Origin of the sequence: Streptomyces sp. NPDC048514 (assembly GCF_043199955.1) — a bacterium.
In the GTDB taxonomy this organism is placed as follows: Bacteria; Actinomycetota; Actinomycetes; order Streptomycetales; family Streptomycetaceae; genus Streptomyces.
On the sequence record NZ_JBICWT010000018.1, the window covers coordinates 1 to 54679 of the forward strand.

52 protein-coding genes, 2 tRNA genes and 2 pseudogenes are annotated in these 54679 nt (G+C 72.8%); 32 read left to right on the forward strand and 24 right to left on the reverse strand.

Annotated features, from left to right (window positions below):
• On the reverse strand, window positions 1-94 hold a 94-nt coding region (locus ACGFT2_RS32865; RefSeq protein ID WP_280842533.1), incomplete at its 3' end, for a biotin carboxylase N-terminal domain-containing protein.
• Between the two features lie 364 nt (window positions 95-458).
• Here ACGFT2_RS32865 and ACGFT2_RS32870 point away from each other — a divergent pair.
• Window positions 459-1037, forward strand: coding sequence for a hypothetical protein (locus ACGFT2_RS32870; RefSeq protein WP_393285635.1), 579 nt, complete (start codon window positions 459-461; stop codon window positions 1035-1037).
• Here the strand turns inward: ACGFT2_RS32870 and ACGFT2_RS32875 are convergent.
• The 4 genes from ACGFT2_RS32875 to ACGFT2_RS32890 all read right to left on the reverse strand — a co-directional run bounded on the left by ACGFT2_RS32875 (window position 1009) and on the right by ACGFT2_RS32890 (window position 3780).
• Window positions 1009-1626: a Maf family protein gene (locus ACGFT2_RS32875; RefSeq protein ID WP_393285638.1), complete on the reverse strand. Its 618-nt coding sequence runs from the start codon at window positions 1624-1626 to the stop codon at window positions 1009-1011. The genes ACGFT2_RS32870 and ACGFT2_RS32875 overlap by 29 nt on opposite strands.
• Before the next feature lie 32 nt (window positions 1627-1658).
• Complete coding sequence (gene mmpB, locus ACGFT2_RS32880; RefSeq protein ID WP_393285640.1) at window positions 1659-1787, reverse strand: morphogenic membrane protein MmpB; 129 nt, start codon at window positions 1785-1787, stop codon at window positions 1659-1661.
• A gap of 134 nt (window positions 1788-1921) precedes the next feature.
• Window positions 1922-2131 (reverse strand): acyl-CoA carboxylase epsilon subunit, encoded by a 210-nt coding sequence (locus ACGFT2_RS32885; protein WP_393285643.1) that lies wholly within the window; start codon window positions 2129-2131, stop codon window positions 1922-1924.
• Between the two features lie 26 nt (window positions 2132-2157).
• On the reverse strand, window positions 2158-3780 hold the full coding sequence (locus tag ACGFT2_RS32890; RefSeq protein ID WP_393285646.1) for an acyl-CoA carboxylase subunit beta: 1623 nt from the start codon (window positions 3778-3780) through the stop codon (window positions 2158-2160).
• A 110-nt stretch (window positions 3781-3890) separates the two neighbouring features.
• Here ACGFT2_RS32890 and ACGFT2_RS32895 point away from each other — a divergent pair, with 110 nt between their 5' ends.
• Together ACGFT2_RS32895 and ACGFT2_RS32900 are read left to right on the forward strand one after the other, a co-directional pair.
• The gene (locus tag ACGFT2_RS32895; RefSeq protein ID WP_393285649.1) at window positions 3891-4757 is read left to right on the forward strand and encodes a biotin--[acetyl-CoA-carboxylase] ligase; all 867 of its coding nucleotides are present in this window, start codon (window positions 3891-3893) and stop codon (window positions 4755-4757) included.
• Between the two features lie 288 nt (window positions 4758-5045).
• Window positions 5046-6200, forward strand: a complete 1155-nt coding sequence (locus ACGFT2_RS32900) for an adenylate/guanylate cyclase domain-containing protein (RefSeq protein WP_393285652.1) — start codon at window positions 5046-5048, stop codon at window positions 6198-6200.
• Between the two features lie 71 nt (window positions 6201-6271).
• Here the strand turns inward: ACGFT2_RS32900 and ACGFT2_RS32905 are convergent, their stop codons facing one another.
• A complete protein-coding gene (locus ACGFT2_RS32905) occupies window positions 6272-6928 on the reverse strand; it encodes a hypothetical protein (protein WP_393285655.1) in 657 nt (218 codons plus the stop codon).
• 192 nt (window positions 6929-7120) lie between these two features.
• Here ACGFT2_RS32905 and ACGFT2_RS32910 point away from each other — a divergent pair, with 192 nt between their 5' ends.
• The 3 genes from ACGFT2_RS32910 (at window position 7121) to hutH (ending at window position 10911) form a co-directional block, all read left to right on the forward strand.
• Window positions 7121-7915 carry an enoyl-CoA hydratase/isomerase family protein gene (locus ACGFT2_RS32910; RefSeq protein ID WP_393285658.1) on the forward strand — a complete coding sequence of 265 codons (795 nt, stop codon included), beginning with the start codon at window positions 7121-7123 and terminating at the stop codon, window positions 7913-7915.
• 226 nt (window positions 7916-8141) lie between these two features.
• Window positions 8142-9284, forward strand: coding sequence for a diguanylate cyclase domain-containing protein (locus tag ACGFT2_RS32915; protein ID WP_393285661.1), 1143 nt, complete (start codon window positions 8142-8144; stop codon window positions 9282-9284).
• Between the two features lie 88 nt (window positions 9285-9372).
• A complete protein-coding gene (hutH, locus tag ACGFT2_RS32920; RefSeq protein ID WP_393285923.1) occupies window positions 9373-10911 on the forward strand; it encodes a histidine ammonia-lyase in 1539 nt (512 codons plus the stop codon).
• A 65-nt stretch (window positions 10912-10976) separates the two neighbouring features.
• Here hutH and ACGFT2_RS32925 read toward each other — a convergent pair whose 3' ends face one another.
• Together ACGFT2_RS32925 and ACGFT2_RS32930 are read right to left on the reverse strand one after the other, a co-directional pair.
• The gene (locus ACGFT2_RS32925; RefSeq protein ID WP_393285664.1) at window positions 10977-11759 is read right to left on the reverse strand and encodes a hypothetical protein; all 783 of its coding nucleotides are present in this window, start codon (window positions 11757-11759) and stop codon (window positions 10977-10979) included.
• A 41-nt stretch (window positions 11760-11800) separates the two neighbouring features.
• Window positions 11801-12139, reverse strand: coding sequence for a hypothetical protein (locus ACGFT2_RS32930; RefSeq protein ID WP_393285667.1), 339 nt, complete (start codon window positions 12137-12139; stop codon window positions 11801-11803).
• A 109-nt stretch (window positions 12140-12248) separates the two neighbouring features.
• Here ACGFT2_RS32930 and ACGFT2_RS32935 point away from each other — a divergent pair, with 109 nt between their 5' ends.
• The 3 genes from ACGFT2_RS32935 (at window position 12249) to ACGFT2_RS32945 (ending at window position 17690) form a co-directional block, all read left to right on the forward strand.
• Window positions 12249-12590, forward strand: a complete 342-nt coding sequence (locus tag ACGFT2_RS32935; RefSeq protein WP_393285670.1) for a hypothetical protein — start codon at window positions 12249-12251, stop codon at window positions 12588-12590.
• Between the two features lie 216 nt (window positions 12591-12806).
• Window positions 12807-14054, forward strand: coding sequence for an Ig-like domain-containing protein (locus ACGFT2_RS32940; protein ID WP_393285673.1), 1248 nt, complete (start codon window positions 12807-12809; stop codon window positions 14052-14054).
• A 336-nt stretch (window positions 14055-14390) separates the two neighbouring features.
• Entirely contained in the window at window positions 14391-17690 is a 3300-nt protein-coding gene (locus ACGFT2_RS32945) for a S8 family serine peptidase (RefSeq protein WP_393285676.1), read from the forward strand.
• 54 nt (window positions 17691-17744) lie between these two features.
• Here ACGFT2_RS32945 and ACGFT2_RS32950 read toward each other — a convergent pair.
• Window positions 17745-18651 (reverse strand): annotated as a pseudogene (locus ACGFT2_RS32950) (helix-turn-helix domain-containing protein).
• A gap of 175 nt (window positions 18652-18826) precedes the next feature.
• On the opposite strand from ACGFT2_RS32950, the gene ACGFT2_RS32955 reads away from it, so the two are divergent.
• A complete protein-coding gene (locus ACGFT2_RS32955; RefSeq protein WP_393285679.1) occupies window positions 18827-19870 on the forward strand; it encodes an NAD(P)-dependent alcohol dehydrogenase in 1044 nt (347 codons plus the stop codon).
• A gap of 248 nt (window positions 19871-20118) precedes the next feature.
• Here ACGFT2_RS32955 and ACGFT2_RS32960 read toward each other — a convergent pair whose 3' ends face one another.
• Window positions 20119-21516, reverse strand: coding sequence for an MFS transporter (locus ACGFT2_RS32960; protein WP_393285682.1), 1398 nt, complete (start codon window positions 21514-21516; stop codon window positions 20119-20121).
• A gap of 126 nt (window positions 21517-21642) precedes the next feature.
• On the opposite strand from ACGFT2_RS32960, the gene ACGFT2_RS32965 reads away from it, so the two are divergent.
• The 3 genes and pseudogenes from ACGFT2_RS32965 (at window position 21643) to ACGFT2_RS32975 (ending at window position 23509) form a co-directional block, all read left to right on the forward strand.
• The gene (locus ACGFT2_RS32965; RefSeq protein WP_393285685.1) at window positions 21643-22170 is read left to right on the forward strand and encodes a winged helix-turn-helix transcriptional regulator; all 528 of its coding nucleotides are present in this window, start codon (window positions 21643-21645) and stop codon (window positions 22168-22170) included.
• A 66-nt stretch (window positions 22171-22236) separates the two neighbouring features.
• Window positions 22237-22444 (forward strand): annotated as a pseudogene (locus tag ACGFT2_RS32970) (YidC/Oxa1 family membrane protein insertase); the annotation flags it as partial.
• 207 nt (window positions 22445-22651) lie between these two features.
• On the forward strand, window positions 22652-23509 hold the full coding sequence (locus ACGFT2_RS32975; protein WP_393285926.1) for a fumarylacetoacetate hydrolase family protein: 858 nt from the start codon (window positions 22652-22654) through the stop codon (window positions 23507-23509).
• Window positions 23510-23587: 78 nt separating this feature from the next.
• Here ACGFT2_RS32975 and ACGFT2_RS32980 read toward each other — a convergent pair whose 3' ends face one another.
• The 3 genes from ACGFT2_RS32980 to ACGFT2_RS32990 form a co-directional block, all read right to left on the reverse strand.
• The gene (locus ACGFT2_RS32980) at window positions 23588-24451 is read right to left on the reverse strand and encodes an LLM class F420-dependent oxidoreductase (protein WP_393285688.1); all 864 of its coding nucleotides are present in this window, start codon (window positions 24449-24451) and stop codon (window positions 23588-23590) included.
• An 86-nt stretch (window positions 24452-24537) separates the two neighbouring features.
• Window positions 24538-25110 (reverse strand): heme-degrading domain-containing protein, encoded by a 573-nt coding sequence (locus ACGFT2_RS32985; protein WP_393285690.1) that lies wholly within the window; start codon window positions 25108-25110, stop codon window positions 24538-24540.
• The gene (locus tag ACGFT2_RS32990) at window positions 25110-26183 is read right to left on the reverse strand and encodes a Gfo/Idh/MocA family oxidoreductase (RefSeq protein ID WP_393285693.1); all 1074 of its coding nucleotides are present in this window, start codon (window positions 26181-26183) and stop codon (window positions 25110-25112) included. Before ACGFT2_RS32990 ends, ACGFT2_RS32985 begins: the two co-directional genes overlap by 1 nt.
• A gap of 56 nt (window positions 26184-26239) precedes the next feature.
• Between ACGFT2_RS32990 and ACGFT2_RS32995 the strand changes: the two genes are divergently transcribed.
• The 9 genes from ACGFT2_RS32995 (at window position 26240) to ACGFT2_RS33035 (ending at window position 34221) form a co-directional block, all read left to right on the forward strand.
• On the forward strand, window positions 26240-27448 hold the full coding sequence (locus tag ACGFT2_RS32995) for an ROK family protein (RefSeq protein WP_393285695.1): 1209 nt from the start codon (window positions 26240-26242) through the stop codon (window positions 27446-27448).
• Between the two features lie 172 nt (window positions 27449-27620).
• Window positions 27621-27974, forward strand: a complete 354-nt coding sequence (locus tag ACGFT2_RS33000; protein WP_393285698.1) for a hypothetical protein — start codon at window positions 27621-27623, stop codon at window positions 27972-27974.
• A gap of 130 nt (window positions 27975-28104) precedes the next feature.
• Window positions 28105-29007: a hypothetical protein gene (locus tag ACGFT2_RS33005; RefSeq protein ID WP_393285700.1), complete on the forward strand. Its 903-nt coding sequence runs from the start codon at window positions 28105-28107 to the stop codon at window positions 29005-29007.
• A 79-nt stretch (window positions 29008-29086) separates the two neighbouring features.
• A complete protein-coding gene (locus ACGFT2_RS33010) occupies window positions 29087-29842 on the forward strand; it encodes a GntR family transcriptional regulator (RefSeq protein ID WP_393285703.1) in 756 nt (251 codons plus the stop codon).
• Between the two features lie 200 nt (window positions 29843-30042).
• Window positions 30043-31167: a TIGR03364 family FAD-dependent oxidoreductase gene (locus ACGFT2_RS33015; protein ID WP_393285706.1), complete on the forward strand. Its 1125-nt coding sequence runs from the start codon at window positions 30043-30045 to the stop codon at window positions 31165-31167.
• An 8-nt stretch (window positions 31168-31175) separates the two neighbouring features.
• Window positions 31176-31892 carry a phosphonatase-like hydrolase gene (locus tag ACGFT2_RS33020; RefSeq protein WP_393285928.1) on the forward strand — a complete coding sequence of 239 codons (717 nt, stop codon included), beginning with the start codon at window positions 31176-31178 and terminating at the stop codon, window positions 31890-31892.
• Between the two features lie 175 nt (window positions 31893-32067).
• A complete protein-coding gene (locus tag ACGFT2_RS33025; RefSeq protein WP_393285708.1) occupies window positions 32068-32847 on the forward strand; it encodes an HAD-IIA family hydrolase in 780 nt (259 codons plus the stop codon).
• Between the two features lie 123 nt (window positions 32848-32970).
• A complete protein-coding gene (locus ACGFT2_RS33030) occupies window positions 32971-33537 on the forward strand; it encodes a hypothetical protein (RefSeq protein ID WP_393285710.1) in 567 nt (188 codons plus the stop codon).
• 9 nt (window positions 33538-33546) lie between these two features.
• Window positions 33547-34221, forward strand: coding sequence for a class F sortase (locus tag ACGFT2_RS33035; RefSeq protein ID WP_393285712.1), 675 nt, complete (start codon window positions 33547-33549; stop codon window positions 34219-34221).
• 18 nt (window positions 34222-34239) lie between these two features.
• Here ACGFT2_RS33035 and ACGFT2_RS33040 read toward each other — a convergent pair whose 3' ends face one another.
• Together ACGFT2_RS33040 and ACGFT2_RS33045 are read right to left on the reverse strand one after the other, a co-directional pair.
• Window positions 34240-34962 carry a FadR/GntR family transcriptional regulator gene (locus ACGFT2_RS33040; protein WP_393285715.1) on the reverse strand — a complete coding sequence of 241 codons (723 nt, stop codon included), beginning with the start codon at window positions 34960-34962 and terminating at the stop codon, window positions 34240-34242.
• 103 nt (window positions 34963-35065) lie between these two features.
• Window positions 35066-35139, reverse strand: a tRNA-Lys gene (locus ACGFT2_RS33045).
• 187 nt (window positions 35140-35326) lie between these two features.
• Between ACGFT2_RS33045 and ACGFT2_RS33050 the strand changes: the two genes are divergently transcribed.
• The 4 genes from ACGFT2_RS33050 (at window position 35327) to ACGFT2_RS33065 (ending at window position 40441) form a co-directional block, all read left to right on the forward strand.
• Window positions 35327-36625: a peptidoglycan-binding protein gene (locus ACGFT2_RS33050; RefSeq protein ID WP_393285718.1), complete on the forward strand. Its 1299-nt coding sequence runs from the start codon at window positions 35327-35329 to the stop codon at window positions 36623-36625.
• A 101-nt stretch (window positions 36626-36726) separates the two neighbouring features.
• On the forward strand, window positions 36727-37860 hold the full coding sequence (locus tag ACGFT2_RS33055) for an SPFH domain-containing protein (protein WP_393285721.1): 1134 nt from the start codon (window positions 36727-36729) through the stop codon (window positions 37858-37860).
• A gap of 114 nt (window positions 37861-37974) precedes the next feature.
• Entirely contained in the window at window positions 37975-38580 is a 606-nt protein-coding gene (locus tag ACGFT2_RS33060; protein ID WP_393285724.1) for a lytic polysaccharide monooxygenase, read from the forward strand.
• Window positions 38581-38749: 169 nt separating this feature from the next.
• Complete coding sequence (locus tag ACGFT2_RS33065) at window positions 38750-40441, forward strand: AMP-binding protein (protein WP_393285727.1); 1692 nt, start codon at window positions 38750-38752, stop codon at window positions 40439-40441.
• On the opposite strand, the gene ACGFT2_RS33070 is transcribed toward ACGFT2_RS33065, so the two are convergent.
• The 6 genes from ACGFT2_RS33070 to ehuB all read right to left on the reverse strand — a co-directional run bounded on the left by ACGFT2_RS33070 (window position 40407) and on the right by ehuB (window position 44933).
• A tRNA-Lys gene (locus tag ACGFT2_RS33070) sits at window positions 40407-40480 on the reverse strand. The two genes, ACGFT2_RS33065 and ACGFT2_RS33070, sit on opposite strands and share 35 nt — an antisense overlap.
• An 88-nt stretch (window positions 40481-40568) precedes the next feature.
• Window positions 40569-41321 (reverse strand): IclR family transcriptional regulator, encoded by a 753-nt coding sequence (locus tag ACGFT2_RS33075; protein ID WP_393285730.1) that lies wholly within the window; start codon window positions 41319-41321, stop codon window positions 40569-40571.
• A gap of 544 nt (window positions 41322-41865) precedes the next feature.
• Window positions 41866-42636, reverse strand: a complete 771-nt coding sequence (gene ehuA, locus ACGFT2_RS33080; protein WP_393285930.1) for an ectoine/hydroxyectoine ABC transporter ATP-binding protein EhuA — start codon at window positions 42634-42636, stop codon at window positions 41866-41868.
• Window positions 42637-42670: 34 nt separating this feature from the next.
• Complete coding sequence (gene ehuD, locus ACGFT2_RS33085; protein WP_393285732.1) at window positions 42671-43324, reverse strand: ectoine/hydroxyectoine ABC transporter permease subunit EhuD; 654 nt, start codon at window positions 43322-43324, stop codon at window positions 42671-42673.
• On the reverse strand, window positions 43321-44052 hold the full coding sequence (gene ehuC / locus ACGFT2_RS33090; RefSeq protein WP_393285735.1) for an ectoine/hydroxyectoine ABC transporter permease subunit EhuC: 732 nt from the start codon (window positions 44050-44052) through the stop codon (window positions 43321-43323). The genes ehuD and ehuC overlap by 4 nt, the downstream gene beginning before the upstream one ends.
• On the reverse strand, window positions 44049-44933 hold the full coding sequence (gene ehuB, locus ACGFT2_RS33095) for an ectoine/hydroxyectoine ABC transporter substrate-binding protein EhuB (RefSeq protein WP_393285737.1): 885 nt from the start codon (window positions 44931-44933) through the stop codon (window positions 44049-44051). Before ehuB ends, ehuC begins: the two co-directional genes overlap by 4 nt.
• Window positions 44934-45136: 203 nt before the next feature.
• On the opposite strand from ehuB, the gene ACGFT2_RS33100 reads away from it, so the two are divergent.
• Both ACGFT2_RS33100 and ACGFT2_RS33105 read left to right on the forward strand, forming a co-directional pair.
• Window positions 45137-45631 carry a DUF3830 family protein gene (locus ACGFT2_RS33100; RefSeq protein WP_393285739.1) on the forward strand — a complete coding sequence of 165 codons (495 nt, stop codon included), beginning with the start codon at window positions 45137-45139 and terminating at the stop codon, window positions 45629-45631.
• Window positions 45628-45789 carry a hypothetical protein gene (locus ACGFT2_RS33105; protein WP_393285741.1) on the forward strand — a complete coding sequence of 54 codons (162 nt, stop codon included), beginning with the start codon at window positions 45628-45630 and terminating at the stop codon, window positions 45787-45789. Before ACGFT2_RS33100 ends, ACGFT2_RS33105 begins: the two co-directional genes overlap by 4 nt.
• Here the strand turns inward: ACGFT2_RS33105 and ACGFT2_RS33110 are convergent.
• The gene (locus ACGFT2_RS33110) at window positions 45762-47186 is read right to left on the reverse strand and encodes an amidase (protein ID WP_393285744.1); all 1425 of its coding nucleotides are present in this window, start codon (window positions 47184-47186) and stop codon (window positions 45762-45764) included. The two genes, ACGFT2_RS33105 and ACGFT2_RS33110, sit on opposite strands and share 28 nt — an antisense overlap.
• A 15-nt stretch (window positions 47187-47201) precedes the next feature.
• On the reverse strand, window positions 47202-48164 hold the full coding sequence (locus ACGFT2_RS33115; RefSeq protein ID WP_393285747.1) for a D-2-hydroxyacid dehydrogenase: 963 nt from the start codon (window positions 48162-48164) through the stop codon (window positions 47202-47204).
• A 127-nt stretch (window positions 48165-48291) separates the two neighbouring features.
• Here ACGFT2_RS33115 and ACGFT2_RS33120 point away from each other — a divergent pair, with 127 nt between their 5' ends.
• The 3 genes from ACGFT2_RS33120 (at window position 48292) to ACGFT2_RS33130 (ending at window position 51176) form a co-directional block, all read left to right on the forward strand.
• Complete coding sequence (locus ACGFT2_RS33120) at window positions 48292-49077, forward strand: aspartate/glutamate racemase family protein (RefSeq protein WP_393285933.1); 786 nt, start codon at window positions 48292-48294, stop codon at window positions 49075-49077.
• The gene (locus tag ACGFT2_RS33125; protein ID WP_393285750.1) at window positions 49074-49805 is read left to right on the forward strand and encodes a decarboxylase; all 732 of its coding nucleotides are present in this window, start codon (window positions 49074-49076) and stop codon (window positions 49803-49805) included. Before ACGFT2_RS33120 ends, ACGFT2_RS33125 begins: the two co-directional genes overlap by 4 nt.
• Window positions 49806-50087: 282 nt before the next feature.
• Window positions 50088-51176, forward strand: a complete 1089-nt coding sequence (locus ACGFT2_RS33130; protein WP_393285753.1) for an LLM class flavin-dependent oxidoreductase — start codon at window positions 50088-50090, stop codon at window positions 51174-51176.
• On the opposite strand, the gene ACGFT2_RS33135 is transcribed toward ACGFT2_RS33130, so the two are convergent.
• Window positions 51155-52960, reverse strand: a complete 1806-nt coding sequence (locus ACGFT2_RS33135; protein ID WP_393285756.1) for a putative bifunctional diguanylate cyclase/phosphodiesterase — start codon at window positions 52958-52960, stop codon at window positions 51155-51157. The genes ACGFT2_RS33130 and ACGFT2_RS33135 overlap by 22 nt on opposite strands.
• 324 nt (window positions 52961-53284) lie before the next feature.
• Between ACGFT2_RS33135 and ACGFT2_RS33140 the strand changes: the two genes are divergently transcribed.
• Window positions 53285-54535 (forward strand): M6 family metalloprotease domain-containing protein, encoded by a 1251-nt coding sequence (locus tag ACGFT2_RS33140; RefSeq protein ID WP_393285759.1) that lies wholly within the window; start codon window positions 53285-53287, stop codon window positions 54533-54535.
• The last annotated feature ends 144 nt before the right edge of the window (window positions 54536-54679 follow it).

Genomic DNA, 54679 nt, shown 5'->3' on the forward strand with positions numbered 1-54679 from the left:
CGTATACGGCCACGCTCGCGATCCCGGCATCCCGACAGGCCCGGGCCACGCGGACAGCGATTTCGCCACGGTTGGCGATGAGCACCTTGCGCACGATTGAGGCTCCCTCCTTGAAACAAGCCGAGTTTAGGGACTGCCGACACGGCACTTCGACCCGTCCCCAATGGTGAGCTTGCCCACACGGAGCGTGATTCGAGGCTCGCTCGACCCGCGAAAGTCCAAGTCGCACCGCGGTACGCAGGACTCCTGCGGGAAACCCTAGCCCTGTCATGTGGCCAAGGTCTCTGTGGCGGGGTGCTGCGGGCCACTCTGATTCTTTGTCGAGTCCCTACGAATGGCCCAATGATTCTTTGCTGCGGCCCGAACCCTTGTCCCCCGGTTTACCCGTTAGTAGCGTTCGCGATGGCTCGAACGTACCTGAGGTAACAGATCGCTGGCTGGAGAGTGGGTGGGGACCGGTGGTGCGTAGACCGGTGGCGTGGGTCGTGGCGGTCGTCCTCCTCGCCGAGGCGCTCGGCATCGCGGCGGTGAACTGGTTCCTCGGCGTCGTCGTCGACCGGCAGAAGATGTCCCTGGCCGGCCTCGACCCCGATGTCATGTCGACGTCCTCGAAGATCGGTGGAGTCGTCTTCGGTCTCTACTTCGCCCTGTGCGCCCTGGTGGCCCTGCTGGTCGCGATCCGGAACCGCGCCCCGGCCGGCTTCGGGCGCATCCTGCTGATCAGCGCGGCCGTGGTGCACGGTCTGCTGGGCGCGTTCGCCTGGGGCCTGATCGGCCCGACCGCGTTCCTGTTCATGGTCGTGGTGCTCGCGCTGATCGTCCTGCTCCTGATGACGTACGACCGCGCCGACGGCCCGCGCCAGGCGGCCTCCGGCGGCGGTGACGCGGGCGGTGATCCGCGGGCGCGGGACGAGCCGGAGCAGGCCGCGCCGGCCCAGCGGCTTCCGGGGCAGCGCGAGGCCCGGCGGGACGGCGAGGAGGAGCCGCAGGACACGGCCTCCGCTCAGGTCACCCCGCCGTCGCCCACAAGTCGGTGATGCCCACACCCAGTTCGGCGAGGAGCCGGCGTACCAGGGGCAGGCTGATGCCGATCACGTTGCCGTGGTCGCCGTCGATGCCCTCGATGAACGGCGCCGAGCGGCCGTCCAGGGTGAACGCCCCGGCGACGTGCAGCGGCTCGCCGGAGGCCACGTACGCGGCGACCTCCTCGTCGCTCGGCTCGCCGAACCGGACGACGGTGGAGGCGGTCGCCGAGACGTAGCGCTTGGCCTCCGTGTCCCAGACGCAGTGCCCCGTCTGAAGGACCCCGGCCCGGCCGCGCATCGACTTCCAGCGCGCGGTGGCCTCCTCGGCGTCGGCGGGCTTGCCGAGCGCCCGCCCGTCCAGCTCCAGCACCGAGTCGCAGCCGATCACCAGGGCGCCCTGCACCTCCGGGCGCGCCGCCACCACCGAGGCCTTCGCCTCGGCCAGCGCGAGCGCCAGCTCGGCCGGGGTGGGCGCGGTGACGGCGTCCTCGTCGACCCCGCTCACGATCACCTCGGGCGCGAGGCCGGCCTGCCGGAGCAGGCCGAGCCGGGCCGGGGACTGGGAGGCGAGCACGAGTCGCCTGTGGCGCGTTGCAGTCATGCGATCAGGTTAGCCACCCGGGCCCGCCGCACTCACCTCACGCCGATCACGATCATCGCCACGACCATGGCCAGCGCCATCAGAAGGCCGAGCCGCCGCAGCATCTCCTGCATGTCGCGGAGTTCCTTCGGCGGCTCGTCCTCGGGGTCTGACCACAGCATCCCACCAGCGTGCAGCCCGGCCGGGCGCGGCGCCTGAGTACAGCTACTCAGGTCGGCACCGGCACCGGAGTGCGGTGCGCGGCTGCCCGCGCCCCGCATGGGCCGGCCCTGGGCTCGGCCGGTACGACCGGCCCTCAGCTCGGCCAGTACGACCGGGTCCAGGTCGCCGCGCCCGGCCGCGGCAGGCGCCGGGAGGCGATCCGGGACGGGTCGGACCACGCGTCCCTCGGGCCCTGCGCACCGGACGGCCGGACCGCGGCCGCCGCGGCGCGGGCGCGGACCACCGCCAGTGCGGCGGCCAGCTCCTCCGGGGTCGGATTGCCTCGTACGACCTTGATCGTCATGGCGGGCTTCCTCTCGGTCGGCCGGGCTAGAGGGGGATGTTGCCGTGCTTCTTCGGAGGGAGGGATTCCCGCTTCGTACGCAGCTGACGCAGGCCGCGGACGATGTGGGCGCGGGTGTCGGACGGCATGATCACCGCGTCGACGTAGCCTCGCTCGGCCGCGACGTAGGGGTTGAGGAGGGCGTCCTCGTACTCCCGGATGAGCCGGGCGCGCACCGCCTCCACGTTCTCGGGGCCTTCCCCGCTCGCCTCCGCCTCGGCGATGGTGCGGCGGTGCAGGATGTTGACCGCGCCCTGGGCGCCCATGACGGCGATCTGGGCGGTCGGCCAGGCGAGGTTGAGGTCGGCGCCCAGGTGCTTGGAGCCCATCACGTCGTAGGCGCCGCCGAAGGCCTTGCGCGTGATGACGGTGATCAGCGGCACGGTGGCCTCGGCGTAGGCGTAGATCAGCTTGGCGCCGCGCCGGATGATGCCCTCGTGCTCCTGGCCGACGCCGGGCAGGAAGCCGGGCACGTCCACGAAGGTCAGCACCGGGACGTTGAAGGCGTCGCAGGTCCGCACGAAGCGGGCCGCCTTCTCGGAGGCGTCGATGTCGAGGCAGCCGGCGAACTGCATCGGCTGGTTGGCGACCACGCCGACCGGGTGGCCCTCGACCCGGCCGAAGCCGGTGACGATGTTCGGCGCGAACAGGGCCTGCGTCTCGAAGAACTCGGCGTCGTCCAGCACGTGTTCGACCACTGTGCGAATGTCGTACGGCTGGTTCGCGCTGTCCGGGACGAGGGTGTCCAGCTCACGGTCCTCGTCGGTGGTGGTGAGGTCCGCGTCCTCCGGGAAGACGGGCGCCTCGGAGAGGTTGTTGGACGGCAGGTACGACAGCAGCTGCTTGATGTACTCGATGGCGTCCTTCTCGTCGCCCGCCATGTGGTGCGCCACGCCCGAGGTGGAGTTGTGGGTGCGCGCGCCGCCCAGCTCCTCGAAGCCGACGTCCTCACCGGTGACGGTCTTGATGACGTCCGGGCCGGTGATGAACATGTGCGAGGTCTGGTCGACCATGACCGTGAAGTCGGTGATGGCCGGCGAGTAGACCGCGCCGCCCGCGCAGGGGCCGACGACCAGGCTGATCTGCGGGATCACACCGGAGGCATGGGTGTTGCGGCGGAAGATCTCGCCGTAGGCGCCGAGGGAGGCGACCCCCTCCTGGATCCGCGCGCCACCGGAGTCGTTGATGCCGATCACCGGGCAGCCGGTCTTCAGCGCGAAGTCCATCACCTTGACGATCTTCTGGCCGTAGACCTCGCCGAGCGCACCGCCGAAGACGGTGAAGTCCTGCGAGAACACGGCCACGGGCCGGCCGTCGACGGTGCCGTAGCCCGTGACGACACCGTCGCCGTAGGGGCGGTTGGCCTCGAGGCCGAAGTTGGTGGAACGGTGCTGTGCGAACTCGTCCAGCTCGACGAACGACTCTTCGTCGAGTAGCAGTTCGATCCGCTCACGGGCCGTCAGCTTGCCCTTCGCGTGCTGCTTCTCGACGGCACGTGCCGAGCCGGCGTGCGTCGCTTCGTGGATGCGGCGCTGGAGATCCGCGAGCTTTCCCGCGGTTGTGTGGATGTCGATCCCTTGGATCTCTTGACGCTCTTCCGGCTCGGACATCGGGATGCGGCTCCCTGCCTGCTCAAAAGGGGGGACGGTTACTCATCCGTAGAGTAGTGGCGGGCCCGGAGATCAGCACTGCGTCCTTTGCCACACCTAGGGTGGCTTGCATGACGCCCCGAGATGCATCAGACGACAACGACGGCCGCTGGTCCGACCTCGACCGTCCGCCCCTGAACGCGGCCGCGCTGCGGCGGGCTCTGGTGCGCGAGGGCGGGCTCTACCGCGGCATCGACGTGGTGCGCCGGACCGGGTCCACCAACTCCGACCTGGTCGCCCTGGCCGATGCCCGGAAGGCCGACGAGGGTGCCGTCCTCGTCGCCGAGGAGCAGTCGGCGGGCCGGGGGCGGCTGGACCGCCGGTGGACGGCACCGCCGCGCTCCGGCCTCTTCTTCTCCGTGCTGCTGAGGCCGGCCGAGGTGCCGGTCGCCCGCTGGGGGTGGCTGCCGCTGCTCACCGGGGTGGCCGTGGCGACGGGGCTGTCCCGGGCGGCGGGCGTGGACACGGCACTGAAGTGGCCGAACGACCTGCTGGTGACCGTGGACGGGGAGGAGCGCAAGGCGGGCGGCATCCTCGCCGAGCGGGCGGGCGAGGACGGCGTGGTCGTCGGCGTCGGCGTCAACGTCTCGCTGCGCGCGGAGGAGCTGCCGGTCCCGCAGGCGGGCTCGCTGGCACTGGCCGGGGCGCGGACCACGGACCGGGACCCGCTGCTGCGGGCCGTGCTGCGGTCGCTGGAGGACTGGTACGGGCGGTGGCGGACGGCAGGGGGCGACCCGGGCGCCAGCGGCCTGCAGGACACGTACGCGGCGGGCTGCGCCACCCTCGGCCGGGTCGTACGTGCGGAGCTGCCCGGTGACCGTTCCCTCGTCGGAGAGGCGGTCGCCCTCGACGGAGACGGCCGCCTGGTCATCGCCACCCAGGAGGGCGTCCAGCAGCCGGTGGGCGCGGGAGACATCGTCCACCTGCGCCCGGCATAGCCGGCCGCCCCCAAGGGCGCGGGGTACGGCGCGAACGACGGCCGCCGCAGGGGTGCGGGGTACGGCGCGAACGGTCACGGCGGGTCCGCGGTCGGGATCCGGCGGCGGCCGCCGCAGGGGTGCGGGGAACGGCGCGAACGGCCACGGCGGGTCCGCGGTCGGAGTACGCCGGCCGCCCGCGGACGCGGACCCCGCACCGGCCCAACCCAACGGAGTGAGCTGGCGCACACCTGCCGTAGAGTTGAGGCCGGTCGATCCTGACCGCGGCAGATCGGAAGGGCAGCAGGCGTGACCGTCGACGACACGGGCTCCGGCGCGGGCGCGGACGGCCGGGTGGACCCTCCCCTCGAGCGGGGGGACGCCCACGCCGCCGACACCGGCGACGACCCGCTTGCCCTGCGTCTCGAGCAGCTCATCCTGGGTGCCGAGCGCCGCTACACCCCTTTTCAGGCCGCTCGCAGCGCCGGTGTCTCCATGGAACTGGCCTCGCGGTTCTGGCGGGCCATGGGATTCGCCGACATAGGTCAGGCCAAGGCCCTCACCGAGGCCGACGTACTCGCCCTGCGCCGCCTCGCCGGCCTCGTGGAGGCGGGGCTGCTCAGCGAGGCCATGGCGGTGCAGGTGGCCCGGTCGACCGGGCAGACCACCGCCCGGTTGGCGGAGTGGCAGATGGATTCCTTCCTGGAGGGCCTGACCGAGCCGCCCGAGCCCGGCATGACCCGCACCGAGGTGACCTACCCGATCGTCGAACTGCTCCTGCCCGAACTGGAGGAGTTCCTGGTCTACGTCTGGCGCCGGCAGCTCGCCGCCTCGGCCGGCCGGGTCGTGCAGTCGGCGGACGACGAGGAGATGGTCGACCGGCGGCTCGCCGTCGGCTTCGCCGACCTCGTCGGGTTCACCCGGCTCACCCGCCGCATGGAGGAGGAGGAGCTGGGCGAACTGGTCGAGGCCTTCGAGACGACCGCCGCCGACCTGGTGGCCGCGCGCGGCGGCCGGCTCATCAAGACCCTGGGCGACGAGGTGCTGTACGCGGCGGACGACGCCGGGGTCGCAGCGGACATCGCCCTGCGGCTGGTCGAGACGCTGGCGAACGACGAGACCATGCCCGAGCTGCGGGTCGGCATGGCGTTCGGCACGGTGACCACGCGTATGGGGGACGTGTTCGGTACGACGGTGAACCTCGCGTCCCGGCTGACCTCGATAGCGCCCCGTGACGCCGTGCTGGTGGACAGCGCCTTCGCGCAGGAGCTGATCCGTACCGGGGAGGCGCCCGCCTCGGAGGCGGAGGCGGCGGAGGCCGCGGCGGCCGCCGAGAAGGAGGGTGAGGAGCCCCCGGCCTACCGCTTCGCGCTCCAGCCGATGTGGCAGCGCCCGGTGCGCGGCCTCGGCGTGGTCGAACCGTGGCTGCTCGCACGCCGCGACGACCGGTCCCAGACCTCCTGACCACCCTGACCACCTGACCACCTGAGCCTCTGGGCCTCCGGCGCCTGCTGGGGCTTCCGCCTCCGGGCCCGTTACCGGTCGAACACGTCGACGCACAGGCTGATCACCGGGAGGCACATCCCGCCCGGGTCCGGGCTCGGCGTGCCGTGTCCGTGTCCGTGTGTCGGCGTCGGGTCCGGGGCGCGGGTCGTCGGTGCCGGGCGCGGTGCGGATGCCGTCGCCGAGGGACGCGGCGTGCCGTCGCCGGGAGCGGGCGGGGACCCGGCCGGGCCGGTGGCCGGGACGGCGGGGTCGTGAGACGGCGCGGCGGTCCCCGGGGCGGCCGGGTCCGGGGAGCCGGTGCCCGTGTTCGGGCCGGTGCGGGTCCCGCTGCCGGCGCCGGTCGGGGCGGGATGCCTGCCGCCCATGGCGGAGGTCGCCGACGGCGGCGCGGTGGGGCCGGCGGCGACGCCGGCGGAGCTGCGCGCCGGGCGATCCGTGGCGCCGCCGCCCGGGGCCTGCCGGGACTCGGCCTGTGCCGTCCCCGGGGCACCGACACCGGACTCCGGGGCGACCCGGACCAGGCTGAGGACCCCCGCGGCCAGGGCGAGGCCACCCGCGGCGAGCACCACCTTGCGGGGGTGTGGCTTGCGGTGCCGCCCGCGCCGTACGCCGGCCGTACCGCCGCCGACCGGTTCGGCCGGCCCGCTCTCCCGCTCCGTACCGGACTGTGCAGGTATCGGTGTCATCGGTTCCCTCCCCGCCGCGCGCCCCCCGGGCGCGCCGTGGCGAGCGCACGCTATGCGCTCCCGTGGGCGGTGTGCGGTGAGACGGCCGGGATGTCACTCGAACGGGCGTAGCCCCCTGGACTTCCCGGGATCGGGTACGACTGCGATGATCAGGCCGACAGTGAGTTAACCCGCGTTAACCGGGAGGGTGTCATGAGCGAGGAGCGGTTCGGGGAGTTCGTGCTGGTGCGGCGGCACGGACCGGTCGCGGAGCTGGTGCTGGACCGGCCCAAGGCCATGAACGCCGTCTCGACGGAGATGGCCCGTTCGCTCGCGGGCGCGTGCACGGCGCTGGCCGCAGACCGGGACGCGCGCGTGGTCGTGCTGACCTCTTCGCACGAACGGGCGTTCTGTGTCGGGGCCGATCTGAAGGAGCGCAACTCCTTCAGTGACGCGGACCTCGTGCGGCAGCGGCCGGTGGCGCGCGGGGCGTACACCGGGGTGCTGGAGCTGCCGATGCCGACGATCGCGGCGGTGCACGGCTTCGCGCTGGGCGGCGGCTTCGAGCTGGCGCTGTCCTGCGACCTGATCGTGGCCGACCGCACGGCCGTGGTGGGGCTGCCGGAGGTGTCGGTGGGCGTGATTCCGGGCGGTGGCGGTACGCAGCTGCTGCCCCGGCGGATCGGGGCGGCGCGGGCGGCCGAGCTGATCTTCTCCGCGCGCCGGGTGGAGGCGGCGGAGGCGGCCGGGCTGGGTCTCGTGGACCAGCTGGTGGAGGAGGGCCGGGATCGCGAGGAGGCGCTCGCCCTCGGTGCCCGGATCGCCGCGAACTCGCCGGTGGGCCTGCGGGCCGCCAAGCGGGCGCTGCGCCTGGGGCACGGGCTGGATCTGCGGGCCGGGCTCGAGGTGGAGGACGCGGCGTGGCGCTCGGTGGCGTTCTCGGGCGACCGGGCGGAGGGGGTGGCGGCGTTCAACGAGAAGCGCAGGCCGCAGTGGCCGGGCGAGTGACGTGACGGTCCCTCGGAGTGGCCCCGCCCGCAGCTCCGGCGCACGAGTCGACCCACGGCGAACCGGCCCAGCGGGCGGAACCCCGGACCGGCGGCGGACGGGCCGCCCGGCGGGACGCCGCCTCGGTGGACGGGCCGGCTGGGCTGGTGGGCGGCGTGCCGTGGGGGCGGCCACCTGATCGCCGCACCGATATCCCGAATCATCCCGTTTCTCCTAGCCTGGGGTGATGGGTGACGACAAGCGGCTCGCCGACGTCGTGGCGCTGGCGCAGGGGATGGCGGCGGCCCGCGCTCCGCGCGAGTCGTGGCAGGCCGCCGTGCTCGGCGCCTGCCGGGCGCTGGACGGCAGCTTCGCCGCACTGTCCGTGTGGGAGCGGGAGCTGGGCCGGCTGCGGGTCCTCGTGAACGTGGGGGAGCGCCGGCCGGACGAGGAGGAGTTCCCGGAGGCCGAGACCTACCCGGTGTACCAGTTCCCGGAGATCACCGAGTTCCTGCACGAACGGTGGGCGGGCGGCGGGGGCCCCAACGCCTGGGTGGAGACCGCCGAGGGCACGGCGGCCGGCGTCCCCGGCTACTTCCATCAGCGGGTCGCCGCGCTGCGCCGCAGGGGCCGCGGCTGCTGCGTCGTCGCCCCCGTCGTGCTGCACGGCAGGGCCTGGGGCGAGCTGTACGTCGCCCGCGCCGTCGGCCGGCCCGTGTTCGGCCGGGGCGACGCCGAGTTCGCGACCGTACTGGCCGCGGTCGTGGCCGCCGGCCTCGCGCAGACCGAACGGCTGGAGGAGGCCCGCCGGCTCGCGTTCACCGACGCCCTCACCGGACTGGCCAACCGCCGTGCCGTGGACGTGGGCCTGGAGGAGGCCGTGGAGCGGCACCGCGCGGAGGGCGTGGCCGTCAGCCTCGTCGTCTGCGACCTCAACGGGCTCAAGCGGGTCAACGACACCCTCGGGCACTCCGTCGGCGACCGTCTGCTGGAGCGTTTCGGCTCGGTGCTCTCGCTGTGCGGGGCCATGGTGCCCGGCGCCCTGTCCGCACGGCTCGGCGGGGACGAGTTCTGCCTGCTCGCGGTCGGCCCGTCCGCCGACGACGTGGTGAACGCCGCGGACGAGCTGTGCCGCAGGGCGGCGGAGCTGGAGCTGGGGGAGGGGGTGGCCTGCGGCGTCGCCTCGACCGACGACCCGATAGGGCCGGTGGAGGACGCCCGGAGGCTGTTCCGGCTGGCGGACGCCGCGCAGTACCGTGCCAAGGCGCTGCGCGCGGGCCGGCCGGTGGTGGCGGGCCGCGAGGGCCCGGACGATCCGGTCGTACGGCTGGCCGACGAAGCGCCGCCCGCGCGCGGCGAACGGCGCCGCTTCCGCGGCCGCCGCCCATGAGGCGAAGACCACACCGAACGGTAAGGGTCACCCCCGTGCACCACTAGTGACATCCTCACATTCAATGCGTACGCTCCTGAATATGGATATGCACACTGTGGTGGTGGGGACGTCCGGTGTCACGGCGTCCGACGTGCTCGCCGTGGCGCGCGGCGGTGCCCGCGTCGAGCTGTCGGCCGAGGCGGTGGCGGCCCTCGCGGCGGCCCGGGAGATCGTGGACGCGCTGGCGGCCAAGCCGGAGCCGGTCTACGGCGTCTCCACGGGCTTCGGCGCCCTGGCGACCCGGCACATCAGCCAGGAGCTGCGTGCCCAGCTGCAGCGCAACATCGTCCGCTCGCACGCCGCCGGCATGGGCCCGCGGGTGGAGCGGGAGGTCGTACGGGCGCTGATGTTCCTGCGCCTGAAGACGGTCTGCTCCGGGCACACCGGCGTACGGCCCGAGGTCGCGCAGACCATGGCCGACGTGCTGAACGCCGGGATCACCCCCGTCGTGCACGAGTACGGCTCCCTCGGCTGCTCAGGCGACCTGGCCCCGCTGTCCCACTGCGCCCTGACCCTCATGGGCGAGGGGGACGCGGAGGGCCCCGACGGGGTCGTACGGCCGGCCGGCGAGCTGCTCGCCGAGCACGGGATCCAGCCGGTCGAACTGCGCGAGAAGGAGGGTCTGGCCCTCCTCAACGGCACCGACGGCATGCTCGGCATGCTGGTCATGGCCCTCGCCGACCTCGACACCCTGTACAAGTCCGCCGACATCACCGCCGCCCTCAGCCTGGAGGCGCTGCTCGGCACGGACCGTGTGCTCGCCCCCGAGCTGCACGCCATCCGGCCGCATCCGGGGCAGGGCGCCGCCGCCGCCAACATGCTCGCCGTGCTGAAGGGCTCCCAGCTCACCGGTCACCACCAGGACGACGCGCCGCGGGTCCAGGACGCCTACTCGGTGCGCTGCGCCCCGCAGGTGGCCGGCGCCGGCCGCGACACCCTCGCGCACGCCCGCCTGGTCGCCGAGCGCGAGCTGGCCTCCGCCGTCGACAACCCGGTGGTGCTCCCCGACGGCCGCGTCGAGTCCAACGGCAACTTCCACGGCGCACCCGTCGCCTACGTGCTGGACTTCCTCGCCATCGCCGCCGCCGACCTCGGCTCCATCGCCGAGCGCCGCACCGACCGGCTGCTGGACAAGAACCGCAGCCACGGCCTGCCGCCCTTCCTCGCCGACGACGCCGGTGTGGACTCGGGCCTGATGATCGCCCAGTACACGCAGGCCGCGCTGGTCAGCGAGCTGAAGCGGCTCGCCGTACCGGCCTCCGCGGACTCCATCCCGTCCTCCGCGATGCAGGAGGACCACGTGTCCATGGGCTGGTCGGCCGCGCGCAAGCTGCGCACCGCCGTCGACAACCTCGGCCGGATCATCGCCGTCGAGCTGTACGCGGCCACCCGCGCCGTCGAGCTGCGCGAGGGCCTCACCCCGGCACCGGCCTCGCGGGCGGTCATCGAGGCCGTCCGGGCCGCCGGTGTCCAGGGCCCCGGCCCGGACCGGTTCCTGGCGCCCGACCTGGCCGCCGCCGACGCCTTCGTGCGCGCCGGGGACCTGGTCGCGGCGGTGGAGACGGTCACCGGCCCGCTGCGCTAGGGCGACGGAGAGACACATGGGGGCCCCGCCGTCCGGCGGGGCCCCCTTCCGTCTCCGTCGCTACGTCACTTCAGCTTGGCCGCCTGGGCCTTGACCACCGCGGGCGACACCGCGTACGGCTTCTTGGCCATCATCGCGCCGAGGTTGATCGTGTAGTACGACGCCAGGGTGTTCCCGTGCCGGACCACCTCGCCGTGCACGGGAGCCTTGTCGCCGTCGTCCTCGGTGACGATCGCGAACGCCACCGACTCGTCCCCGGCGGCCGTCGGCTTCGACTGCTGCACGTCGGCGAACTTCGCCGTGGTGCCCGCCTGCTTGCCGGTGAAGCCGCCCGCACACGCCTTCACCGCCGAGGAGACGGCGGCCAGGGCCTTCGTCGCGCCGTCGCCGTCGTACGAGAACAGGCTGACCGAGGTGACGTCCCGGTCCATGGACTTGTTGAGGGCGTCCGCGAACTTGCCGTCGGCCATGTCGTCCAGCGACGTGGCGTCGTCCGTGGGGTCCTTCGCCTGCTTCTCGGTGGCCATCCGGTCCGCCTGGGTCGCGGTCCCGGCCGGCGGCTGCATGGACAGGACGCGGGCCAGCGGACGGCACTCGGCGCTGTCGGTGGTGATCGGCTTGGCGCGGCCGGCGGGGACGGCCCCGACGTCGAATCCGGGCACGTCGCCGTCGGCGATGACCAGCTTCTTCAACTCGGCGGTGCCGAGCGCCTTCGCGGCCGGCTTCCCGTCCGTCCCCTTGCCGCCCCCGGAGTCCTTGGACCCCTGCGAACAGCCCGTGACAAGGGCGAGCGACAGCACGCTCACAGCTGCGCCGGCGCACAGCCGCACGCCCGATGATCTCTTCATGCGCGAACTATGTGGGCCCTGTCAAAGATTCGTCAAGGAATTTAAAAGCCCAGGCGTTCGCGGCGCACCGAATACACCACGAATCCGGCGCCCACACCGAGGAAGAGGGTGCCGCCCACGACGTATGGCGTGGTGTCCGGGCTTCCGGTGTCGGCGAGTTCGGTCTCGTCCGCCGTCTGCGGCGCGGTCTCGGTGGTGGCCGCCGGGACGGCTCTGGCCTGCTCGGTGACGTGTGCCGTGGAGAACGCCGCGACGGACCTCGGCGCCGTGTCTCCCGCCGGGGAGTCCTGCGACGCGTTCGCGGACGGGACGAACCACAGTGCGCAGAGCAGGGTGCCCGCGGCAGTGGCGGTCAGCAGCGGACGGCGAGCGGATGACACGGAATATCGATCCCCTTGTGACGCTGGTGAATTGGCCGGGTGAGGCGATGTTAGTGAAAGTCGCGGGTCACGGGAAAGTCACGGGAGGTTTCGGTCGTACGCTCCCGGCATGAGCACTGAAGAGACATCACGTTTTGTACGACTTCGCGTGGAACTCGTCCTGGAAGTGGAGGACGAGGGCGAGGTGACCAAGGCGGCGCTGCGCCGGCTCGCCGCCGATCCGGACCTGCCGCAGGACGAGCGGACCCAGGCCGAGGAGGCTGTGACGGAAGACACCGCGGAGGCCCTCGCCTACCTCGTGGACCCGTTCGACCTGGTCAGCGGGGTGCCCGGCGTGGAGCTGCAGCAGGCGTCCTGGTCCAGCGAACGGATCGAGTACGACCCGGATTCGCCCGACTGGGACCTCGACGAGGATGATGGGGCGGACGACGACGAGGACGGCATCGGCTGAGCGTCCCGGGGCACCCTGGGCCCCGGACGGCAACCGCCGTCCGGGGTTTCGTCGTCCCAGGGGGCGCACGGACGACTTCCGCACCACCCGCCTCGGGCGGACGTGGTGCGCCTAACACATGCGAACCATGTGAAAAGGGACGGATCGTCCGTAGCGTGGATGGTTCGCCACGGGGATTCTCGGGGTTCGATTTCGGCAACGATGGAGAAGCGTGTGATGACGGACAGTAAGCGGCGCAGGGACCTGATGGTCGCGTCCGCACTGCTCGGTAGTGTGCTGGCACTCACGGGCTGTTCCGGCGGAGGCAACGCCAAGGCGTCCGACGGCGGCGACAGCTCGCAGGCGAGGACGGACGAGGCGGCGGCCCAGAAGTCGTCCCAGGCACAGATCACGATCACGCCCAAGGACGGCTCCGACAACGCCTCCATCAACAACTCGGCCGCCGTCCGGGTCGCCAAGGGCACCCTCACCGACGTGTCCATGACCACGGCCGACGGCAAGGCCGTGGCCGGCGCGCTGTCCGCCGACAGGACCAGCTGGAAGCCCAGCGCCCAGCTGCAGCGGTCGACCACCTACAAGCTCTCCGCGGAGGCCGAGGACTCCGACGGCCGGGTGGCCCACGAGAACGCGTCCTTCACGACGGTCTCGCCGGCCAACAGCTTCATAGGCAACTTCACGCCGGACAACGGGTCCACCGTCGGCGTGGGCATGCCGGTGTCGCTCAACTTCGACAAGGCGATCACCAACAAGACCGCCGTGCAGAAGGGCATCACGGTCACCTCCAGCAGCGGTCAGGAGGTCGTGGGGCACTGGTTCAACGCCAACCGCATCGACTTCCGTCCGGAGACGTACTGGAAGGAGAACTCCACCGTCACGCTGAGGCTGGCGCTCGACGGCGTCCAGGGCGCCGACGGCGTCTACGGCGTCCAGCAGAAGACGGTCACCTTCCACATAGGCCGCAACCAGATCTCCTACGTCGACGCGCAGACCAAGCAGATGAAGGTCACGCAGGACGGCCAGGTCGTCAAGACCATCCCGATCTCCGCGGGTTCGCCGGAGAACAAGACGTACCAGGGCGTCATGGTGATGTCCGAGAAGTTCAAGCAGACGCGCATGAACGGCGCGACCGTGGGCTTCACCGACGACGACGGCAAGGGCGAGTACGACATCAAGGACGTGCCGCACGCCATCCGCCTCACCAGCTCCGGCACCTTCCTGCACGGCAACTACTGGGGCGCGAAGTCCATCTTCGGCAACGTCAACACCAGCCACGGCTGTGTGGGCCTGCCCGACGCCAAGGGCGCAGGCGACCCGGGCACGCCGGCCGCCTGGGTGTACGAGCACTCCCTGCTCGGGGACGTCGTGGTCATCCAGCACACCGGTGACAAGACCGTCTCCCCGGACAACGGCCTCAACGGCTGGAACATGGACTGGGCCCAGTGGAAGGCCGGTTCGGCCGTCTGACGCCGACCCCTCCACCGCCTCTCGATGCCGCCCCCCAGGGGGCGGCATCGGTGCTTTCCGGGGTTCGCGGCACAGGAGGACGCCGGCGCCGGACGACGCTCAACTCCCCTCAAACATCGGCAAGTTCGCGAACGTGTAACGACGCCCCGGAGACCGCGTAACACTTTCCCCGGGCACCTCCCCATCCCCCTCTCCTCCCTTGAGCCCTCCGATCGTCCCCCGGCATACTGCGTGACCCCGGGGGGTCGGCGTGCATACGTACGAGGCTTCCCCCGGCCGGGTGAACGGGGAATTCGCCCGGTACCTCTTCTCCAGGGGGAGAACTTGCGCAGACAAGTGAAAAGAGCAGCAGCGGCCGGGGTGGCGACGGCCGCGGCCGTCGCCCTCGCAGCGGGAATGACCAGCCCGGCGTTGGCGAGACCAGCACCCGCACCGGCCGCCGCCTCCGCCCGCACCGCCGGGCACCACGTCACCCTCATCACCGGTGACCGGGTCGCCCTCGACGCCAAGGGCCGCGTCCTCGGCCTGGAGCGGGCCGAGGGGCGCGAACACATACCGTTCCAGGTCCGCCGGGCCGCCGGACACACACTGGTCGTCCCGGCCGACGCGGCCCGCCTGGTCGCCTCCGGCAAGCTCGACCGCCGGCTGTTCGACATCACGGAGCTGAACAAGGCCGCCACCCGCAGGGCGCAGCGGTCCGGCCTGAAGGTCATCGTCGGTTACAGCGGCTCCGCCGCGATCGCGAAGACCCGCGTCCGGGACGCGGGCACCCTGCGCCGCAGCCTGGCGGCGCTCGACGCGGACGCCGTGCAGACCCCGGCCGCGGACACCGCGCGGCTGTGGGACGCGGTCACCGACGGGGACGGGACCGCCGCCGGCATCGCACACGTCTGGCTCGACGGGGTCCGCAAGGCCTCCCTCGACAAGTCCGTCCCGCAGATCGGCGCCCCGACCGCCTGGAAGGCCGGCTACACCGGCAAGGGCGTGAAGGTCGCCGTCCTGGACACCGGTGTGGACACCGGTCACCCGGACCTCGCGGGGCAGGTGGTCGGGTCCAGGAACTTCACCGCCGCCGCGGACGCCACCGACCACTTCGGCCACGGCACCCACGTCGCCTCCATCGTGGCGGGCACCGGCGCCAGGTCGGGCGGCAAGTACAAGGGCGTCGCCCCCGACGCCGAGATCCTCAACGGCAAGGTGCTGGACGACACCGGCTCCGGTGACGACTCCGGCATCCTCGCCGGCATGGAGTGGGCTGCCACGCAGGGCGCCTCCGTCGTCAACCTCAGCCTCGGCGGCTACGACACCCCCGAGACCGACCCGCTCGAGGCGGAGGTCGACAAGCTCTCCGCCGAGAAGGGCATCCTGTTCGCGATCGCCGCGGGCAACGACGGCCCCCAGTCGATCGGTTCGCCGGGCAGCGCGGACGCCGCGCTCACCGTCGGCGCCGTCGACAAGAAGGACAAGCTGGCGGACTTCTCCTCCACCGGACCGCGCGTCGGCGACGGCGCCGTCAAGCCGGACGTCACCGCGCCCGGCGTGGACATCACCGCCGCCGCGGCCAAGGGCAGCGTCATCGACCAGGAGGTCGGCGAGAAGCCCGAGGGCTACCTGACCATCTCCGGCACCTCGATGGCCACCCCGCACGTCGCGGGCGCCGCCGCGATCCTGAAGCAGGAACACCCCGACTGGGGCTACGCCCAGCTCAAGGGCGCCCTGACCGGTTCCGCCAAGGGCGGCAAGTACACCCCGTTCCAGCAGGGGACGGGCCGGATCCAGGTCGACAAGGCCATCAGGCAGTCGGTCGTCGCCGACCCGGTGTCGGTGAACTTCGGTGTGCAGCAGTGGCCGCACACCGACGACAAGCCGGTCTCCAGGAAGCTGACGTACCGCAACCTCGGCGACAAGGACGTCACGCTCGCCCTGGGCAGCACCGCCACCGACCCCAAGGGCAGGGCGGCCCCCTCGGGCTTCTTCAGGCTCGGCGCGACCGAGGTGACCGTCCCGGCGCACGGCACGGCCTCGGTCGGCCTCACCGCCGACACCAGGCTCGGCGGCACGGTCGACGGCGCCTACTCCGCGTACGTGACGGCGACGGGCGGCGGCCAGAGCGTCCGCACGGCCGCCGCGGTCCAGCGCGAGGTGGAGTCGTACGACGTCACGCTGAAGTTCATCGGCCGTGACGGCAAGCCGGCCCCGTACTACGCGGCCGACCTGAGCGGGGTGGGCGGCCTGGCCGCCGGCGTCTCGCTGAGCCCGTACGACAAGTCCGGCACGGTGAAGGCGCGCGCGCCGAAGGGCGCGTACATCCTCAACACCGCGATCTACGTGGACCCCGAGGACGGGACCAAGGGCCTCGACTGGATCGTCCGGCCGAAGCTGACCGTCGCGGGGAAGCAGACGATCACCGTCGACGCGCGCAAGGCCAGGCCGGTGGACATCACCGTCCCCGCCTCGGGCCTCACACCGCAGTTCGCCGCGCCGAGTTACGACGTCACGATCGGCGACGGCGAGTACGGCTACGGCTGGTTCCTCGACTCGTACAAAAACTTCCGCACCGCCCACCTCGGTCCCGCGCTGCCCGCCGGGACGCTGCGCCAGCAGTGGGACGCCCACTGGATCAGGGGCGCGGGCGAGCAGTACGACGTCACCTCGGGCGGCGCGGTCGAGCGGCTCGCCACCGGTTACACCAAGCACTACAAGGCGGGCGACCTGGCCACGGTCAAGGCCCGGCTCGGTGCCCCCGCGAGCGGCAAGACCGGTTCGATCAGCGCCGTCGGCTGGCTGCCCGGCAGCTCCGGGGCCACTTCCATCAGCATCAGCCAGAAGCTGCCCGGAACCCGCACCCTGCACCTGTCCGCGCGGGGCGGGGTGGCCTGGCAGCTGGAGTTCGAGCAGGACGGCGGCCTCGACCCGGACGGCTTCCCGGTCACCGACGCCGCCTACTCGCTGGACCAGTTCGCCGTCAAGGCCGGCAAGACCTACACCAGGACGGTCAACACCGCGGTCTTCGGCCCGCACGTCGGCAAGGACTTCGGCCTCTCCCGTTCCGGCAACGAGATCTCCGGTTCGCTGCCGCTGTTCGCCGACTCCGCGGGCCACGCCGGATACTCGGTCCTCACCTCGGTGCACACCACCCTGTACCGCAACGGCACCAAGGTCGGCACCACCGACGACCCGCTGTACGGCGACAAGACCTTCAAGGTGCCCGCCGGTGACGCGGCCTACAAGCTCACCACCTCGGTCAAGCGGTCCGCGAAGGTGGCCCGGGCCTCCACACGGATCGACGCGGCCTGGACCTTCCGCTCCACGAAGCCGTCGAGCGGCACCGCCCGGCTGCCCGCCTCCGCGCTGCGCTTCGGCGCCACGACCGGCCTGGACAGCCGGGTCGCGGCCGGCAAGAAGGTCACCTTCCCGGTCACCGTGGAAGGCGCGGCCGCGGGCCGCAATCTGAAGTCCCTCGCCGTGTACGTCTCCTACGACGGCAAGAACTTCAGGAAGACCGACGTCCGCAACGGCAGGATCACCGTGAAGAACCCGGCGAAGAACAAGTCCGTCTCGTTCCGCGCCAAGATCACCGACAGGAAGGGCAACACGTCGGAGATCACGATCTACGACGCGTACTTCGGCAAGTAGGCCGTAGCGCTCCCCGACGAGGGGCACACCGGAGAACCGCCTCCGGTGTGCCCCTCAACGCGTCGCGGCACGCGTCGCGTCCGCGCCCCAGCTGGCCAGCAGGCGGAGCGACTCGGCGGAACCGGAGTCCGGTTCGGCGTGATAGGGTGACCAGGGAGTGCTCCGAGCCGTCCGTCAGACGGAAACTCTCGAAGTTCAGGGCGAGGTCACCCACCAGAGGATGGTGCAGGTGCTTCACGCCGTGACTCTTCTCCTTGACGTCGTGCGTCGCCCACAGCCGACGGAACTCCTCGCTCTTCACGGAGAGCTCCCCCACCAGGGCGGACAGGCGCGAGTCGTCCGGATCGCAGCCCGCGTCCATGCGCAGCGCGCACACGATGTCGATCGCCTTCTGCTCCCAGTCGACGAACAGGTCCCGGTAGTCGGGGCGGAGGAAGACCAGCCGCGCCCAGTTGCGCTCGGCGGGCGGCAGCTCCGCCCAGTCGCCGAAGAGGGCCGCCGCCATCCGGTTCCAGGCGAGGATCTCCGCGCGCCGGCCCACGATGTACGCCGGTACGCCGTCCATGGTGTCCAGCAGCTGCAACAGCGCCGCCCGCACCTGCTGCTGCCGTGCCACCGCCTTCTTCTTGTGCGCCTTCGGCTTGGCCAGATGGGTGAGGTGGGCGTGCTCGGCGTTCGTCAGCCGCAGCGCCCGGGCTATCGAGCCCAGCACCTCCGCCGAGACGTTCCGGCCGTTGCCCTGTTCCAGGCGGGTGTAGTACGCCACCGAGACCCCGGCCAGCTGGGCCAGCTCCTCACGGCGCAGCCCCGGCACCCGGCGGTGCCGGCCGAAGTCGGGCAGCCCCACGTCCTGCGGCTTCAGCCGGGCCCGCCGGCTGCGCAGGAACTCGCTCAGCTCGGCCCGCCGGTCCAGGGGCCGTCCGGCGGCCGCCGCCCGCGGCTGTTCGTCCCTGCTCTCCATGCCTTCCAGTATTCATGGTCGTAGGCACAGGATCCTGACCCCGCCAGTGGTAGGCACAGCAGTCGTACGCAAAGCGGTGGGCTGGGCGGCGATCGCGGGGAAGGCGCAGGGTGGAAGACGTATCCGGCCGGACGACGGCCGGAAACCAACCCCCCCCTGCTAGGAGACCCCCGGCATGACCACTGTCGCTGCATACGCCGCGCCCGCACCGAAGGCCCCGCTGGAGCGGACCACCATCGAGCGGCGCGCGGTCGGCGAACACGACGTCCTGATCGACATCAAGTTCGCCGGTATCTGCCACTCCGACATCCACCAGGCCCAGGACGGCTGGCGCCCCGGCATCTTCCCGATGGTCCCCGGCCACGAGATCGCCGGCGTCGTCTCGGAGGTCGGCTCCGGTGTGACGAGGTTCGCCGTCGGTGACCGGGTGGGCGTCGGCTGCATGGTCGACTCCTGCCGCGAGTGCGACAACTGCAAGGCCGGCCTGGAGCAGTACTGCCTCAAGGGCGGACCCACCTGGACCTACAACGACACCGGCAAGGACGGCGAGCCGACCTACGGCGGTTACTCCGAGAAGGTCGTGGTCGACGAGAACTACGTCGTCCGTGTGCCCGAGGGACTCCCGCTGGACGAGGCCGCGCCGCTGCTGTGCGCGGGCATCACCACCTACTCGCCGCTGAAGCACTGGAACGCCGGCCCCGGCAAGAAGGTCGCCGTCGTGGGCCTGGGCGGACTGGGCCACATGGGCGTGAAGATCGCGCACGCGATGGGCGCCGAGGTCACCGTCCTGTCGCAGTCCCTGCGCAAGAAGGACGACGGTCTGCGGCTGGGTGCCGACCACTACTACGCCACCGGCGACCCGGACACCTTCGAGGAGCTGGCGGGCACCTTCGACATCATCCTCAACACGGTGTCCGCGCCGCTGGACTTCGCCGCGTATCTGTCCCTGCTGCGGACGGACGGCACGATGGTGAACGTCGGCCTTCCGGAGGAGCCGGTGCAGATCGTCCTGCAGTCGCTGTTCGGGCATCGGCGCAGCGTCAGCAGCTCTGGCATCGGTGGGATCGCCGAGACCCAGGAGATGCTGGACTTCTGTGCCGAGCACGGTCTGGGCGCGGAGATCGAGGTGATCGGCGCCGAGCAGATCAACGAGGCGTACGAGCGGGTGCAGGCCAGTGACGTCCGGTACCGGTTCGTGATCGACGCGGCCACGATCTGAGGGGGGCCGGGGGCGCCGTGGGGGTGCGGGGCGGCTGTCGGGTGCGAGTGGTGCGTGGCTGGTCGCGCAGTTCCCCGCGCCCCCTTGCGGGGGCGGTCCGCCGGTTTGTCTGTGCGGGTTGTGGGTGGCTGGTCGCGCAGTTCCCCGCGCCCCCTTGCGGGGGCGGTCCGCCGGTTTGTCTGTGCGGGTTGTGGCTGGTGGTGTAGTTTCCCGCGCCCCCCTGCGGGGGCGGCCGCCCACTCCCGGGGCTACTCGGTGGGGCGTTCTCGTAGGGTCAGTACCGCTACCGCTCCCGTCGCCGCCAGGACCGCGGAGACCACGAAGGCGAGGTTCGCGCCGCCGGCCAGGGTGCCGGACGACGTGACCAGGGCGATGGTGAGGGCCACGCCGGCGCAGGAGCCGATGTAGCGGAAGGTCTGCTGGGCGCCCGAGCCCATCGCGGCCCGCTCCCGGGGGACCGATTCGACGGCGAGCAGCGGCAGCGCCCCGTTCAGCAGGCCGCTGCCCAGGCCGCCGATGATCAGGCCGGGCAGCAGCCGGACCCAGGAGCCGGAGCCGATCGCGCCGAGCATCGTCACCACGGCGATGGTGTGCAGGGCGAAGCCGAGCGCGAGCTGAACCCGCGACGAGACCCGGCCTGCCAGGTGCTTGACCTGCAGAGCCACCGCGAAGCTCAGGCCGGACCAGAGCAGGAACAGCCAGGCCGTGGCCAGGGGCGACAGCCCCATCGTCTGCTGCAGCAGGGCCGGCAGGAAGCTGAACATGCCGATCACCGCGAGGCCCGTGAACAGGCCGCCCGCCGAGGACGCCAGGAAGCGGGTGCGGCGCAGCAGGCCGAGGTCGATCATCGGGGCCGCCGCCCGGCGTTCCACCGCCACGAACGCGGCGACCAGGAGCACGGCCGCCGCGAGCAGCAGGCCCACCGGCGCCCGCAGCCAGCCGTCCCGGCCCAGCGTCAGGGCCGCTACCAGGGCCACCAGGGCGAGGCCGAAGGTCGCTGCACCGGACACGTCCGGCCGGCCGCCCCGCGGGGCCCGGGACTCCGTCAGCGCGCGGCTGCCGAACGCGGCCACGAGGAGCGCGGCGGCGCCCAGGACGCCGTAGGCCACCCGCCAGGTCGGCAGCGCGCCGGCGACCAGCGGCCCGACCGCGATGCCGCCGCTGACGAACGCGCCCCACACCCCGGTGGCGTGCAGCCGGCCGCGCGGACTGGGAAAGGCGTGCACGATCAGGCCCAGGCTGCTGGCCAGGATCGCCGCGCTCGCCGCACCCTGGGCGATGCGGGCGAGGGTGAACTGCCAGGTGTTCGTGGTGAAGGCGCCGAGGACGGTGGTGAGGCCCAGGGCCAGGGTGCCGGCCAGGAAGATCCGGCGGCGGCCGTGGTCGTCGGCGAGGCTGCCGGCCACCAGCAGGAGCGCGGCGAGGCCCAGCGGGGTGCCGTTCAGCAGCCAGGCCTGGGCGGACAGCGGGGTGTGCAGCGCGCTCGCCGTGTCCGGCAGCGTGACCATCGGGGCCGTGTACGTCATCAGGGTCACGGCGGTCGCCGCGCTGGTCAGGGTGAGGGTCGCCCGGGGGCGCAGCGGGGTGTCCCGGGCGGTGCCGGTTCTCGGGGTGGCGGGGGCGGTGAGGGAGCGGAGCCCGGTCATGGCCAGTCCTGTCCTTCCAGGGCCTTCGGCTTCCGGTTCGTTCACTGAACCGACCTGTCGAGGCCACCGTACACCCTGGGTTCGGTGAATGAACCGACTGGTCGGAAAGTGGCTACAGTGGAGGGCATGGCACTGGGCAAGGACTACGCGACACAGGACTGCTCGATCGCCCGCGCGCTCGAGATCGTCGGCGAGCGCTGGACGCTGCTCGTCGTCCGGGACGCGCTCTACGGGGTCCGGCGGTACAACGACTTTCTGGTCCACCTCGGCATTCCGCGCGCCGTCCTGGCCGCCCGGCTGCAGTCCCTGACCGCCGAGGGCATCCTCGAGAAGCGCCGGTACCGGCAGTCGCCGCCGCGGGACGAGTACGTCCCCACCGAGCGCGCCCTCGCCCTGTGGCCCACCCTGCGGGCCCTGGGCCTGTGGGGGCGCGAGCACTTCGGCGAGGCCCGGCTGCGCTACTTCCGGCACGCGGACTGCGGCACGGAACTCGGCCCGTACGGTGAATGCCCCGCCTGCCGCGTCGTCGTACCCGTCGCGGACGTGCTCATGGAGCCGGGCCCGGGACTGGACCGCGATCCGGCCGACCCGGTCAGCCGCGCGCTGCTCAGCCCCAGGCGGCTGCTCGAACCGCTGGAGCCCGCCTCGGCCTGAGCACCGGCCGGGTGCCGCTGGAGCCCGCCTCGGCCTGAGCGCCGGCCGGGTGCGGTGCTCCCGACCGCCGCCGCGATCGTCCTGGTCACCGCGCTCGTCCGGCTCCTCCTCCACCCTGTCCCGGGCCGCCGTGCGTGGCGGGCGGGCCGGAGCCGCGGTCCGGCCCAGGATCGACGCGTTGCGGGCGCGGCACGCCGGCGATCCCGAGCGGCTGCGCCGAGCCGTGCTCGACCTGCACGCCGAGGAGAAGGTGCCGCCGCTGTCCGGCATCCTGCGTACCGCTCGCCGCGGCGCTGTACATCGTCACCAGCATGACCTGGAGTGCCCTCGAGCGGGCCGCTCAGGAGCGCTGACGGCGGGGGGTTACGGTCCAGTACCTGAACAGGGTCTTGCGGAGTGGACAACGGAATTGGAGGATCAGCCAGTCCTCCGGCGGCTGCACCCGTCGGCCGGGCGCCCGCGATCGAGGGAGATGGTGACCATGAAGCTGCTGCGAGTCGGCACGGCGGGGGCGGAGCGGCCCGCGCTGCTCGACGCCGAGGGGACCCTGCGTGACCTGTCCGGCCTCGTGGACGACGTCGACGGCGCGCTCCTCGCCGACGACGCGGCGCTCGCCGGGGTGCGGGCGGCCGCCGAGGCCGGTGGGCTGCCCGCCCTGGACGCGGAGGGCCTGCGGATCGGGCCGCCGGTCGGCCGCATCGGCAAGATCGTGTGCATCGGGCTCAACTACCACGACCACGCCCGCGAGACGGGCGCCGAGCCGCCCGCCGAGCCGGTCGTCTTCCTCAAGGCCCCGGACACGGTCGTCGGGCCGAACGACACCGTGCTGGTGCCGCGCGGCTCGGCGAAGACCGACTGGGAGGTCGAACTCGCCGTCGTCATCGGGCGTACGGCCCGCTATCTGGACTCGGCCGAGGAGGGGCTCGCGCATGTCGCCGGGTACGCCCTCGCGCACGACGTCTCCGAGCGGGAGTTCCAGATCGAGCGGGGCGGGACCTGGGACAAGGGCAAGAACTGCGAGACGTTCAACCCGCTGGGACCGTGGCTGGTGACGGCCGACGAGGTACCGGACCCGCAGGCGCTCTCCCTGAAGCTGTGGGTGAACGGGGAGCTGAAGCAGGACGGGACGACGGCGGAGCAGATCTTCCCCGTGGGCGAAGTCGTCCGTTACGTCAGCCGGTTCATGACCCTCTACCCCGGAGACGTCATCAGCACGGGCACGCCGGCGGGCGTGGCGATGGGGCAGCCCGAGCCGAAGCCGTACCTGCGGGCCGGCGACGTGGTGGAGCTGGAGATCGCCGGACTCGGCCGCCAGCGGCAGGAACTGAAGGACGCCTGACCCGAGGACGGGGCGCGCGCCGGTCGCGGCTCCGTGGCCGGCCGCGTGGTCGACCGGGCCCCCTCCTGGTGGGACCGGTCACCCCAGCAGAGCGGCCAGCCGGCGCCATTCCTCCCTCGGCAGGGCGTCCCCCGTCTCCTCGGCCACCACCTGGAGGGCGACATGGTCCGCGCCCGCCGCGTGGAAGGCGTCGACGCGTTCACGCACCCGGTCCTCCCCGCCCCAGGCGAACAGCGCGTCGACGAGCCGGTCGCTGCCGCCGTCGGCCAGGTCGTCCTCCGTGAAGCCGAGGCGCAGGAAGTTCCGCGTGTAGTTCGGCAGGGCCAGATACATGGCGAGGGTCCCGCGGGCGAGGGCCCGGGCCCGGTCCGGGTCGGTCTCCAGGACGACCTTCAGCTCCGGGGCCAGGAGCGGGCCGGCGCCGAGGATCTCGCGTGCCCGGGCGGTGTGCTCCACGGTGACCAGGTACGGCACCGCACCCGCGGCCCGCTCGGCGGACAGCTTCAGCGTCCTCGGCCCGAGGGCGGCCAGCACCCGGCGGTCCGCGGGCACCCCGGCCGAGTCCAGTGCGTCCAGATAGGCGACCAGCGCCGAGTACGGGCGGCGGTACCGCTCGGCCAGCTTGGCGTGGCTGACGCCCAGGCCGAGCACGAACCGGCCGGGGTGGGCGGCGTCCGCCTCGGCGAAGGACGCCGCACTCGCCTCGGCCCCGTAATCCCAGATGCTCTGGATGCTGGTGCCGACGGTCAGGGTGCCGGTCGCCTCGAGGAGCGGCAGGGCGTGCCGGGCGGCGCTGCTGCCGCCCAGCCAGACGGCGCCGTAGCCGAGTTCCTCCAGCTCGGCCGCCGCCTCCCCCAGTTCACCGCGTCGCGCGGGGTCCTCGGAGCGCAGCCCGACGTTCCAGACGCCGTACCGCCCGATCCTGTCCTGCAAGGTGCTCATGGGTCCGGTCCCTCCGGGTGGCCGTGATCATCACGTCTTCAGCCTTTCCCGCCCGGAGGGGCCCACCGACGTGATCCCCGCGGGTGTCACACGTTCAGGAACCGCTCCAGGGCCTCGACCACCAGCCGGTGGTCCTCGACCTGGGGCAGGCCCGAGACCGTCACCGATCCGATGACGCCGGCGTTCTCGACGCCGACCGGGAACGAGCCGCCGTGGGCGGCGTAGACGTCGGGGTCGAGGCGGGAGGACTCCTCGAACGTCGTGCCCTTGGCCCGGAAGCGGCTGCCGACCAGATAGGAGGAGGCGCCGTAGCGCTCGACCACCCGGCGCTTGCGGTCGATCCAGACGTCGTTGTCCGGGGTCGAGCCCGGCAGCGCCGCGTGGAAGAGCTGCCGGCCGGCGTGGTGGATGCCGATGGCCACCGGCGCCCGGCGCTCCCGGGCCAGCTCCACCAGCAGCGAGCCGAGAGCCCAGGCGTCGTCGTGGGTGAACCGCGGGAAGACCAGCCGGCGTTCCTGTGCCTCCAGCTCCGCCACGCTCGGAGCGTTCTGCGGACCGGACTTCGGGGCGTTCTCCGGGTTGGACTTCGGGGCGTTCCGCGGACCGGACTTCGGGGCGTTCTCCGGGTTGGACTTCGGGGCGTTCCGCTGCTGGGACATCAGAGGGTCACCGTCACCTTGTCCCGGGCCGACGTGCGTGCGGCTTCGAGTACGCCGAGGGCGGCGGCCGCCTCCTGTGCGGGCACCGGATTCGGGCCGGCGCCGGTCAGGGCGGCGGCGACGGCCGCGTAGTACGCGGGGTAGTCGCCCGCCAGGGTCGGTACGGGCGTGCCGCCGCCGGACAGCGGGGACTCCCCGGAGCCGATGCGGCCCCACAGCGCCTGGTCCTCCGTGCCCCACTCGGCGGCGGTGCCGGGGCGACCGCCCTCGCGCAGGGCCGCCTCCTGCGGGTCGAGGCCGTACTTCACATAGCCCGCCTCGGAGCCCAGCACCCGGAAGCGCGGGCCGAGCTGGGCGGTCGTCGCGGAGACGTAGAGGTGGGAGCGGACGCCGCTCGCGTGGGTGAGTGCGATGAACGTGTCGTCGTCGGTCTCGGCGCCCGGGCGGCGGACGTCCGTCTCGGCGTACACCTCGGTGACCGGGCCGAAGAGGACCAGCGCCTGGTCGACGACATGGCTGCCGAGGTCGTAGAGCAGACCTCCGATCTCTGCCGGGTCCCCGGACTCGCGCCAGCCGCCCTTGGGCCGGGGGCGCCAGCGTTCGAAGCGGGACTCGAAGCGCCAGACGTCACCGAGCGCGCCGTCCGTGACGAGCCGGCGCAGGGTCAGGAAGTCGTTGTCCCAGCGGCGGTTCTGGAAGACCGACAGGAGCAGGCCGCGCTCGTCGGCGAGGGCCGCGAGGTCGCGGGCCTCCGCCGCGGTGCCGGCGAGCGGCTTGTCCACGACCACCGGCAGGCCCGCCTTCAGGGCGGCCGTGGCGAGCGGCACGTGCGTCTTGTTCGGGGAGGCGATCACCACCAGGTCCAGCTCGTCCGCCCGGTCGAACAGCTCCTCCGGAGTGGCGGTGAACCGCACGTCGGGGAACTCGGCGCCGGCCTGCCGCCGCCGGTCCGGGCTGGAGGTGACCACCGTGTCCAGGACGAGGCCCTCGGTGGCCGCGATCAGCGGGGCATGGAAGACGGAGCCTGCGAGGCCGTAGCCGACGAGGCCGACGCGGAGAGGAGTAGCAGTCATGTCACCCACTTTGGCAACGCTGTTGCCAAAGTGCAAGCGGAGGGGACAATGGTGGCGTGAACAGGACGAGAGACGGCGGACCGGCGGGAGCGAACCTGGGCGCGGTGCGCAGTCACAACACCGCCTTGGTGCTGGGGCTGCTGCGCGCCGCGGGGGAGGAGGGCATCAGCCGTCTGGAGCTGGCCGAGCGCACCGGGCTGACCCCGCAGGCCGTCAGCAAGATCACCGCACGGCTGCGGGAGGAGGGCCTGGCGGCGGAGGCCGGCCGGCGGGCGTCCACCGGGGGCAAGCCGCGGACCGTGCTGCGGCTGGTGCCGGAGGCGGGGCACGCGGTGGGAGTGCACCTGGACCGGGACGAGCTGCGGGTGGTCCTCGTCGATCTGGACGGCGCCGTGGTGCGGGAGCGGCACGGGGAACTGGACCTGGGCGCGGGCGCGGACGCCGTACTCGGCATGGTCGCCCGGACGGTCGAGGCACTGGTGACGGACGGACTGGGCGGGGGAGGCCGGGACGGCGCCCCGGACTCGGCCGGGGCGAACGGTGCCGGCCCGGACGCCGGGGGCCGCTCCGGCCCGGGCGGCCGGGGGCCGGCCGGAGCCGGGACGCTGCTCGGGGTGGGGGTCGCGCTGCCGGGGCCGCTCGATCACACCCGGGGGGTGCTGCACCGGGTGACCGGGTTCCCCGAGTGGGACGGGTTCCCGCTGCGGGACGCCCTCGTCTCGCGGCTGGGGGTGCCGGTCGTCGTGGACAAGGACACCAACGCGGCCGCTCTCGGGCTGTCGGTGGCGGGCGAGGGCGGATCCTTCGCGTATCTGCATCTCGGGACGGGCCTCGGGGCGGGACTCGTGATCGGCGGCAGCGTGCACCGGGGGGCGCGGACCGGGGCCGGTGAGTTCGGGCACCAGGTCATCCAGCTCGACGGGCCGCTGTGCGAGTGCGGGAACCGGGGCTGCGTGGAGGTGCTGTGCCTGGCCGCGGTGGCCCGGGGCGAGGCCGGTACGGCGGCGCGGGTGCTCGGAGTGGGCGCCGGGAACCTGGTGGGGTTGCTGGACATCGACCTGGTGCTGCTCGGCGGACGGACGGTCGCCGCGGCGCCGGAGGCGTTCGTCCGCGGGGTCGGTGAGGTGCTCGGCGCCCGGGCCCGCCGGGAAGGAACGCTCGGCGGGACGGTACCGGTACGGCTCGCCACGGGCGGCGAACGGGTCGTCGCCGAGGGGGCCGCGCAGTTGCTCCTGGGGCCGCTGTTCGGGCGTGCCGACGGCTGACCGGACGACGCGGCGGCCCTCCCGGCAAGCGCCGGGAGCGCGCGGCTGTCCGGGCCCCTTTCCCCGTCTTCCGGAGGCCGGAACGGCCATTCGGGTCCCTCTCCCCGTCTTCCGGAGGCCGGAACGACCAGTAGCCAGAAAGATGAGCATCACCGGACACAGGAGGTACGACGTGCACTCGATCAAGATGCGAACGGCCGCGGTCCTCATGGGCACCGCCGCCCTCTGCCTCGCCGCCCCGGCCCAGTCGTTCGCCGACTCCGGCACGGCACCGAAATCCGCCTACTGCGGTACCGACCGGTCCTCCGGGCTCGCGGTGTCGGCCTCAGGGAGCGTGCCCTGCGCCGCCGCGCTGCAGGCGGCGGCCGCCTACACCAAGGTCTGGCAGGGCAGGGCGGGCAGACCCGTCGAGGTCCGCGCGGCGGGCGTCACGTGGGAGTGCCGGGAACGGCAGGGCGACCCCGACCCCTACCAGGCGTGCGTCGACTCGAAGGACCACACCCGGCTGGTCACGCTGTCGTCCTGACCCGCCCGCCTTCCCCCGCGACCCCGGAGGTCCGCCGATCGAGCGGACTTCCGGCCCGTTTCCGGAGTGGCGGCCCCGTACCGCCCCGGAGGACCGGCATGGTCATGTGTTCATGCGACCGTGCACATCCGTGTCCCTCTGCCTCGCCGCGGCCGCCGTCCTCGTCCCCGTGCCGGCGGCCGCCGCCCAGGCGGACACCCCGACGTCCTGCGCGGCCCCCGGCGACCGTGCCTTTCCACTGGCCACCCGGATCCACGGCGGCCCCGCCTCCTTCCGGGCGGGCGGTGGCTTCGGCACCTGGTACATCGACCTCACCAACACCACGCACGCCACCTGTACGGCCGTCCATCCGGTCGTCGTACTCGTCGACGACCGGCGTGCCCTGCGCCCGGACCAGGCCGAGCTGTACTTCTACGACGGCTCCCGGGCCCGGCCGGTGACGCTGGAGAGCACCGACGAGCAGGAACTGGTCGGGGTGCTCGACGGGACCGGCTTCGCCGGGTTCACCGTGCCGGCCGGCCGGACCGTCAGCGTCCGGGTCCGGCTCGCGCTCGCCTCCGACGCCACGAGCGAACAGGTCACCGTCAACGCCGCCGCCGTCCAGCGCCGGGGCCAGGACGGGAACTGGGTCGGCGAGTCCAACGCCTACCGGTTCGGGATCGATGGCCGGGTCCAGGAAGCACCCGACACGGACGGCACGGCCGACACGGACGACACGGACGACACGGACAACACGGAAAACGCGGACGGCACGGACGGCACGGACCACGGGCGGAACACCCCGGACGCCCCGGACGCCCCGGACACCGGAGGCGTGCAGAGCTCCCCGTCCGGCACCGCGCAGACCACGCCGTCCGCCTCCACCGGCCCCGACTCCTCCCTCCCCGTCGCCGCGGACGCGGCGGAGGCCGGCGAGCGGGACCGTGAGCTGGCACGTACCGGCGTCGCGCTGGTGGACGGGCTGCTCGCGGCCGCCGTCGTCCTGCTCTGCGTGGCCGGAAGCGCCGTTCTGCTGGCCCGCAAACGCCGCTGAGCCGGGCCCGCCGGCCGCCGGACGCCACCGGGCCGGGGTCCGACGGCCGCCGGCCGGGCCCCTCTGCGACGATCCCTGCGTGGACTACCCCAACGACCAGGCCCCCGGCGCCCCCGTACGCTCCGGCATTCCCGAGCACGGGCGCATCCCCAAGTACTACGCGGTGAAGGCGCGGATCGCGGCGCTGCTGGACGAACTGGGGGAGGGCAGCGTCATCCCCACCGAACGGGATCTCGCCGAGCGGTACGACGTGGCCCGCGAGACCGTGCGGCAGGCCGTGCGGGAGCTGGTACTGGAGGGGCGGCTCAGGCGCCGGGGACGGGGGACCGTCGTCGCCGGGCCAAAGCTGGCCCAGCCGCTGTCGCTCGCCAGCTACACCGAGGGTGTGCGCCGGCAGGGCCGTACGCCCGGGCGGACGCTCGTCACCCTGGACCGCTTCCCCTGCCCGGAGGCCCTCGCCGCCGAGATCGGGCTGAGCCGGGGTGAGCCGGTCTGGCACCTGGAGCGGGTGCTGCTCGCCGACGAGGAGCGGGTCGGCCTGGAGAGCACGTACGTCAGCGTCGAGCGCGTGCCCCGGCTGGACAGCGAGTTCGACCCCGACTCCTCCTTCTACCTCTACCTGGAGGCCCAGGGCGTCGCCTTCGGCGACGCCGACGAGCGGCTCGAGACCGTGCTCGCCACCCCCCGGGAGGCACTGCTCATCGGCACCCCGCCCGCCCTGCCGATGCTGCTGATCCACCGGGTGTCCCGGGACACCGCAGGCCGCCCGCTGGAGCGGGTCCGGGGCCTGTACCGGGGGGACCGGTTCTCCTTCACGGCCCACCTGAGCGGCTGAGAAGCAACCCTCCGCGGCCCACCTGAGCGGCTGAGAAGCAACCCTCCACGGCCCACCTGAGCGGCTGAGAAGCAATTCCCGCGACCCTCCCCTCTTGATAACGAAAGGATAACGGGTCTAGCCCAAACGTGATGGGTCGTTCACGCTCTCGTTGACAGCCGGATGTCTCCGGTTCCCGAATCCCGAGGAGCGCTGCCGTCGTGAGAGTGACAGTCGTCGGAGCCGGCGTGGTGGGCACCATGCACGCCTGGCAGGCAGTGGAACGCGGCCACCAGGTCGTTCAGATCGAGCGCGAGGCCGAGGCGCGCGGCGCCTCGCTGCGCAACTTCGGCCAGATCTGGGTGAGCGGGCGCGCCGGTGGGGAAGAGCTGGAGGCCGCGCTGAGGGCGCGGGAGCTGTGGGAGGGGATCGGCGGCCGGGTACCCGGCCTCGGGTTCCGGGCCATCGGCTCCCTCACCCCCGTGCGCGGCCCCCTTGAACTGGCCGTCGCGGAGGCCGCCGTGGCCCGCCCCGACGCCGCCGCCCGCGGCTACAAGCTGCTCACGCCGGGCGAGGCCCGCGCGCTCAACCCGGCCCTGCGGGGCGAGTTCACCGCCGCGCTGTACTGCGAGCGCGACGCGGCCGTCGAGCCACGCACCGCTCAGCTCGCCCTGCGCGAGGAACTGCTGAAATCCCCGAACTACACGTTTCTGCCCGGGCGCGAGGTGCGCGAGGTGACCGGCGTCGGGACCGTCCGGGACGACCACGGGGACGTGCACCACGCCGACGCCGTGGTGCTGTGCACCGGCGCCTGGCTCGGCGGCCTGGTCCGGGAGCTGGCCGGGCCCGAGCTGCCCGTGCGCCGCGTCCGGCTGCAGATGATGCAGACCGACCCCCTCGGCGAGCCGCTGACCACCTCGGTCGCCGACGCCGACAGCTTCCGCTACTACCCCGCCTACGCCTCCCCGGCGCTGGACCGGCTCAACGCCGGGCAGCCGCAGGCCGAGACCGCCGCCGCCCACCGGATGCAGCTGCTCATGGTGCAGCGTGCCGACGGCGGGCTGACCATCGGCGACACCCACGAGTACGAGCACCCCTTCGCCTTCGACACCGTCGAGGAGCCGTACGAGCACCTGGCCGGAGTCGTCGAGTCCCTGCTCGGCCGGCCGCTGCCGCGCGTCCGGCACCGCTGGGCCGGGGTGTACGCCCAGTGCACCGAGCCCGGCCGGGTGGTGCACCGGCAGCAGGTGCGCGAGGGGGTGTGGCTGGTCACCGGGCCCGGCGGGCGCGGCATGACCTGCGCCCCCGCGATAGCCGAGACCACAGCGAACGAACTGGGCTGGTGACCGACCCCATGACCGACCGCGAGAACACCACCATGACCGACCACGGCATCCGGCTCGTCGTCCTCGACATGGCCGGCACGACCGTCGCCGACGGCGGCCTCGTCGAGCGCGCCTTCGCCGCGGCCGCGGCCGAACTCGGCGTCGAGGACGGATCGCCCGAGCACGCCGAGCACCTCGCCTACGTCCGCGCGACCATGGGCGAGTCCAAGATCTCCGTCTTCCGGCACCTGTGCGGGGCCGAGGACCGCGCCCAGCGCGCCAACAGCGCCTTCGAGAAGGCGTACGGGGACCTGGTCGACGAGGGGCTGATCGCCCCGGTCCCCGGGGCCCGCGAGGCCGTCGAGGAACTGACCGCCAGTGGTCGCGGCGTCGTACTGACCACCGGCTTCGCCCGCGTCACCCAGGACGCCATCCTCGGCGCCCTCGGCTGGCAGGACCTCGTGCCGCTCACCCTGTGCCCGGCCGACGCCGGCGGGCGCGGCCGGCCCTTCCCCGACATGGTGCTGGAGGCGTTCCTCCGGACGAAGGCCGCCGAGGACGTACGGCAGGTCGCCGTCGTCGGGGACACGTCGTACGACGTCCTCAGCGGCGTACGGGCCGGCGCGGGCCTGGTCGCCGGGGTGCGCACCGGAGCCCACGGGGACGACGCCCTCCGTGCCGCCGGCGCCACCCACGTCCTGGACTCGGTCGCCGCACTGCCCGCCCTGCTCGCCGGAGACCGGTAGCGCCGGTGCGACCGCCGCCCGCGTCCGCTTCCGCTTCCGCTGCACCGGCGGCAACAACTGGTACCGGGTGATCGACCGGGTACGCCTGACACAGTCCTGACTAGGCTGGGGGCGTCGGTACGCCGTGGTTCCGGCGCCCCCGCTTCGACCGTACCTACGCCAGGAGACGCACCACATGGCAGACCGCAAGCCCATCGAATCGTGGCTCACCGACATGGACGGCGTCCTGATCCACGAGGGCGTGCCGATCCCCGGCGCCGAGGCCTTCCTGAAGAAGCTGCGCGAGTCCGGCCGGCCCTTCCTCGTGCTCACCAACAATTCCATCTACACGGCGCGCGATCTGCACGCCCGGCTGCGCCGCATGGGCCTGGACGTGCCGGTGGACAACATCTGGACCTCCGCCCTGGCCACCGCCCAGTTCCTGGACGACCAGCGGCCCGGGGGCAGCGCCTACGTCATCGGCGAGGCCGGCCTGACCACCGCGCTGCACGACATCGGCTACATCCTCACCGACCACGAGCCCGACTTCGTGATCCTCGGCGAGACCCGCACCTACTCCTTCGAGGCCCTGACCAAGGCCGTCCGGCTCATCAACGACGGCGCCCGGTTCATCGCCACCAACCCCGACAACGTCGGCCCCTCCACCGAGGGCGACCTCCCCGCCACCGGCTCGGTCGCCGCGTTGATCACCGCCGCGACCGGCAAGAAGCCGTACTTCGTCGGCAAGCCGAACCCGCTGATGATGCGGGCCGGACTGAACGCGATCGGGGCCCACTCCGAGACCTCCGCGATGATCGGCGACCGCATGGACACCGACGTGCTCGCGGGCCTGGAGGCGGGGATGCGCACCTTCCTGGTGCTCAGCGGCGTCACCCAGCCCAGGAACGTCGACCGCTACCCCTTCCGGCCCTCGCAGGTCGTGGACTCCATCGCGGACCTCGTCGACCTCGTCTGAGCCCATGGGCCCGGCCCGCGGGCCGGGCCGAAACCGGGTGTCACCCGTTCGGCGCACTGGAGCGCTCTGTGAGGATGCGGGAGCGCTCCGGCCGGGGGAACCTCCTCGTACTGGAGGTTCACGATGGGCTCACTAAGCCTCACTCTCTGTACCGGAATCCTGGCCGTGGCCGCGTTCACCCCGGCGGCGCACGCCGCGGACGGCGGCTCGGTCTCCGTGACCCCCGCCGCCCCGGCGCCGGGCGCCGACGTCACCGTGCAGACCGGCGGCTGCACGGGCGGGCAGGGCACCGCCACCTCGGGCGCCTTCGTCGCCGACGCCCTGCTGACCGGCGGCCAGGGCAGCCTGGCCGGTGAGACCCAGGTCCGCACCTCCGTCACGCCGGGCACCTACGACGTGAAGGTCACCTGCTCCGGCCGCGTGCTGACGGGCCGGATCACGGTCGCGGCCGGGGGAAGCGGCGGGCTGGGGCAGCTCGGCCAGCTCCAGCAGCTCCTGCGGCCGCCCTCCGACTCCGCCTCGCCCGTCGCCCCGGTCCACGCGGGTGGCGGCGGCACCGCGCACTTCGCCACGGTGGCCACCAGCGGGTCCGGCCCCGGCACCCTCCAGGAGGTGACCGGACTGGCGCTCGCCGGGATCGCCGCGGTCGCCGTCGGGTTCCGTACCCGCCGGAGCCGCGGCACGCGCTGATCACCGGCCATGACCGACGACCGCGAGGCCGCCCCCGGCTCCGGCACCGGGCGGCTCGTCACCGGCCTGGCCTGGGCGGTCCTGCTGCTCGGCCTGTGGTTGTGGGGGCGTGGTGTGACCGACGTGCGGAGTCCGGGCGGGCCCACCGCCGGTGACGTGTTCACCATCGGCCGCCCCGTCGACCCCGCCTTGCTGCCGCCGCCGGTGAAGCCGCTGGGCGACGCGCGGCCCCAGCGCATCGACATCCCCCAGCTAGGCCTCCAGGCGCCCGTGGTGGCCCGCGGACTGGACGCCCGGGGCGCCGTCGACCCGCCGCCCCTGAACCAGCCGGGCGTGGTCGGCTGGTACGGCGCCGGCGCCGCACCCGGCGCCGCGGGTCCGGCCCTGATGGTCGGCCACGTGGACACCGCGACCCGGCCCGCCGTCTTCTACAAGCTCAGCACCCTCCAGCCCGGCGAAACGGTCCGGGTGTTCCGCTCGGACGGCACGATCGCCCAGTTCACCATCGACGACGTCCGCGTCCTGCCGCGCGACGACTTCGACGCCCGGCAGGCCTACGGCCCCCACGAGCCGGGCCGCGCCGAACTCCGCCTGCTCACCTGCGGCGGCACCTTCGACCGGGCCGACGGCACCTACACGGCGAACGTGGTGGTCTCCGCCTATCTCACCGGCACCGGCCGCTGACCCCGTCGCGTACGCCGCTCAGACCCGTTCGTCGTGGCGTGCCCGGGGCTCGGGGGGCCGGGGTGCGCCGGTGGTGGTCAGCCGGGTGCGGAGGTTGCCGAAGTGGTCTCTTATGGCCTCCTCCGCCCGCAGCGAGTCGCCGGACCGGACCGCGTCCAGGATCTCCCGGTGCTGACGGCAGGTGACCCGCGGGTCCTGCGGCACCTCCACCAGGTCCCGCCGCACGCGGTGGAAGGCGTCCCAGAACGCCTCCAGCACCTCGCTCAGCAGCACGTTGTCCAGCCCCCGGTAGAGGGTGGCGTGAAAGGCGCGGTCGGTGTCGGCGAGGCCGGCGCCCTGGGCGGCCTGCTGTTCCATGCGGTCCACGAGCGTGTCCAGCTCGACGAGGTCCGCCTCCGGCAGCCGGCCGGCCAGGCGTGAGACCAGCCCGGTCTCCACGGCCTCGCGCAGCTCCAGCAGCTGCAGCAGGGAGTCCTCGCCGCGGTAGTGCCCGGCGACGGTACGGAAGGCCAGGCCCTCGATCATCGGCGCGAACGACATCGGGCCGACGTAGGTCCCGAAGCCGTGCCGGATCTCCACGATGCCCATGGCCTGCAGCGCCTTCAGTGCCTCCCGCACCGAGTTCCGGCCGGCCCCGAGGAACTCCATCAGCTCCGGCTCGGTCGGCAGGGGCGCGCCCGACGGCAGCCGCCGGTCGACGATCAGCTTCTTGATCCGTTCCTGGAGGTCCCGGGCTGCCATGGCCAGAGCGTAACCGGCCGATCGGGGGGAGGGCCCGGTTCCGGCGGGGGAGATCCTGGCCATGCGAAAGGCCCTCCGCTCTCGCGAAGGGCCTTTCGGTCTGTGCGCCGCCAGGGACTCGAACCCCGGACCCGCTGATTAAGAGTCAGCTGCTCTAACCAACTGAGCTAGCGGCGCCTGCTGACGGGAAAACTCTACCGGACCTCCAGGGGTGCTTCCGACCACCCCCGGGTGGTCGGGGAGGGGTCCGGGATGGGCCGCGTACATCATTCGGACCGTCAACATGCGCGTCCTCGCGACAGTTGGAAAACTGATCAACGTGCACACTCGCGGACAAATCTCCCCCGAATGTGAGGCAGATCGCATGACCGCTCCGGTGTTCGAGGAATTCGACCCCGCGAGCGACTGCGGCTGCCCCGGTTGCGTCCACTGGCGGCGGGTCAGCCCCCGGCTGCCCCCCGGCCGCCTCGGCGGCCACCCCGCCGCCTGCGGGGTCGCGGTCGTGGCCGCCGTGTCCGCCGCACTCGGGGTGGCCACCCCGGCCGCGGCCCTCACCGCCGGCCACTCGCCGCACCGTGAGGCGGTACCCGCGGACGGCGAACCCGCCACCCCGCAGGGGGCCAAGGCCCCGCTGCACGGTCCGGCGGGCAAGCCCCTCGATCCCGGCGCGGCACCGATCCCCGCCACCACCCGGACCGAGATCATCAACCGGGCCAAGGTCTGGGTGGCCGCGAAGGTGCCGTACAGCATGTCGGCCTACTGGTCCGACGGATACCGGCAGGACTGCTCGGGCTACGTCTCCATGGCCTGGGGCCTGCCGGGCAACGAATGGACGGGCAGCCTCGGCTCGTTCGGCGTGAAGATCACCAAGGAGGCGCTGCAACCCGGCGACATCCTGCTCTACCACAACCCGGACAACCCCGAGAGCGGCTCCCACGTGGTGATCTTCGGCGGCTGGACGGACTACACGCACACCTACTACACGGTCTACGAGCAGACGCCCCCGCACACCCGCAGCCAGACCACCCCGTATCCCTACTGGAGCAACGCCGGCAAGTACGTCCCGTACCGCTACAAGGGCGTGACCGCGGCCACGGCGGGCGCGGCCGCGACCGACGCGAAGGCGCAGGTGCCCTTCCCGGGCGCGGCCTACTTCGGCCCCGGCGCCGACAACAAGTACGTCACCCTGCTCGCCCGGATGCTGACCGCCAGGGGCGCCGGCTCCTTCTACATCCGGGGAGCCGGGCCGGTCTGGAGCGAGGCGGACCGGCGCGCGACCCAGGCGTTCCAGCTGGCCCAGGGCTGGTCCGGCGCGGACGCCGACGGGCTGCCCGGCCCGCGAACCTGGGAGCTGCTCGCCACGGGCCGGGGCAAGGACGTCGCCCCGGGCACGGCCGCTCCGGGCCGCCCCGCCTCGCACGGGGTGCCCGGATATCCGGGCCGGAACCTCTTCCGCCCGGGGGAAACCAACGACTACGTCACCCAGCTGGGCGTCCAGCTGGCGAGGAAGGGGTTCGGCAGGTTCTACCCCCTCGGGCCCGGTCCGCACTGGGGCGAGGCGGACCGGCGTGCGGTGGAGGCCTTCCAGCGCACCCAGGGCTGGCGCGGCGGTGCCGCGGACGGCTACCCGGGGCCGGAGACCTGGCGGCGGCTGTTCGCCTAGCCGGCCCGGGCGGTCCGGCCGGCCCCGGGCGCCGGGGCCGGCCTGCGGTACATCTCATCCCCCTGTTCATGACGCATCTGGCGCGGAGGCTGGAGGCACCCATGAGTACGACCACGTCACAGATCCCATCCGAATCCGAGGGGCCACCGGAGGGTGCCGCGGTCCCGGGCACCCGGCCGGTCCGGCTGATCCAGAACGAGGCCACCACCGAGATTCCCGTGCACCTGCTGTTCCGGGACGAGATCGGCTCGGTGCCGGTGCCGGTCAAGCCGGCCGTGGTGGGGCGCCGGCAGGGCACCGGCGAGCAGCCCCGCACCCGCCGCCCGGTAGCGGTGCGCAGACGGCCCCTCCCGCAGGTCGACCCGGAGCTGGTGGAGCGCCCGGCGCGGGCGCTGCCGGGGGCGGCCGGGGTGCTCGCCGGTGCCTGCGGAGTCACCGGCTGCCTGGCCGCCACCTGGTGGGCGGGCCTCCTGCCGCCGCTCGCCGCGCATGCGCTGCGCTTGCCGGCGTCTGCGGGTGCCGGCCTCGGTCCGGCGCAGTGGGCGGTGTACGCCGGGGCCGGGGCGCTCGGCCTGTTCGGCTTCGGCGGGCTGACCCGGGGGCGGACCGGGCGGGCCTGGGTGCTCGGCCTGTTCGGCCGGTACCGCGGGACGGTCCGGCGCACCGGTCTGCTGTGGGTGAATCCGCTGGTCCTGCGCCGCCGGGTGGACGTGCGGCTGCGGCACTGGCGCAGCGAGGCGATGACCGCCACGGACCCCGACGGACTGGCCCTGCGGGTGGTCGTGCTGGTGGTGTGGCGGGTGCGGGACACCGCGCGGGCCGTGCTCGGCATCGAGGACCACGAGACGTACCTGCGCGAGTGCGTGGAGGCGGCGCTGGCCCGGGTGCCGGTGGAGCCGGCCGGCGGGACCCGGGGCGGGGTGACGGCGGCCGGCGACGCGCTGACCCGGCTGGTGGCGACGGAGGCCGCGGGCGTCGGTGTGGAGGTGTTCTCGGTGCAGCCGCTGCGGGTGGAGTACGCCCCCGAGGTGGCCGGCGCGATGCACCGGCGCCGGATCGCCGCCCTGGACGCGCGGCAGCGGGCCAGCGTGCTCAGTTCGGTGGTCGATTCGGTCGAGGACACGGTGACCCGGCTCACCATGCGCGGGCTGGTCGAACTGGACGACTACGAACGCAAGGTGCTGGTGCGTGACCTGACGGTGGCGTTCTGCTCGGGGCGTGGCGAGCCGGTGTAGGAGGCCCTGCGATTGGTATGGACATGTTCAACTCGTCGCAATAATCTGAGACTTGGTCTAGACCTACTCCCTGCACAGCTCACTGAACACCCCACGTTCTCCAGGAGCGGCAGCATGCGCACCAAGACCAAGTTGACCGCAGTCGTGCTGGGTGCGGTGACCGCCGGAGCCTTCGCGCTCTCCACCGGCGGCGCCAGCGGGCACGGCTACACCGACCTCCCCATCAGCAGGCAGAAGCTCTGCCAGAACGGCACCGTGACCAACTGCGGCTCGATCCAGTGGGAGCCGCAGAGCGTCGAGGGCCCCAAGGGCTTCCCGGCCGCCGGACCCGCCGACGGCCAGATCTGCAACGCCGGCCTGAGCCAGTTCGCCCAGCTCAGCTCGCCGAAGACCCCGTCCGGCGCGGCCTGGCCCACCACCAGGGTGACGGGCGGCCAGTCGTACACGTTCCGCTGGCAGTTCACGGCCATGCACGCCACGACGGACTTCAAGTACTACGTCACCAAGCCGGGCTGGAACCAGAACCACAACCTCGCCCGCTCGGACCTCAACCTCACGCCGTTCCTGACGGTGCCGTACAACGGCCAGCGCCCGCCGGCCACGCTCAGCCACAGCGGCACCCTGCCGTCCGGTCTGAGCGGGCACCATGTCGTCGTCGCGGTGTGGACGATCGCCGACACGGCCAACGCGTTCTACGCCTGCTCGGACGTCACCTTCTGATCCGCGGATCACCGCGGATCGCAGGCGCCGGGTTCCCCCGGGGCCGGCGCCCCGGCCTGCCGGGCGGTTCCCGCCGCTCCGGCCGGCCGGGGCGGCGGACCCGGCCCCGGGGGGACCCTGCCGCCACATCCCTCCACATCTGACGCGCCGTCAGTTACCGTGCCCGGCCATGGAGTCCACGACGGGTACGGTCGCCGAGCTGGTGGCGGCGCGGTGGGGGGACCACCGGCCGGGGCTGTGGTGCGAGGGCAGGACGCTGACGCAGCACGAGGCGGCCGCGGGAGCGGCCGCCCGGGCCGCACTGCTGGCCGAGCTGCTGCCGGCCGGTGCCGCACCGCACCTCGGGCTGCTGCTCGACAACACCGAGGAGTTCCCGCTGTGGCTGGGGGCCGCCGCCCTGGCCCGCGCGGCCGTCGCCGGGATCAACCCCACCCGCCGGGGGCCCGAGCTGGCCCGCGACATCCGGCACACCGAGTGCGCGGTCCTGGTCACCGAGCGGGCCCACCTGCCCCTGCTGGCGGGTCTGGACCTGTCCTGGGCCTCCCCGCGCGGCAGCGGAGGCGGGCGGCGGGGACCGCGGATCCTCGTGACCGACGGCGAGGAGTACGGCCCCCTCCTCGCCCCGTACGCCGGTGCCGTGCCCGATCCGTCCCGGGCCACCCCCGCCGACCGGCTCCTGCTCTACTTCACCTCCGGTTCCACCGGCGCCCCCAAGGCCGCGATCTGTTCCCAGGGGCGGCTGGCCGCGGCCGGGCGGGCCCTGGTGCGGCGGTTCGGCGTCGGCGCGGACGACGTGCACTACGTCTGCATGCCGATGTTCCACGGCAACGCGGTGATCGCGGACTGGGCACCCGCCCTGGCCGCCGGCGCCGGGGTGGCCCTGCGCCGCAGGTTCTCGGCGTCCGGATTCCTGACGGACGTGCGCCGGTACCGGGCGACGTACTTCACCTACGTCGGCCGCGCGATCCAGTACCTGCTGGCCACCGAGCCGCGCCCCGACGACCGGGACAACCCGCTGCGGCTCGGCTTCGGCACCGAGGCGGGCGCGGCGGACGCGGCGGCCTTCGAGCGGCGCTTCGGGACACGGCTGGTGGAGGGCTACGGCTCCTCCGAGGGCGGGGCGGCGATCCAGTGGGCGCCGGGGACCCCGGCGGGGGCCGTGGGACCGGCCGGTCCCGGGCTCGTGGTGCTCGATCCGGCCACGGGACGCGAGTGCCCGCCCGCCGTCCTGGACGCCGCCGGCCGGCTGCTCAACGGCGACGAGGCGATCGGCGAGCTGGTCAACCGGGCGCCGAACCCCTTCGAGGGCTACTGGCGCAACCCGGCCGCGGAGGCCGAACGGCGCCGGGACGAGGCCTACTGGACCGGCGACCTCTTCTACCGCGACGCCCACGGCTATCTGTACTTCGCGGGCCGGGGGGACGACCGGATCCGCGTCGACGGCGAGAACCTGGCCGCCGCGATGATCGAGAACATCGTTGCCCGGTACGAGGGCGCGGAGGCCGTCGCCGTGTACGGGGTGCCGGATCCGGTCACCGGGGACCAGGTGATGGCGACGATCGCGGGCACCTTCGAGCCGGCCGGCTTCGCCGCCTTCCTGCGGGCGCAGGCCGACCTCGGGACGAAGATGGCACCCCGGTTCGTCCGGGTGGTGCCGCGCATGCCGGTGACGGCGACGAACAAGATCAACCGCGCGCTGCTCAGGCGCGAGGGCCACGCGTGCGCCGATCCGGTCTGGTGGCGGCCGCCGGGGGAGGAGGCGTACCGGCGGCTGACCGCGCAGGACGCCGAAGGGCCCCTCGCTCTCGCGAAGGGCCCCTCATCTGTGCGCCGCCAGGGACTCGAACCCCGGACCCGCTGATTAAGAGTCAGCTGCTCTAACCAACTGAGCTAGCGGCGCATGACTCTCGCCTTCCGCTCTTCGCGGCCGGCGACGAAGAAAATACTACCTGGTCCGGGACGGTGCTCGTGACCACCCGCCGGCACCCCTAGATCGTCAGCGAGAGCAGCACCGGCGCCGCGTTCCGGTTCAGTGTGTCCGCGGCCCGCTTCAGCCGGTGCGCGTGTTCCACCGGGAGCGAGAGCGCCAGGCAGCCCACCGAGGAGCCCGCCGTGATCGGGACGGCCGCGCAGACCGTGCCGACCGCGTACTCCTGCAGATCCAGCACCGGCACCGTCGGCGGCTGGGACTCCAGGCGGGACAGCAGCAGCCTGTCGCTGGTGATGGTGCGCGAGGTGAGCCGGGCCAGCTTGTGCCGGGAGAGGTGGTCCCGGCGGGCGTTGTGGTCCAGCTGGGTCAGCAGGCTCTTGCCGACGGCGGTGGCGTGCGCGGAGAAACGGAAGTCCACCCACTCGTTGACCGCCGGGGTGGTGGGTCCCGCCGCGTACTGGGTGACCTTCACCTCGCCGTCGACGTACCGGCTGATGTAGACGGCCGCCCCGACCGAGTCCCGCAGCCGGTCCAGGGTGTGCTGGAGCTTGTCACGCAGAGCCCGCTCACGGTCGTGCGTCGAGGTGAGGCGGCGCAGGGTGTCCCCGGTGACGTACGCGCCGTCGGTGATCTGCTCGACGTAGCCCTCGCGGCGCAGCATGCGCAGCAGTGTGGTCAGCCGCTCGGAGCCGAGGCCGGTGCGGCGGGCCAGATCGATTTCGGTCACGCCGGCGGAGTGCCACGCCACGGTCTCCAGCACCCGCAGGGCCTCCTGCGCGGAGTGGTACGGGGCGGTCGGCTCGATCCTCATGACGGTCCCCTCGCCTTGCCGTGCATCCGGTCGGCGGATCGTCTCCACGATAGCCGTCAAAGGCTGTTTCCGGAGAGGGGGTTGGCGAGATCGGGCCCCTGGACGTGCGCCGCCCCAACTGCGGCGCAGGTCTTCGGCATATGCCATGGGCATAGGTGCCACGCGGGTCGGCCGGGGCGGGCAGGCCCTCCGGCCGGCGAAGGCCCCTTTCCCGCTCCCCCGTCCCCCTAGCCGGCGTGTGAGCCTCTGCCCGGGCGGATCAGGTCGTGGGGCCTTCACGCAGACCTTCGCCTCACTGCGCACCGGGTTGGTGTCGTCCCAGGTGGAGTTGACGTAACCGAAGGTGCAGAGGGTCTGCCTGCCCCGGGGGTTCTTCTCCTTCACCGCCCTCGTGTACACCTTCTTGCCGGTGCCGCGCGGAATTCTTAATCCGTCCGGAGCCGGACGCCATGGGGACTTCGGGAGGTGTCCGGAAGTGCAATGCCCGAACGGGCGATCGAGTGAAGGAGAAGCCGGCCGCCCTTCACACGATCACCCGGGGCGGTCACAGAATCGCGCTCAGGAATTGCTGTGTGCGCTCATGGTCGGGGTCGGTGAACATCTTCTGCGGCGGCCCGGACTCGATTACCCGACCCGAGTCGAACATGAGTACCTCGTCGGATATGTCGCGCGCGAAATTCATCTCATGGGTGACGCACAGCATGGTGATGTCCGTCGTGCGCGCGATGTCGCGCAGGACGTCGAGCACCCCGGTCACCAGCTCGGGGTCGAGCGCGGAGGTCACCTCGTCGAGCAGCAGGACCTGGGGCCGCATGGCGAGGGCGCGGGCGATGGCGACCCGCTGCTGCTGGCCGCCGGACAGCTGGCTCGGGTACTTGTCCGCGTGCGAGGTCAGGCCCACCAGGTCGAGCAGTCCGCGCGCCCGCTCCTCCGCCTCGTCCCTGGACAGACCGAGGACCTGCACCGGGGCCTCGGTGATGTTCCGCATGACCCGCATGTTGGGGAACAGGTTGAACTGCTGGAACACCATGCCGATGTTCTTCCGCACCTCACGGACGTGCTTCTCACCGGCCGGGACGAGCTTGCCGCCGCGCTCCTCGTGCGTGAGGTACCGGCCGCCGACCCTGATGGTGCCCTCGTCGGGCTTGGTCAAGGTCATCAGCAGCCGCAGGATCGTGGTCTTGCCCGACCCCGAGGGACCGATCAGCGTCACGTGTCTGCCGGCCGAGACGGTGAAGTCGAGCGAGTCGAGGACGGTGTGGGCGCCGAAGCACTTGGTGACCTTGTCGAAGCGGATCAGCTCCCCGTCGTCCACCGTGGGGCCGGCCGCTGCTTCGGACAGGTTGCTGTCAGTGGACAAGACGACGCTCCAGGACTCGCAGGAGGACAGAGGTGGGATACGAGATCACGATGAACAGGACACCGACCACGGTGATCGGCTCCATGTAGTCGAACGTGGTCGCGCCGATGCTGTTGGCCTCGAACAGCATGTCGCTCACCGTGATGGCCGAGAGCATCGGAGTGTCCTTGAACATCGCGATCACGTAGTTGCCGAGGGCGGGCACCGCTCGGCGGAAGGCCTGCGGGAGGATCACCGCGATCCAGGTGCGGCCGCGCGGCAGACTCAGCGCCGTGGCCGCCTCCCACTGGCCCTCCGGCACCGCCTCGATACCGGCGCGGTAGACCTCGGCGGTGTACGTCGAGTAGTGCAGCCCCAGACCGATGACCCCGGTGGTCAGCGCCCCGAAGCCGATCCCCCAGGACGGCAGCACGAAGAAGAGGAAGAACAGCTGCACCAGCAGGGGTGTGTTGCGGACGAACTCGACGAAGAGACCCACCGGCCAGGTCACGAGTCGGGTCGGCGAACGCAGGGCGACCGCCCACACCAGACCGAGGCCGAAGGCCACCAGGGAGCCGAGTACCGTCGCCTCGACGGTGATCCGCAGCCCGTGCAGCAGCTGCGGCATGACGTCGCCGACGTACTCCCACGACCAGTCGTTCATCGGCCGCCACCCCCGACCACGGTGGGCCGGGCACCGCGCCCCGGCACGGACGGGCCGCGGAGGAACCGGCCGTCCCGCTCCTGCACCTGGCCGACCGAGGCCTTGGCGCGGCGTTCCAGCAACCGCATGACGCGGGTGACCAGGAACGCGATCACGAAGTACATCAGCAGGATGCTCCCGTAGACCTGGGCGCTCTCACCGGTGGAGAGCCGGGCGAGCTTGGCCTCGAAGGTGAGTTCACCGATGGACAGCAGCGAGGCCAGCGCGGTGCCCTTGAGCAGCTCGATCAGCAGGTTGTTGAACGGCGGCATCATCTCCGGTACCGCCTGGGGCAGCAGCACCTTGCGCATGCGCTGCCAGGGCGTGAAGTTCAGCGCGACGGCCGCCTCGCGTTGCGCGGCCGGCACCGCCTGCAGCGCGCCCCGCACGACCTCGGAGCCGTACGCGCCGTAGGAGAGGCCGAGGGCCAGGGTGCCCGCCCACAGACCGGCGAGCTGCCAGCCGAACAGGGGCAGGGCGAAGAACAGCCAGAACATCAGCACCAGTGCCGAGGTGCCACGGAAGAACTCCACGTAGGCACCGGTCAGGAAGCGGACGATCCACAGGCGCGAGGTGCGTGCCATACCGATGCCGAACGCGACGGCGGCCGCCAGCGCGGCGCTGTAGACCATCAGCTGGACGGTGACCCATGCTCCCTTGAAGAGGAGTTCCCACAACGGTCCGGTCATTTCGCGCAGAGCTCCTCGGCGGTCAGATCCGTCATGAACTCCTCCGTGAAGCCGAAGGGCTTGGCGATGCGCAGGAGTTCGCCGCTCCGCTTCATCTTGTGCAGCTCGTGGTCGAAGGCGTCCCGGAGCCTGGTCTCGCCCAGCCGGAAGCCGTAGCCGCCGCCGTCCCGCTGCGGCTTGCCGGCGACCTGCGGGGTGAACGGCTCGGTCATCCCCACCTTGGGGTGGGAGCCCGTCCTGAGGGCCTCGATCATCGTGAGGGCCGTTCCCGCGAAGCAGTCGATGCGCCCCGCCTCCAGCGCCTCCATGCCGGCTATCTGGTCGCCGTAGGTCTGGATCGTGCCCGCCCGCACGCCGTTGTCCACGGCGTAGTCGAACTCGGCGTAGCCGATGCCGGTCCCCATGCGCAGCCGCTGCTCGGCGACGTCCTGGTAGGAGCGGATCCGGTGCGGGTTGCCCTTGCGGACGAGGAAGGCGTCCTTCGACTCGTAGTCCGGGTCCGAGAAGAGAACCGCCTGGCAGCGGCTCTTGTTGATGAACATCCCCGCGACGATCACGTCGAACTGGAAGGAGAGCAGCCCGGGGACGAGTGCCCCGAACTCGACCGGCACCGGTTCGAAGCGTCCTATCCCCAGCCTGCGGAAGACGGTGCCGGCCACGGCCGGGGCCTCGCCGGTGAGTTCGCCCCGGTCGTCTACGGAGGCGTAGGGCGGCTCGCTCGCTATGCCCATGCGCACGGTGCCCTTGCGCCGCAGGTCTTCCAGGAGCCGGCCGCCTCCGCTCGCCGCCGTGCTGTCGACGCGTGAGCAGCCGGCCATGGCACCGAGCACACCCGTCGCACCCGCCACCGCCGCCCCGGCGAGAAGTGAGCGGCGGCGCATGCCTCTGACCGCGCTTGGTGAGGTCTTGCCCTGTGGAGCCATGGGCGCGCGCTTACCCAGACCGACTGCGCCCATGCGGATCGTTTTCGGCCCTCTCACATACCTCGCCGGTGCCCCCGATCCCGCCGCCGCGGCGGGCGTCCCGGCCCTACAGTGACGAAGGGACGACCGACACGGCTGGAAGCGGGCATACAGGAGGGCGCATGACCGACCGTCACATCGAGATCTCCCTGACCCGGCGGGGCGTGCACTGCACGGCACGACTGCTGGACGACCGCGCGCCGCTGACCTGTGCCGCGGTGTGGGAGGCGCTGCCGCTGGCGGGAGACGTCTACCACGCCAAGTACGCGCGCAACGAGATCTACGCCCTCTTCCCGCCGTTCGCCTCCACGGAACCCCCGCTCGAGAACCCCACCGTCACCCCGATCCCCGGCGACCTCTGCTACTTCTCCTTCGCGGGCGCCGAACTGGGGACCAAGGCCTACGGTTACGACCGCGAGGTCCGCCCCGGCAGCACGGTGGTCGACCTGGCGCTGTTCTACGAGCGCAACAACCTGCTGCTCAACGGCGACGTCGGCTGGGTGCCCGGGATCGTCTGGGGGCAGGTGGTGGAGGGGCTGCCGGAGATGGCCGAGGCGTGCAACGACCTGTGGCGGACGGGAGCGGCGGGGGAGAAGCTCGCATTCCGGCGCGTGTGAGAACCTCCCCGGCCGGCGCCCGCCGTCCCCGCTCGTTCGGGTGGCATCGCGTTCCCCGCCGGCTGCTCGAGATCGGGCCGGCCGTCCGGGCCGGCCTCGACGACCTCCTCGACGCCCGCGAGTATCAGGACTACCGCACCGCCGAGACCGACGACTGACCCGGGCGGCCCCCGCCCGGCGCCACCCCGGCCTCGTACAGCGCGTGCGCCGCCCGCAGCACCAGGGTGTCCCGGTGCCGGGCGGCCACGATCTGCATCCCCACCGGCAGCCCGTCCCCGTCCGTCCCGACCGGGACCGTGGCGGCGGGCTGCTGCGTCAGGTTGAACGGATAGGTGAACGGGGTCCACCCGGTCCAGCGCCGCAGCCCGGAACCCGCCGGCACCTCCGCACCCGCCTCGAACGCCGTCACCGGCAGTGTCGGCGTCACCAGCAGGTCGTGGGTCTCGTGGAAGCGGCCCATGCGCCGCCCGAGGTCCATCCGGACGTCCACCGCGGCCAGATAGTCCAGCGCGCTGTACCGGGCACCCCGGGCGCAGATCTCCCGCAGGCCGGGATCGAGGAGCTGCCGCCGTTGCGGCGACAGCCGCTGGGTGAGGCGGGCCGCGCCGCTGAACCACAGGGTGTGGAACGCCTCCACCGGGTCGCTGAGGTCGGGATCGGTCTCCTCGACATACGCCCCGAGGTCCGCCAGGCGGGCCACCGCCCCCCGTACCGCCGCCGCGACCCCCGGCCGGACCGCCACCTGCCCGCCCAGGGTCGGCGAGTACGCCACCCGCAGCCCCCGCACGCCACCCTTCAGCCCCTGGGGGAAGCAGCCCGGCACGGGCGGCAGCGCCGACCAGTCGCGCGCGTCGGGGGCGCCGATGACATCGAGCAGCAGGGCCGCGTCGGCCGCGTCCCGGGTCATCGGCCCCGCGTGGGACAACGTGCCGAAGGCGCTCGCCGGATACAGCGGCACCCTGCCGTACGTCGGCTTCAGGCCGAAGATCCCGCAGAACGCGGCCGGGATCCGGATGCTGCCGCCGCCGTCGGTGCCCAGCGACAGCGGGCCCGCGCCGAGCGCCACGGCCGCCGCGCTGCCGCCGCTGGAGCCGCCCGCGGTGCGCGTCGGGTCGTGGGGATTGCGGGTCACCCCGGACAGCGGGGAGTCGGTGACGCCCTTCCAGCCGAACTCGGGGGTCGTCGTCTTGCCGAGGAACACCGCCCCGTGCTCGCGCAGCCTGGCCACCGAGGGCGCGTCCTCGTCCCAGCGCCCCTGCTCCGACACGGTTCTGGAACCGCGCAGGGTCGGGTGGCCGCGCAGCAGCAGGATGTCCTTCACCGTCACCGGCACCCCGTCCAGCAGCCCCGCCGGTTCCCCGCGCCGCCAGCGCTCCTGCGACGCGCGGGCCCGCGCGAGCGCGTCCTCCTCGGTGAGCCGCACGAAGGCGTTCACCTCCGGCTGGATCCGGCGGGCCCGCTCCAGCGCCTGCACGGTCACCTCCACGGGACCGAACTCGCCCTTGCGGTAACCGGCGAGAAGCTGAACGGCGGTCAGGTCGGTGAGCTGCTGCATGCACCCTCCATGGGGTCAGTGACCGGGCACGTAACCGCGCTTCTTGTCGACCACGTTGACCAGTGATCTGCCCGCCGCCCACCGCTCGTACAACTGGACGAACTGCGTGCCCAGTTCATCGCGCCAGCCGACCGTGTCCCCGCTCATGTGCGGGGAGACGATCAGCTCCGGCAGGCCCCACAACGGGCTGTCCGCGGGCAGCGGTTCGGCGGCGAACACGTCCAGCGCGGCACCCGCGATCCAGCGCCGGACCAGCGCCTCGGCCAGGGCGTCCTCGTCGACCAGCTGCCCGCGGCCGACGTTCACGAAGAACGCGGAGGGCTGCATCACCCCGAAGCGGCGGGCGTCGAACATGCGGTACGTCTGCTCGGTCAGCGGGGCCGCCGCGATCACCCAGTCAGCGCGGGAGATCAGCCGGTCGAGATCGTCCGGGCCGTGGACACCGGTCCGCGGCACCCGTCCGACCAGCGCCGTCGTCACGCCCAGGGCCTTGAGCATGCGGACGATCGCCCGCCCGATCGGTCCCGAGCCGACCACGCACGCCCGCGTGCCCGCCACCCGCCGGCCCTCCCGATGCCGCCAGGCCCGCTCCCGCTGGAACTCCAGCGTGCGCGGCAGATCCTTGGCGACCGCCAGGACGAGGGCCGCCACGTACTCGGCGATCGGCTGGTCGAAGATCCCGCGCGCGTTGGTGACCACCGTGTCGGACGCGGCCAGCTCCGGGCACATGAGATGGTCCACGCCCGCGCTCGCGGTGTGCACCCAGCGCGGCCTGGGCCCGCCCCCCGGCCAGGCCTCGCGCACGGCGTGCGAGGCGAAGTCCCAGACCAGCAGGGCGTCCGCCGTAGGCAGCCGCTCGGCCAGGTGTGCCGCGTCCGTGTGCACGATCCGGGCACGGCCGGTGAGGCGGCCGAGCCGGGGCGGCGGTTCGGCGTCGAGGACGAGCAGGGTGGGGCGGGTCGGCGGGGTCGGTGTCATGCGGGGCGGCTCCCGGCGTCTGACATGCGCGGATTGACCACGCTCGCACCCGAACCTACCTTCGTCAACACGGGCGTATCCACGATCCGTTGACCACTCGTCTCCCAGCGTGAGGCCGGTGCCGACCATGGACGTCTCCTTTCTCGGCGGTCCCCGCCCCCAGCGCGGGGTCGGCGTGGTGGCTCCCTTCGACTTCGCCCTCGACCGTGAGCTGTGGCGCTGGGTGCCCGACGAGGTGTCGCTGCATCTGACCCGCACCCCGTTCGTGCCGGTCGAGGTGAGCCTGGACCTGGCCCGGCTGGTCAGCGAGCACGAGACGCTCGGCGAAGCCGTGCGCGCGCTGACCGCCGTCGCCCCCGAGGCCGTGGCCTACGCCTGCACCTCCGGCAGCTTCGTCGGCGGGATCGCCGGGGAGCGGGCCATGTGCGAGGCGATGACCCGGGCCGGGGCCCTGCCCTCGGTGACCACCTCCGGGGCCCTGCTGGAGGCGCTCGCGGAGCTGGGCGTCCAGCGGGTCGCGCTGGTCACGCCGTACACGGTGTCCGTGACCCGGGCGCTCCGGGAGTACGTCGCCGAGGCCGGCGTAGGAGTCGCCGGCTGCGCCTTCATGGGGCTGACCCGGCAGATCTGGCAGGTGCCGTACCGGCACGTCGTCGACATGGCGCGGCGGGCGATCCGCCCCGGCGGCGCCGACGCACTGTTCATCTCCTGCACCAATCTGCCGACCTACGACGTCATCCCCCAGCTGGAGGCCGAGCTGCGCATGCCGGTCCTCTCCGCCAACCAGGTCACGATGTGGGCGGCCCTGCGCCGATTGGGTACCCGAGCCGTGGGGCCCTATCAGGCCCTGCTGGACGTGGCCGCACGCGAAAGGCCCGTACTGCCCGAGGAGACGCAGGAAGGCTGGACATGACCGCACTCGGATTTCTCTACCCGGGCCACTCCGCCGAGGACGACTATCCGCGCATGGAGCAGCTCCTGGGCAGCGACATCCGGCTGGACCTGGCCCACACGGACATCGGCGAGGACGCGCACCGGGTGGACGCGCTGCGGGAGATGGGCTCCGCGGAGCGGCTCGCCGCGGGCATGGAGGGGCTGCGGCTGGCCGGTGCCGAGACGGTGGTGTGGGCGTGTACCAGCGGCAGCTTCGTGCACGGCTGGGAGGGCGCCCAGGAGCAGGTGCGGACGCTGGCCCGGCTGGCCGGGATGCCGGCGTCCTCGACGTCGTTCGCCTTCGTGCACGCCGCCCGGGAGCTCGGGGTACGGCGGGTCGCCGTGGGGGCGACCTACCCGGAGGACGTGGCGACGCTGTTCGCGGAGTTCCTGCGGGCCGGGGGGCTGGAGGTGACCGGCACGCGGTCCTCCGGGATCGTGACGGCGGCGGAGGTCGGCACCTGGGAGGAGGAGGACGTGCTCACGCTGGCGCGCGCGGCGGACGTCTCCGACGCGGAGGCGGTGCTGCTGCCGGACACGGCGCTGCACACGGCGGCGCACCTCTCGCTGCTGGAGAAGGCGCTGTCCAAGCCGGTGCTCACGGCCAACCAGGTGACCGTGTGGGAAGGGCTGAGGCTGGCGGACCGACGGGTGAACGCACCGTCACTCGGAAAGCTGTTCACCCGCCAGCCCCTGGTACAGGCCTAGCACCGGCACCCCCGGCCCCGGGGATGCGCCTGTGAACCCCAGGGGGTTCCGCCCCTGGCCCCGGGGGCCCCTGGCCCCTGGGATCCGCCCCTGTACCCCAGCCGGCCCACCCACCATCCGACTCGGCAGGCCGGAAGAGCCTCCGGTAACCGGCTCGGTCGTCAGGGAGGAACCGTCGGGTGCCCCGCCCGGTCGGGGCGTGCGGGCGGTGCCGGAATAAGCGGGGAGTGCCTCCTGTTAAGGCGGGTGGTCAGAGCACGCCACAATCAGGAGGCCCACACCGTGTCGGCAGACGAGATCCGGGGCACGACGCACGGGACCGCCCCCGTCCCCCTCTCCGTACTGGACCTGGTGACCGTCGGCGCGGGCAGTACCGCCACCGACGCCCTGCGCACCAGCGTGGAGCTGTCCCGGCTGGCGGAGTCCCGCGGCTTCCACCGGTACTGGGTCGCCGAGCACCACTCCATGCCCGGCGTCGCCTCGTCCTCGCCCGCCGTGATCCTGGCCCACCTCGCCGCCCACACCGACCGCATCCGGCTCGGTTCGGGCGGCGTCATGCTGCCCAACCACGCCCCGCTGGTGATCGCCGAGCAGTTCGGCACGCTGGAGGCCATCGCCCCGGGCCGCATCGACCTCGGCCTCGGGCGGGCCCCCGGCACCGACGGGGCCACGGCGGCCGCGCTCCGCCGCACCGACACCCTCGACGAGGGCGCGGACGACTTCCCCCAGCAGCTCGCGGAGCTGATCCGGTTCCTGGACGACGACTTCCCCGACGGCCACCCGTACAGCCGTATCCACGCGATCCCCGGCCCGGTCCAGGGCACCGCCCCGGGAGGCGTGCAGTCCCCGCACCGCCCGCCGGTCTGGCTGCTCGGCTCCTCCGGTTTCAGCGCCCGGCTCGCCGGCATGCTCGGCCTGCCGTTCGCCTTCGCGCACCACTTCTCCGCGCAGAACACCGTCCCTGCCCTGGACCTGTACCGGCAGACCTTCCGCCCCTCCGCGGTCCTGGACCAGCCGTACGCCCTCATCGGCGTCTCCGCCCTCGCCACGGACGACGAGCGGGAGGCCCGCCGGCAGACCCGCTCGGTGGCGCTGAACATGCTCCGGCTGCGCACCGGCCGCCCGGGCCTGTTCCCGGACCCCGAGGAGGCCGAGCGGCACGAGTTCAGCCCGATGGAGGAGGAGTTCATCACCTCCTGGAGCGCCAACATCGTGCACGGCACGGCCGACGAGGTCCGGGCCGGCCTGGACGACCTGCAGAAGCGCACGGGCGCCGACGAGCTGATGCTCACCTCCCACGCCCATCGCGGCGCGATCCGCCTGCACTCCTACGAGCTGATCGCGGACGCCTACGGATTGCCGACCGCGTAGGTCTGCTCTCCGAGCAGCTCGGAGATACGATCCGGCGACACCGGGCGGGAGTACAGCCAGCCCTGGCCGGTGTCACAGCCGATCCGGCGCAGCCGGGTGGCCTGCGCCGAGGTCTCCACGCACTCGGCGGTGACGGTCAGGCCGAGACGGTGGGCCAGCTGGATCATCGCCTCCACGATCACCTCGTCGGCCGGGTTGGGGGCGATCGCCTTCTTGTCGCCCTCGTACTGGAAGCCGCGCACGAAGGAGCCGTCCAGCTTCAGGACGGACACCGGCAGGCGGCTCAGATAGGCGAGGTTGGAGTAGCCGGTGCCGAAGTCGTCGATGGCGATGCGCACGCCCATGTCACTGAGGGCCTGCAGGGCCTGCAGCGGGCGGCCCGCCGAGCCCATCACGGCGGACTCGGTCAGCTCCAGCTGCAGCAGGTGCGGGGCGAGCCCGGTCTCGGCGAGGGTCTGCGCCACATCGGCCACCAGGTCGGAGTCCCACACCTGGCGCACGGCCACGTTCACGCTGACGAAGATGGGCGGCTCGCCGGGGTTGTCCAGCTGCCAGCGGCGGGCCTGCCGGCAGGCGGTGGTCAGCGCCCAGCGGCCCAGCTGCACGATCGAGCCGTCCTCCTCGGCCAGTGCGATGAACCGATTCGGCGTCAGGGTGCCGAACTGGGGGTGGTTCCAGCGGATCAGCGCCTCCACCCCGCTGAGCCGCCCGTCCTCCATGCCGACCAGCGGCTGGTACTCCAGGGCGAACTCACCGCGCTCGATGGCGGGACGCAGGGTCGAGGAGAGGGCCTGGCGGGTCATGCGGTGCGCGTTGCGCTCCGGGTCGAACAGCGTCCAGCGGCCCTTGCCGTCCGCCTTCGCCCAGTACAGGGTCGTATCCGCCGCCTGCATCAGGCCGGTCGCCGTCGTACCGGCCGCGTGCCGTTCGACCACGCCGATGGACGCGGTCAGCGACAGCCGCTGACCGGCCAGGTCGAAGGGTTCCCCCAGGGCGGTCAGCGCCGACTCGGCGAGGTCGGCGAGCTGTTCGGTGCCGGTGGAGTCCTCGACGAGCAGGGCGAACTCGTCGCCGCCGAGCCGGGCCACGAGCGGAGTCGCCGCGCGGGCGTATCCGGCCTCGTCGGCGACCCGGGTCAGACGTTCGGCCACGGCCGCGAGCAGCCGGTCGCCGACGCGGTGGCCGAGGGTGTCGTTGACGGCCTTGAACCCGTCGATGTCCAGGTAGCACAGGCCGATCCGGCCGGTGCCGCCCTCCTCGTACGCCTCCGCCTCCAGGGCGGCCGTCAGCCGCTCGAAGAACAGGGTGCGGTTGGGCAGCCGGGTCACCGGGTCGTGCATCTGCAAGTGCCGGAGTCGCGCCTCCAGTTCGCGGCGCGCGCCGATGTCGGTGGCCGAGAGCAGCACGCCGGGCCCCCCGCCGGCCAGCGGGGCGACGGTGATCTGCACCCACAGCGAGTGCCCGTCGGGATGCTTCAGCCGGCGGGCGCAGCGCAGCCTGGCCTGCCGGCCGCGCAGGACCTCGCGGTAGGCGTGCCAGGAGCGGGCGTCCGCGGTCAGGTCGACCAGGTCGGCCGCGACGCGCCCGGTGAGCGCCTGTGGACGGGCGCCCAGCAGCTCGCCGAAGGCGGAGTTGGCGCTGACGACGATGCCCTCGGGGTTCACGACCGCCATGGACAGCGGCGCGGTCGCGAACACACGGTGGTAGGTGCTGTGGTCACTGTCTGTGACGGCTGACCGGTCGAGGTCTGCCGCGGGCGTCGGCCCTTCGGACGTTCCGCTCACCGCTTGCTCCCGCAGTGCACTCGATCTCTGTCCGTGCCGGAAAGTGTGCCGATCATAGAGGCTGGCCCCGGGCCCTTCCAGCCACTCTCCAGTCTCCCGGATGGAGTACGGGTTCTGACAGATCGTTTCTGCCCGCACCTGGACGGGTTCTTCAGGCCCGCGACCAGTTGTGACGTTCCGTGAGTGTTTCGGGGTGTCGGGGCGCCAGCGTGCGCCGGCGCTGTCATGGGGGCGCGCTCACCCTTCTGGTGCAGGCAAACAAGGCATACCGCATTAAAGCGCAGCAATCTGGGTGCTGGTCCCCGCGAACCGCACCCGGAGGTCATGTCCGTGCTCAAGCTGCGCAGCACCGCCGCCGTGTGCACCACGCTGTCGGCGCTCGCCGCGAACTCGATCCTCACCGGCCCGTCGGTCGCCGAGCCGTTCTCGCCGGCCCCCTGCGCCCTGCACCGGACCGAGGCCCACCACTCGGAGGGGGCGGACAGCTGGAACCCGGCCTACGCCCGCCCGACCGGGGCGCTCGACGCGGTGCTGGTCTTCCTCTCCTTCCCGGACGCCACCCCGCGCACCACCCCGGCCGAGCTGACGGCCGACCACTTCCCGGCCACCAGCCGCTATTTCGAGCAGGCCTCCTACGGCAGGTTCACGCTGCGCCCGCATCCGCTGAAGCACTGGCTGCGCATGCCGCGCTCGTCGGAGTCGTACGCCATGAAGCGGGACTGGAGCGCGGAGGACCGGGCGGCCTATCTGCGGGACGCGTTCGCCGTGGCCGACAAGGAGGTCGACTTCTCGCGCTTCCCGGTCGTGTACTTCGTCGCCGACCCGGACGCGCCCGGTGTGGACTCGGACGCCACGAAGGTCGTGAACCTCGATGCGCCCATGCGGGTGGACGGCACGGACATCCGCCGGGTCGTCACCGTGTTCGAGAAGCACCCTCCGGACCGGCTGGTCCTCGCCCACGAGACCGGCCACGTCTTCGACCTGCCCGACCTCTATCACCGGCCGGTCGACGGCAAGGGCGACTGGGACACCTACGTCGGCGACTGGGACCTGATGGGCAGCCAGTTCGGGCTCTCGCCCGACCTGTTCGCCTGGCACAAGTGGCGGCTCGGCTGGCTGGATCCCCGCCAGGTGGCGTGCGTGCGCGGGACCGGGCCGACCCGGCTCACCCTGGAGCCCCTCCCCGCCGGGCCGAACGTCCCGGTGCGGGGCACGGGCGGCGCGCCCGCCTTCGGCCTCGGCAACGGAGTGAAGCTGGCCGTCGTGCGCACCGGTCCGGACAGCGCCCTCGCCTTCGAGGCGCGCGGCACGGCCGGGAACGACCGCGCTTCCTGCCGGCAGGGCGTGCTGGTCTACCGCGTCCGCGGCGGCGCCGAGTCCGGCGGTGGCCCGGTCGAGGTCGTGGACGCCCATCCGCGCACCGAGGCCTGCTGGGAGAACTCCGTCTATCCGCCCCTGGCCGACGCTCCGGTCGCGCTCGGGGAGAGCTTCACCGTGCCGGGAGGGGGCGCGAAGGTGGAGGTGGAGGACCGTACGGCGTCGGGTGCGTGGACGGTGAAGATCACACCGGGCTGACCCGGCCGAGCGGACCGCGCCGGCGCTGCGGAGGGGGGGCCTCGCGGCGCGGGGCGGGCCCCGGAGCGACGGGGCGGAGCGGGGGGACCTGCGGCGCGGTGAGGGGTCCTGCGGCGCGGGGGGAGGCCGCGCGGGGGCCAGGGG

What these genes read in the sequence shown, in the direction of transcription:
- ACGFT2_RS32875 (WP_393285638.1), bottom strand. Translation starts at nt 1,626, where the DNA reads ATGACTGCAACGCGCCACAGGCGACTCGTGCTCGCCTCCCAGTCCCCG.
- mmpB (WP_393285640.1), bottom strand. Translation starts at nt 1,787, where the DNA reads ATGCTGTGGTCAGACCCCGAGGACGAGCCGCCGAAGGAACTCCGCGAC.
- ACGFT2_RS32885 (WP_393285643.1), bottom strand. Translation starts at nt 2,131, where the DNA reads ATGACGATCAAGGTCGTACGAGGCAATCCGACCCCGGAGGAGCTGGCC.
- ACGFT2_RS32890 (WP_393285646.1), bottom strand. Translation starts at nt 3,780, where the DNA reads ATGTCCGAGCCGGAAGAGCGTCAAGAGATCCAAGGGATCGACATCCAC.
- ACGFT2_RS32895 (WP_393285649.1), top strand. Translation starts at nt 3,891, where the DNA reads ATGACGCCCCGAGATGCATCAGACGACAACGACGGCCGCTGGTCCGAC.
- ACGFT2_RS32905 (WP_393285655.1), bottom strand. Translation starts at nt 6,928, where the DNA reads ATGACACCGATACCTGCACAGTCCGGTACGGAGCGGGAGAGCGGGCCG.
- ACGFT2_RS32910 (WP_393285658.1), top strand. Translation starts at nt 7,121, where the DNA reads ATGAGCGAGGAGCGGTTCGGGGAGTTCGTGCTGGTGCGGCGGCACGGA.
- ACGFT2_RS32915 (WP_393285661.1), top strand. Translation starts at nt 8,142, where the DNA reads ATGGGTGACGACAAGCGGCTCGCCGACGTCGTGGCGCTGGCGCAGGGG.
- hutH (WP_393285923.1), top strand. Translation starts at nt 9,373, where the DNA reads ATGCACACTGTGGTGGTGGGGACGTCCGGTGTCACGGCGTCCGACGTG.
- ACGFT2_RS32925 (WP_393285664.1), bottom strand. Translation starts at nt 11,759, where the DNA reads ATGAAGAGATCATCGGGCGTGCGGCTGTGCGCCGGCGCAGCTGTGAGC.
- ACGFT2_RS32935 (WP_393285670.1), top strand. Translation starts at nt 12,249, where the DNA reads ATGAGCACTGAAGAGACATCACGTTTTGTACGACTTCGCGTGGAACTC.
- ACGFT2_RS32940 (WP_393285673.1), top strand. Translation starts at nt 12,807, where the DNA reads ATGACGGACAGTAAGCGGCGCAGGGACCTGATGGTCGCGTCCGCACTG.
- ACGFT2_RS32955 (WP_393285679.1), top strand. Translation starts at nt 18,827, where the DNA reads ATGACCACTGTCGCTGCATACGCCGCGCCCGCACCGAAGGCCCCGCTG.
- ACGFT2_RS32960 (WP_393285682.1), bottom strand. Translation starts at nt 21,516, where the DNA reads ATGACCGGGCTCCGCTCCCTCACCGCCCCCGCCACCCCGAGAACCGGC.
- ACGFT2_RS32965 (WP_393285685.1), top strand. Translation starts at nt 21,643, where the DNA reads ATGGCACTGGGCAAGGACTACGCGACACAGGACTGCTCGATCGCCCGC.
- ACGFT2_RS32975 (WP_393285926.1), top strand. Translation starts at nt 22,652, where the DNA reads ATGAAGCTGCTGCGAGTCGGCACGGCGGGGGCGGAGCGGCCCGCGCTG.
- ACGFT2_RS32980 (WP_393285688.1), bottom strand. Translation starts at nt 24,451, where the DNA reads ATGAGCACCTTGCAGGACAGGATCGGGCGGTACGGCGTCTGGAACGTC.
- ACGFT2_RS32985 (WP_393285690.1), bottom strand. Translation starts at nt 25,110, where the DNA reads ATGTCCCAGCAGCGGAACGCCCCGAAGTCCAACCCGGAGAACGCCCCG.
- ACGFT2_RS32990 (WP_393285693.1), bottom strand. Translation starts at nt 26,183, where the DNA reads ATGACTGCTACTCCTCTCCGCGTCGGCCTCGTCGGCTACGGCCTCGCA.
- ACGFT2_RS33020 (WP_393285928.1), top strand. Translation starts at nt 31,176, where the DNA reads ATGACCGACCGCGAGAACACCACCATGACCGACCACGGCATCCGGCTC.
- ACGFT2_RS33025 (WP_393285708.1), top strand. Translation starts at nt 32,068, where the DNA reads ATGGCAGACCGCAAGCCCATCGAATCGTGGCTCACCGACATGGACGGC.
- ACGFT2_RS33030 (WP_393285710.1), top strand. Translation starts at nt 32,971, where the DNA reads ATGGGCTCACTAAGCCTCACTCTCTGTACCGGAATCCTGGCCGTGGCC.
- ACGFT2_RS33035 (WP_393285712.1), top strand. Translation starts at nt 33,547, where the DNA reads ATGACCGACGACCGCGAGGCCGCCCCCGGCTCCGGCACCGGGCGGCTC.
- ACGFT2_RS33040 (WP_393285715.1), bottom strand. Translation starts at nt 34,962, where the DNA reads ATGGCAGCCCGGGACCTCCAGGAACGGATCAAGAAGCTGATCGTCGAC.
- ACGFT2_RS33050 (WP_393285718.1), top strand. Translation starts at nt 35,327, where the DNA reads ATGACCGCTCCGGTGTTCGAGGAATTCGACCCCGCGAGCGACTGCGGC.
- ACGFT2_RS33055 (WP_393285721.1), top strand. Translation starts at nt 36,727, where the DNA reads ATGAGTACGACCACGTCACAGATCCCATCCGAATCCGAGGGGCCACCG.
- ACGFT2_RS33060 (WP_393285724.1), top strand. Translation starts at nt 37,975, where the DNA reads ATGCGCACCAAGACCAAGTTGACCGCAGTCGTGCTGGGTGCGGTGACC.
- ACGFT2_RS33065 (WP_393285727.1), top strand. Translation starts at nt 38,750, where the DNA reads ATGGAGTCCACGACGGGTACGGTCGCCGAGCTGGTGGCGGCGCGGTGG.
- ACGFT2_RS33075 (WP_393285730.1), bottom strand. Translation starts at nt 41,321, where the DNA reads ATGAGGATCGAGCCGACCGCCCCGTACCACTCCGCGCAGGAGGCCCTG.
- ehuD (WP_393285732.1), bottom strand. Translation starts at nt 43,324, where the DNA reads ATGAACGACTGGTCGTGGGAGTACGTCGGCGACGTCATGCCGCAGCTG.
- ehuC (WP_393285735.1), bottom strand. Translation starts at nt 44,052, where the DNA reads ATGACCGGACCGTTGTGGGAACTCCTCTTCAAGGGAGCATGGGTCACC.
- ehuB (WP_393285737.1), bottom strand. Translation starts at nt 44,933, where the DNA reads ATGCGCCGCCGCTCACTTCTCGCCGGGGCGGCGGTGGCGGGTGCGACG.
- ACGFT2_RS33100 (WP_393285739.1), top strand. Translation starts at nt 45,137, where the DNA reads ATGACCGACCGTCACATCGAGATCTCCCTGACCCGGCGGGGCGTGCAC.
- ACGFT2_RS33110 (WP_393285744.1), bottom strand. Translation starts at nt 47,186, where the DNA reads ATGCAGCAGCTCACCGACCTGACCGCCGTTCAGCTTCTCGCCGGTTAC.
- ACGFT2_RS33115 (WP_393285747.1), bottom strand. Translation starts at nt 48,164, where the DNA reads ATGACACCGACCCCGCCGACCCGCCCCACCCTGCTCGTCCTCGACGCC.
- ACGFT2_RS33120 (WP_393285933.1), top strand. Translation starts at nt 48,292, where the DNA reads ATGGACGTCTCCTTTCTCGGCGGTCCCCGCCCCCAGCGCGGGGTCGGC.
- ACGFT2_RS33125 (WP_393285750.1), top strand. Translation starts at nt 49,074, where the DNA reads ATGACCGCACTCGGATTTCTCTACCCGGGCCACTCCGCCGAGGACGAC.
- ACGFT2_RS33140 (WP_393285759.1), top strand. Translation starts at nt 53,285, where the DNA reads ATGTCCGTGCTCAAGCTGCGCAGCACCGCCGCCGTGTGCACCACGCTG.